The organism is Klebsiella sp. GW_Kp181 (genome assembly GCF_040062315.1).
GTDB lineage: Bacteria > Pseudomonadota > Gammaproteobacteria > Enterobacterales > Enterobacteriaceae > Klebsiella > Klebsiella oxytoca.
Window position 1 is genome coordinate 1 of sequence record NZ_JBEAFR010000070.1, and the last position, 46,035, is coordinate 46,035.

General features: G+C 56.7%; 47 protein-coding genes. 23 read left to right on the forward strand and 24 right to left on the reverse strand.

All coding sequences use genetic code 11. From position 1 onward, the window contains the following. The first annotated feature begins 374 nt into the window (after positions 1–374). Positions 375–1,133: a M48 family metallopeptidase gene (locus ABLV11_RS18165; protein ID WP_017145438.1), complete on the forward strand. Its 759-nt coding sequence runs from the start codon at positions 375–377 to the stop codon at positions 1,131–1,133. 132 nt (positions 1,134–1,265) lie between these two features. Here ABLV11_RS18165 and ABLV11_RS18170 read toward each other — a convergent pair whose 3' ends face one another. The 14 genes from ABLV11_RS18170 to ABLV11_RS18235 all read right to left on the reverse strand — a co-directional run bounded on the left by ABLV11_RS18170 (position 1,266) and on the right by ABLV11_RS18235 (position 13,973). Beyond that, a complete protein-coding gene (locus ABLV11_RS18170) occupies positions 1,266–2,906 on the reverse strand; it encodes a thiamine pyrophosphate-binding protein (protein ID WP_108704549.1) in 1,641 nt (546 codons plus the stop codon). A gap of 14 nt (positions 2,907–2,920) precedes the next feature. After that, positions 2,921–4,390, reverse strand: a complete 1,470-nt coding sequence (locus ABLV11_RS18175) for an aldehyde dehydrogenase (RefSeq protein WP_004115338.1) — start codon at positions 4,388–4,390, stop codon at positions 2,921–2,923. A gap of 15 nt (positions 4,391–4,405) precedes the next feature. After that, entirely contained in the window at positions 4,406–5,170 is a 765-nt protein-coding gene (locus tag ABLV11_RS18180; protein WP_004115341.1) for an aspartate dehydrogenase, read from the reverse strand. A 9-nt stretch (positions 5,171–5,179) separates the two neighbouring features. Beyond that, positions 5,180–5,974, reverse strand: coding sequence for an SDR family oxidoreductase (locus ABLV11_RS18185; protein ID WP_023321627.1), 795 nt, complete (start codon positions 5,972–5,974; stop codon positions 5,180–5,182). Further along, the gene (locus tag ABLV11_RS18190; RefSeq protein ID WP_016807907.1) at positions 5,958–6,728 is read right to left on the reverse strand and encodes an alpha/beta hydrolase; all 771 of its coding nucleotides are present in this window, start codon (positions 6,726–6,728) and stop codon (positions 5,958–5,960) included. The genes ABLV11_RS18185 and ABLV11_RS18190 overlap by 17 nt, the downstream gene beginning before the upstream one ends. Positions 6,729–6,737: 9 nt before the next feature. After that, positions 6,738–7,268 (reverse strand): cupin domain-containing protein, encoded by a 531-nt coding sequence (locus ABLV11_RS18195; protein ID WP_004105665.1) that lies wholly within the window; start codon positions 7,266–7,268, stop codon positions 6,738–6,740. Positions 7,269–7,278: 10 nt separating this feature from the next. Beyond that, positions 7,279–8,535: an MFS transporter gene (locus ABLV11_RS18200; RefSeq protein WP_126489551.1), complete on the reverse strand. Its 1,257-nt coding sequence runs from the start codon at positions 8,533–8,535 to the stop codon at positions 7,279–7,281. 26 nt (positions 8,536–8,561) lie between these two features. Then, positions 8,562–9,749, reverse strand: a complete 1,188-nt coding sequence (locus ABLV11_RS18205; protein ID WP_004105669.1) for an FAD-dependent oxidoreductase — start codon at positions 9,747–9,749, stop codon at positions 8,562–8,564. Further along, positions 9,746–10,672, reverse strand: coding sequence for a VOC family protein (locus ABLV11_RS18210; protein ID WP_032729243.1), 927 nt, complete (start codon positions 10,670–10,672; stop codon positions 9,746–9,748). Before ABLV11_RS18210 ends, ABLV11_RS18205 begins: the two co-directional genes overlap by 4 nt. 88 nt (positions 10,673–10,760) lie before the next feature. After that, on the reverse strand, positions 10,761–11,549 hold the full coding sequence (locus tag ABLV11_RS18215) for an IclR family transcriptional regulator (protein WP_004105673.1): 789 nt from the start codon (positions 11,547–11,549) through the stop codon (positions 10,761–10,763). A gap of 13 nt (positions 11,550–11,562) precedes the next feature. Next, positions 11,563–12,312: an SDR family oxidoreductase gene (locus ABLV11_RS18220; RefSeq protein ID WP_016807911.1), complete on the reverse strand. Its 750-nt coding sequence runs from the start codon at positions 12,310–12,312 to the stop codon at positions 11,563–11,565. Further along, on the reverse strand, positions 12,312–13,334 hold the full coding sequence (locus ABLV11_RS18225) for an aromatic ring-hydroxylating dioxygenase subunit alpha (RefSeq protein ID WP_126489552.1): 1,023 nt from the start codon (positions 13,332–13,334) through the stop codon (positions 12,312–12,314). Before ABLV11_RS18225 ends, ABLV11_RS18220 begins: the two co-directional genes overlap by 1 nt. 10 nt (positions 13,335–13,344) lie before the next feature. Continuing rightward, positions 13,345–13,653 carry a recombinase-like helix-turn-helix domain-containing protein gene (locus tag ABLV11_RS18230; RefSeq protein WP_004105685.1) on the reverse strand — a complete coding sequence of 103 codons (309 nt, stop codon included), beginning with the start codon at positions 13,651–13,653 and terminating at the stop codon, positions 13,345–13,347. Then, entirely contained in the window at positions 13,650–13,973 is a 324-nt protein-coding gene (locus tag ABLV11_RS18235; protein ID WP_004105687.1) for a non-heme iron oxygenase ferredoxin subunit, read from the reverse strand. The genes ABLV11_RS18230 and ABLV11_RS18235 overlap by 4 nt, the downstream gene beginning before the upstream one ends. A 425-nt stretch (positions 13,974–14,398) precedes the next feature. On the opposite strand from ABLV11_RS18235, the gene ABLV11_RS18240 reads away from it, so the two are divergent. After that, on the forward strand, positions 14,399–15,610 hold the full coding sequence (locus tag ABLV11_RS18240; protein WP_126489553.1) for an MFS transporter: 1,212 nt from the start codon (positions 14,399–14,401) through the stop codon (positions 15,608–15,610). A gap of 3 nt (positions 15,611–15,613) precedes the next feature. On the opposite strand, the gene speB is transcribed toward ABLV11_RS18240, so the two are convergent. The 3 genes from speB to yqgB form a co-directional block, all read right to left on the reverse strand. Continuing rightward, on the reverse strand, positions 15,614–16,534 hold the full coding sequence (gene speB / locus ABLV11_RS18245) for an agmatinase (protein ID WP_004105690.1): 921 nt from the start codon (positions 16,532–16,534) through the stop codon (positions 15,614–15,616). Positions 16,535–16,745: 211 nt separating this feature from the next. After that, positions 16,746–18,722: a biosynthetic arginine decarboxylase gene (gene speA / locus ABLV11_RS18250; protein ID WP_004105692.1), complete on the reverse strand. Its 1,977-nt coding sequence runs from the start codon at positions 18,720–18,722 to the stop codon at positions 16,746–16,748. Between the two features lie 8 nt (positions 18,723–18,730). Further along, positions 18,731–18,862 (reverse strand): acid stress response protein YqgB, encoded by a 132-nt coding sequence (yqgB, locus tag ABLV11_RS18255; RefSeq protein ID WP_127472328.1) that lies wholly within the window; start codon positions 18,860–18,862, stop codon positions 18,731–18,733. Positions 18,863–19,564: 702 nt separating this feature from the next. Between yqgB and metK the strand changes: the two genes are divergently transcribed. The 8 genes from metK (at position 19,565) to ruvX (ending at position 26,824) form a co-directional block, all read left to right on the forward strand. Then, positions 19,565–20,719 carry a methionine adenosyltransferase gene (metK, locus tag ABLV11_RS18260; protein WP_004115371.1) on the forward strand — a complete coding sequence of 385 codons (1,155 nt, stop codon included), beginning with the start codon at positions 19,565–19,567 and terminating at the stop codon, positions 20,717–20,719. 383 nt (positions 20,720–21,102) lie between these two features. After that, positions 21,103–22,497, forward strand: coding sequence for a sugar porter family MFS transporter (locus ABLV11_RS18265; RefSeq protein ID WP_004105696.1), 1,395 nt, complete (start codon positions 21,103–21,105; stop codon positions 22,495–22,497). A 77-nt stretch (positions 22,498–22,574) separates the two neighbouring features. Continuing rightward, positions 22,575–23,075, forward strand: coding sequence for a SprT family zinc-dependent metalloprotease (locus ABLV11_RS18270; protein ID WP_024274713.1), 501 nt, complete (start codon positions 22,575–22,577; stop codon positions 23,073–23,075). 94 nt (positions 23,076–23,169) lie between these two features. Next, positions 23,170–23,877, forward strand: a complete 708-nt coding sequence (endA, locus tag ABLV11_RS18275) for a deoxyribonuclease I (RefSeq protein WP_004115375.1) — start codon at positions 23,170–23,172, stop codon at positions 23,875–23,877. A 91-nt stretch (positions 23,878–23,968) separates the two neighbouring features. Continuing rightward, positions 23,969–24,700 (forward strand): 16S rRNA (uracil(1498)-N(3))-methyltransferase, encoded by a 732-nt coding sequence (gene rsmE, locus ABLV11_RS18280; protein ID WP_004115377.1) that lies wholly within the window; start codon positions 23,969–23,971, stop codon positions 24,698–24,700. Between the two features lie 20 nt (positions 24,701–24,720). Continuing rightward, positions 24,721–25,668, forward strand: coding sequence for a glutathione synthase (gshB, locus tag ABLV11_RS18285; protein ID WP_004105704.1), 948 nt, complete (start codon positions 24,721–24,723; stop codon positions 25,666–25,668). Between the two features lie 176 nt (positions 25,669–25,844). After that, on the forward strand, positions 25,845–26,408 hold the full coding sequence (locus ABLV11_RS18290) for a YqgE/AlgH family protein (protein ID WP_004105705.1): 564 nt from the start codon (positions 25,845–25,847) through the stop codon (positions 26,406–26,408). Then, positions 26,408–26,824, forward strand: coding sequence for a Holliday junction resolvase RuvX (gene ruvX / locus ABLV11_RS18295; protein ID WP_004105707.1), 417 nt, complete (start codon positions 26,408–26,410; stop codon positions 26,822–26,824). Before ABLV11_RS18290 ends, ruvX begins: the two co-directional genes overlap by 1 nt. A gap of 55 nt (positions 26,825–26,879) precedes the next feature. Here ruvX and ABLV11_RS18300 read toward each other — a convergent pair whose 3' ends face one another. Beyond that, on the reverse strand, positions 26,880–27,533 hold the full coding sequence (locus tag ABLV11_RS18300) for a LuxR C-terminal-related transcriptional regulator (protein WP_126489554.1): 654 nt from the start codon (positions 27,531–27,533) through the stop codon (positions 26,880–26,882). 348 nt (positions 27,534–27,881) lie between these two features. After that, positions 27,882–28,862: a type IV pilus twitching motility protein PilT gene (locus ABLV11_RS18305; RefSeq protein WP_224250548.1), complete on the reverse strand. Its 981-nt coding sequence runs from the start codon at positions 28,860–28,862 to the stop codon at positions 27,882–27,884. 16 nt (positions 28,863–28,878) lie between these two features. Here ABLV11_RS18305 and ABLV11_RS18310 point away from each other — a divergent pair, with 16 nt between their 5' ends. The 8 genes from ABLV11_RS18310 (at position 28,879) to ABLV11_RS18345 (ending at position 35,330) form a co-directional block, all read left to right on the forward strand. Beyond that, the gene (locus ABLV11_RS18310; protein ID WP_016807917.1) at positions 28,879–29,583 is read left to right on the forward strand and encodes a YggS family pyridoxal phosphate-dependent enzyme; all 705 of its coding nucleotides are present in this window, start codon (positions 28,879–28,881) and stop codon (positions 29,581–29,583) included. A 17-nt stretch (positions 29,584–29,600) separates the two neighbouring features. Continuing rightward, complete coding sequence (locus ABLV11_RS18315) at positions 29,601–30,167, forward strand: YggT family protein (RefSeq protein ID WP_004105714.1); 567 nt, start codon at positions 29,601–29,603, stop codon at positions 30,165–30,167. Then, positions 30,164–30,454 carry a DUF167 family protein YggU gene (yggU, locus tag ABLV11_RS18320; RefSeq protein ID WP_004105716.1) on the forward strand — a complete coding sequence of 97 codons (291 nt, stop codon included), beginning with the start codon at positions 30,164–30,166 and terminating at the stop codon, positions 30,452–30,454. The genes ABLV11_RS18315 and yggU overlap by 4 nt, the downstream gene beginning before the upstream one ends. Before the next feature lie 12 nt (positions 30,455–30,466). Further along, a complete protein-coding gene (locus ABLV11_RS18325) occupies positions 30,467–31,060 on the forward strand; it encodes an XTP/dITP diphosphatase (RefSeq protein ID WP_004105717.1) in 594 nt (197 codons plus the stop codon). Then, positions 31,053–32,189, forward strand: a complete 1,137-nt coding sequence (gene hemW / locus ABLV11_RS18330) for a radical SAM family heme chaperone HemW (protein WP_004105720.1) — start codon at positions 31,053–31,055, stop codon at positions 32,187–32,189. Before ABLV11_RS18325 ends, hemW begins: the two co-directional genes overlap by 8 nt. A 304-nt stretch (positions 32,190–32,493) precedes the next feature. Further along, positions 32,494–33,480, forward strand: coding sequence for a TRAP transporter substrate-binding protein (locus tag ABLV11_RS18335; protein ID WP_004115390.1), 987 nt, complete (start codon positions 32,494–32,496; stop codon positions 33,478–33,480). Between the two features lie 45 nt (positions 33,481–33,525). Next, positions 33,526–34,029, forward strand: coding sequence for a TRAP transporter small permease (locus ABLV11_RS18340; RefSeq protein ID WP_348855609.1), 504 nt, complete (start codon positions 33,526–33,528; stop codon positions 34,027–34,029). Continuing rightward, positions 34,029–35,330 carry a TRAP transporter large permease subunit gene (locus tag ABLV11_RS18345; RefSeq protein ID WP_004105725.1) on the forward strand — a complete coding sequence of 434 codons (1,302 nt, stop codon included), beginning with the start codon at positions 34,029–34,031 and terminating at the stop codon, positions 35,328–35,330. Before ABLV11_RS18340 ends, ABLV11_RS18345 begins: the two co-directional genes overlap by 1 nt. A gap of 188 nt (positions 35,331–35,518) precedes the next feature. On the opposite strand, the gene ABLV11_RS18350 is transcribed toward ABLV11_RS18345, so the two are convergent. From ABLV11_RS18350 to trmB, 4 genes are all read right to left on the reverse strand, one after another. Next, positions 35,519–36,526: a DUF1202 family protein gene (locus ABLV11_RS18350; RefSeq protein ID WP_016807918.1), complete on the reverse strand. Its 1,008-nt coding sequence runs from the start codon at positions 36,524–36,526 to the stop codon at positions 35,519–35,521. A gap of 110 nt (positions 36,527–36,636) precedes the next feature. Further along, complete coding sequence (locus ABLV11_RS18355; RefSeq protein ID WP_017145429.1) at positions 36,637–37,356, reverse strand: DUF2884 domain-containing protein; 720 nt, start codon at positions 37,354–37,356, stop codon at positions 36,637–36,639. 50 nt (positions 37,357–37,406) lie between these two features. Next, entirely contained in the window at positions 37,407–37,733 is a 327-nt protein-coding gene (locus tag ABLV11_RS18360; RefSeq protein ID WP_004105731.1) for a YggL family protein, read from the reverse strand. Then, on the reverse strand, positions 37,733–38,452 hold the full coding sequence (gene trmB, locus ABLV11_RS18365; RefSeq protein WP_004115399.1) for a tRNA (guanosine(46)-N7)-methyltransferase TrmB: 720 nt from the start codon (positions 38,450–38,452) through the stop codon (positions 37,733–37,735). The genes ABLV11_RS18360 and trmB overlap by 1 nt, the downstream gene beginning before the upstream one ends. 136 nt (positions 38,453–38,588) lie before the next feature. Here trmB and mutY point away from each other — a divergent pair, with 136 nt between their 5' ends. From mutY to ABLV11_RS18385, 4 genes are all read left to right on the forward strand, one after another. Further along, positions 38,589–39,647, forward strand: a complete 1,059-nt coding sequence (mutY, locus tag ABLV11_RS18370; RefSeq protein WP_004105734.1) for an A/G-specific adenine glycosylase — start codon at positions 38,589–38,591, stop codon at positions 39,645–39,647. A gap of 27 nt (positions 39,648–39,674) precedes the next feature. After that, positions 39,675–39,950: an oxidative damage protection protein gene (locus ABLV11_RS18375; protein WP_004105744.1), complete on the forward strand. Its 276-nt coding sequence runs from the start codon at positions 39,675–39,677 to the stop codon at positions 39,948–39,950. Between the two features lie 47 nt (positions 39,951–39,997). Next, positions 39,998–41,083: a membrane-bound lytic murein transglycosylase MltC gene (mltC, locus tag ABLV11_RS18380; protein WP_004105745.1), complete on the forward strand. Its 1,086-nt coding sequence runs from the start codon at positions 39,998–40,000 to the stop codon at positions 41,081–41,083. 193 nt (positions 41,084–41,276) lie between these two features. After that, positions 41,277–42,533, forward strand: a complete 1,257-nt coding sequence (locus ABLV11_RS18385; RefSeq protein ID WP_016807921.1) for a nucleoside permease — start codon at positions 41,277–41,279, stop codon at positions 42,531–42,533. 67 nt (positions 42,534–42,600) lie between these two features. Here the strand turns inward: ABLV11_RS18385 and ABLV11_RS18390 are convergent, their stop codons facing one another. After that, on the reverse strand, positions 42,601–44,739 hold the full coding sequence (locus tag ABLV11_RS18390) for an ornithine decarboxylase (protein ID WP_115239194.1): 2,139 nt from the start codon (positions 44,737–44,739) through the stop codon (positions 42,601–42,603). A gap of 437 nt (positions 44,740–45,176) precedes the next feature. Between ABLV11_RS18390 and ABLV11_RS18395 the strand changes: the two genes are divergently transcribed. After that, entirely contained in the window at positions 45,177–45,893 is a 717-nt protein-coding gene (locus tag ABLV11_RS18395) for a DUF554 domain-containing protein (RefSeq protein ID WP_126489555.1), read from the forward strand. Positions 45,894–46,035: the final 142 nt, after the last annotated feature.

Here is a 46,035-nt window from a genome sequence, read left to right on the forward strand (position 1 = left end):
CCATCGGGGCACCCGGGTGGCCGGATTTGGCTTTCTGTACTGCGTCCATGCTCAGCGCACGAATAGCGTTAGCAAGCTCTTTACGTGAGGACATTTTGACTCCAGATCGGATAATGAAGGCCATGCCCGCAGCGACTTGACGACAGCGCGTTTTGGGCTACGCCGGAAAAAAGTGTGAACAATGTAACCTAAGCGGCAAAGCATGTACATGGAGCATCCTTTTGCCGTTTAAGAAATCTCTGGAACACGTTGTGCTACGGCGTAATCCTCTCGCCCGCATTCTCATATAGTATTTATAATTTGCACAGGATACGGCAGGTCAGCCATCGCCGTTTTTTCGGATAAAGAACCATAAGATTGTGGATGATAAAAAAATGAAAATTCGCTCAGCTCTTCTTGCCCTTGGGATCGCAGCAACGCTTACCGGATGTCAGAACATGGACTCCAATGGTCTGCTTAGCTCCGGCGCAGAAGCTTTCCAGGCTTATTCACTCAGCGATGAGCAGGTCAAAGCCCTAAGCGACAAAGCCTGTCAGGAGATGGATGCGAAAGCGACTATCGCGCCTGCCAGCAGTGAATACAGCAAACGTCTGAGTAAAATCGCCGCCGCGCTGGGGGACAACATCAACGGCCAGCCGGTGAACTATAAAGTGTACCAGACCAAGGACGTTAACGCCTTCGCCATGGCTAACGGCTGTATCCGCGTTTACAGCGGACTGATGGATTTGATGAATGATAATGAAGTCGAAGCGGTTATCGGCCACGAAATGGGTCACGTCGCGCTGGGCCATGTGAAGAAAGGCATGCAGGTGGCATTAGGCACCAACGCGGTACGCGCGGCGGCGGCCTCCGCTGGCGGTATCGTCGGCAGCCTGTCGCAGTCGCAGCTGGGCGATCTTGGCGAGAAGCTGGTGAACTCACAGTTCTCCCAGCGTCAGGAGTCCGAGGCGGATGACTACTCGTACGATCTGCTGCGCAAACGCGGAATTAATCCTGCGGGCCTCGCGACCAGCTTCGAAAAACTGGCGAAGCTGGAAGCCGGACGCCAAAGCTCAATGTTTGATGACCACCCGGCATCGGAAGAACGCGCTCAGCATATCCGCGATCGCATGAAGGCCGACGGGATTAAGTAAGCCCCGGCGGACTCTCACTGTTTATAGTGAAGAGGAGCGCCTTGCGGAGTCCCCCCTCTCCCGGTAAGGAGAGGGTTTGGGCCCTCTAGCCGGGCGTTTTCCCCGGAGGCGGCATGCGGGCTCGCCGGCAGATTAGTACAGCGTCTTTTGCGGCGGCCCGGCAAAACGCAGCGCGCCGATCTGTCCCATCTTCACTTCCACCACCGACGGCCCCGGCATCGCCAGCGCTTCGGTCATCACCGCCTGGAAATCATCCGCCCGATCGACGCTCCAGGCCTGCAGACCGATGGCCTGCGCCAGCAGCGTAAAGTCCGGCGTATGCAGCTCGTTATAATACTGGCGGCCGCCAAAGTACTTATCCTGAATACCGCGCATCACGCCGTAGCCGCCGTCATTCATAATCAGCAGCGTCACGTTAGCCTTCTCCTGTGCCAACGTCGCCAGCTCGCCGAGGTTCAGGCTCAGTCCGCCGTCGCCGACCAGCCCCACCACTTTACGCTGCGGATTAGCAATTGCGGTGCCGATCGCCATCGGCAGCCCCATACCGATAGCACCGGCCAGAGAATGAATATTCATCAGCGGACCGTGGGCGCGAAACAGGCGGCTCCCCCACAGGCTGCCGGACACGGTAATATCGCGAACCAGGATACCGTTCTCCGGCAGCGCCTGCGCGATAGCGTCATTTAATCTGGCGTAATCACCGCACTGTTCGCGCAGCCCCTGCTCCGCCATCGCCACCGCTTCTTTTATTTGGCTATCCCAGCGCGCGTCGCCCCATATTCGCCCCTGCGCTCGTTCCGCCAGCGCGTCTAAAAATGCGCTGCAGTCCGCCACCAGCGTATTGTCCATCAGATAGTTACGGCTGGCCGCCGCCGGGTCGATGTCAATCTGCACCCGCGGCGCGGGCAGTTCCAGCGTCCATGAGCGCGTTTCGTTACTGCGCAGGCGTGAACCAGCGACAAGTGTGAAATCACATTGTGAAATCAACGCTTCAACCGATGGGGAATTGTGAAATGCGCGCAGGCTGGCGCGGTGGCTATCCGGCAGAATACCGCGGCCATGGGTGCTGGAAATCACCGTCATCCCGGCATCGGCCAGCGTCTTCACCGCCTCGCCGCTTTCTAAAGCTCCGCCGCCGAGCCACAGCAGCGGCCGCTTCGCCTGCTTAAGCTGCGCCCACAGCGCATCAACCATTGCCTCTTCAGCTTCCGCCACCGGTGGCGTTTTCAGCGGCGTGGTCAGCAGCGAAAGCGGAATTTTCACGCTTTGAATATCGATCGGAATTTCAACCGAGACCGGACCGCACGGCGGCGTCTGCGCATCCTGAATCGCTTTATGCAGGAGCGCTACCGCCTGATTGGCGTTACTGATACGGTATGCGCGCTTTGAGCTGGCTTTCAGGAAGGTCAGCTGATCGCGGGTTTCGTGAATAAACCCGGTGTCGGCATCCAGCCAGGCCTTTTCGACCTGACCGGTCAGGTGCAGCAGCGGCGTGCCGGCGTTCATTGCCTCAACCAACGCGCCGACGGCGTTGCCCGCCCCGGCGCCGGTGCTGGTCAGCGCCACGCCGAGCCCGGAAAAACGCCCGTGGGCGTCGGCCATGGTCACCGATCCCGCCTCCCCGCGCGCCGGGACGAAGCGGATTTTTTCCCGCTGGCCGACGGCATCGGCGATCGGCAGATTGTGAATAGAAATGACGCCATATATGGCTTCAACGTGATACTGCTCCAGCGTTCTGGCGATGGCGTCGCCGACGGTTATCATTTCACTCATTGCTCACCCTTCTCTCAATCACACCAGTGGTTGACGCTATTACCCGTCGCCAGATAAATACTCTTCTGCTGCATCCAGGCCTTCAGGCCCTGGATACCTTTTTCGCGGCCCAGACCGCTCTCTTTAAAACCCCCAAACGGGGACGAAATAGAGAAAACCTTGTAGGTGTTGATCCACACCGTACCGGCCTCCAGCTGTTCGCTCAGGCGCAGGGCGCGGCCGGTATCGCGCGTCCAGATCCCCGCGGCCAGCCCGAACACCGAATCATTGGCCTCGCGGATCAGCGCCGCTTCGTCGCGAAAGCGCATCGCCACCAGTACCGGCCCAAAGATCTCTTCCTGACAGACGCGAGCCCGGTTGTTGAGTCCCTCGACGATCGTCGGCAGGAAGTAGCTGCCCGCCGCCAGCGCCGGATCCGCCGGGATCTCGCCGCCGCACAGCACGCTACCGCCTTCGCGCTTCGCCAGCTCGACATACTCCAGCACGCTCTGACGATGCTTATCGTTAATCAGCGGTCCGACGTGGGTATCCGCGCTAAACGGGTGGCCCACCCGCAGCCCTCGGGTTAATTCCAGCAGGCGGGCCATTAATTGCGGATAGACTTTTTCATCAATGAACAGACGCGATCCGGCGATGCAGGCCTGGCCGCCGGAGCTGAATATGCCGTAGCAGATACCCCGCGCCGCCTGTTCGATGTCGGCATCTTCCAGCACAATAGTTGGCGATTTGCCGCCCAGCTCCAGCGACGCCGGGATCAGCTTTTCCGCCGCCACGTGCGCCAGATGCCGCCCGGTAGCGGTACCGCCGGTAAAGGAAATTTTGCGCACCTTAGGATGGCGAGCCAGCGCATCGCCAATGACCGAGCCTTTTCCGGGCAGAACGCTCAGCAGCCCGGGAGGTAATCCGGCCTGTGCAAAAATCTTCGCCAGCTCCAGCGCCATCAGCGGCGTCGCTTCCGCCGGCTTGAGGATCACCGCGTTACCGGCGGCGATGGCCGGAGCCACCTTCTGCATTTCGCTGGCGATGGGCGAGTTCCACGGCGTAATCGCCGCCACTACGCCCAGCGGTTCATAGCGGCTCAAGGTCAGCAGATCCGCCTGACGCGGCGTCGGCAGCTCGCCTTCCAGCAGTTCGCAGGCGGCGGCAAAATAGCGCGCGGTGCCCGCCGCGCTCATGACCAGGCCCCGCGCTTCCGCCAGCGGTTTACCGTTGTCGCGGCTCTGTTTACGGGTTAACTCGTCAATTTGCGCTTCAATCAGATCGGCGACCTTATGCAGGATCTTTGCCCGCTGATGCGGCAGCATGGTCCGCCACGTCGGTTCCCGCCATGCGCGATCGGCGCAGTCGATCGCCTCCTGCAGGTCGTCCAGGCTGGCCGCATATAATGAAGCGTTAAGCGATCCATCCGCCGGAAAGCGGCTGTGCATCAGGTTGCCGCCGCCGCGCCGCCACTGACCGCCGATAAAAATGTCTAACTCGTCCATCTCAGCCTCTCTGCGTTATGTCAGTTCGCAGCAGGCGCGTACCGCGCTCAGTGCCGCCAGGGTCGACGTTTTGGGATTGCTGGCGAGCGGCAGACCGCTCAGCTCCAGGTGAAACTCGCCGAACAGTCCTTCGGCGTGCAGCGTATGGGTGTTGCGTTGGGTCGTCGGATCCACCATCAGCTGCACCCGGGTGGCATCGAGACCAATACCGCCCAGCGCCACGGTCGCCGCCACGTTGGCATTCGCCGGAAACAGCCGCGCCGCTTCGCGGGCGCTGCCTTCAAAGAAAATGCGCGTTTCATGTACCGCGCTGAGATCGATAAGCTGCTCAGCGTAGCTGCCGCGCCAGCTGGCCGGACTTTTACGCGACTGATAGGTCACGCGCTCAAGGCCGCCCTCTTTCGCCGCCGCCAGGCCATCAATACCGGCTATCGCGCCCGCCAGCAGCGTGAGCTTGCCGCCCGCCTGGCGAAGGCGCTGTTCCAGTTCGCTATCCGCCAGCGCGCCGGTGGAGATCACCGCCAGATGCCAGCCGCGGGCCAGCACCGCCTCGGCGTACTGCGCTACCGCCTGCTGGCTGGCGCATTCAAGCACCAGATCCGGTGTCCGATCGCACTGCTGCGGATCGCTCAGCGGCGTAACCGCCCCGGCAAACTGCTGGCGGATCGCCGCATGATGCGGCTCGCGAGCCACGATCCAGCCCAGAGACACCTGCGGCGGTAACCGCTCAATGACCGCCTGCGCCATCGCGCCATAGCCGATTAACATCACCTTTTTCATCATCTTTCCTTACAGATGACGGCAAAAGCCGCCGGACACATCCAGCGCCGCGCCGGTGGTAAACGAAGCCAGCGGCGAAGCGAGAAACAGCAGCGCCTGCGCCGGTTCCTGTGGTTTGCCAAGCCGCGCCATCGGGATCCCGCGCTTACGGGCGATGTCGGCGGTCCACTCTGACCAGCTCTGGCTCTTATCGCTGCGGTCTGCAAAACGGCGCTGCCACTGCCCGGATTCGACCATGCCCAGCAGAATGGAATTGACGCGAATCCCTTTGCCAATCAGATCCTTCGACAGGGTCAGCGTCATATTAAGCAGCGCGGCGCGGGCGGCTGAGGTGGCGATCATGTGCTCTTCCGGCTGCAGCGCCAGCAGCGAGTTCACGCAGGTAATTGAAGCGATGTCCGACCGTTCAAGCTGCGGCTGGAATGCCCTGACCGGATTAATCACCCCGAACAGCTTCAGTTCGGCTTCGTGCAGCCAGGCCTCGCGCGGCGTATCGGCGAAATGGGCGACATAGCCCTGGCCAGCATTGTTTATCAGCATGTCAGCGCCGCCAAAGTGGGCCCCGACCGCATCTGCAAAGGCCTGAACCTCTTGTTCGTTCAGAACGTCGCAGCGCCAGGAAAACACGTCTCCTGCGGGATATTCGTTTAACAGCGCCGCGTGAGCGCTGGCCAGCCGGTCCGGGTTGCGGCCGCAAAAGGCGACTTTCGCCCCTTCGCCCAATAGCAGGCGCAGCGTTTCGAAGCCAATCCCTGACGAGCCGCCGGTGACCACCGCGACGCGTCCTTCAATTTGTGCATTCATCGCGCACCTCTTCCCCTATGCGTAAAAGCTGTTGGTTAAAAAACGTAGCGTTATCGAGATAGCTGGCGTGCCCGGCCTGCGGGATGGCGAGATACGGCATGCCGTAGCGTAGCGCCACCCCCTGCACCAGCTCGGGCTGGGTGATGGCATCCTGCTCGCCGCACCACACGGCGAAGCGGCCGCGATACCCGGCAAGCCAGCGGTGGATGTCCTCGTGCGCCAGCATCCAGGCGGCGGCGAGATAGCCTTCACTGCGCAGCCTGCGCATGCCTGCCGCGACCGTCGCCACATCGGCTTCGCGCGCGCCGGCGCGCAGCAGCTTCGCCGCCCGCCCCTCGGCCATCGCCTCGCCGCCCAAAGCCATTTGCTGCTGACGCCCCTGCCAGACTTTTTCCCGCTGCGCGGCCTCCGCCTGGCCGTAGCCCTGGGCGACGTCGGCCAGCACCAGATACCGCACGCGCTGGGGATATCTGGCGGCGAAAGCGGCGGCGACCAGCGCGCCCAGCGAATGGCCGAGCAGAACGGTTTTCTGCACCCCGGCGCGGTCAAGCATCCGCGCCAGCGCATCGGCGTAGGCGCCGGCATCCGCCCTCGCCGTCGCAAGCATCGGGCTTTCGCCATAACCGGGCATATCCCAGGCCAGCACGCGGTAGCCGGGAAGCGCCATCTGTTTATGCCAGGAGGCCGCGCCGGAACTGATGCCGTGCAGCAGCGTCAGCGGCGTACCGCTTCCTTGTTCACGAAAACCCGTCATCATCCCCCCTTAGCTACGCTTCACTTTCGACAGCGGATGATCTTCCGGGTAGGTCGGAATATGCGGCTTTGGCGTACCGAGCATCACGCACATCAGCGCTTCTTCCTCGCCGTGGTTGAATAGCCCGCGATAAATCCCGGCAGGAACAGAAATCAGATCGCGTTCGCGCAGAACGGTCTCGGTGTAGTTGTCGCCATCCTGAATCATCAGGGTGATCTGCCCTTTGAGCATGAAGAACACCTCTTCCACATCATCATGCAGGTGCAGGGGGCCTTCGCACCTGGACGGCAGTACCATGGTGGAGAAGGTAAAGTGTTCCGCCTGGACGGTATTGCTATCGCTGGCGACGCCGGTCGCGCCGGTGCCGATGTAGCGCATCTGCGCGCGACGATATTTCGGGTCAAAATCTGCCTGGAACTTCAGCGCATTCCAGTCGTATTTACGGCCTTCAAAGCGCGCGATACGCGACTCGACCCACTCTTCCATCGTCAGATGTTCAGGTTTGAGACTCGGTTTTGCAGTTACGGTTGAATCAGTCATCGTTTTATCCTCAGTAACGTCTTAGCAGCGGCAGTAACAGGACGCAGCCCACCGCCGCCATCACCGCCAGAAAAATCAGCCCGGAATCCATGCTGTGGGTGAAGGCGATCAGCGCGCCCATCACCGCCGGCGATAGCGCCCCGGCAAAGTTTCCCAGCCCGTTGAAAATCCCGCCCGCCGTGGCGCTGACTCGCGGATGGGTTGCCTTGGCCAGCAGCGCAAAGATATTCGGCGCGCCGGTCCCCCACATAAAGGTGCTAAAGCTCATCGCCGCAATCACCGGCAGCGGGGTGGTGAAATGCATCACCGCCGCCAGGCCAATGCCTGCGCCTGCCAGGGAAATAAAGCAGGCGGTGGCGCGCTTATCGACGCGGTCAGACAGCCAGGCGCCGATAATTTCGCCGAGCAGCATGGCGATAAACGGCATCGACGACAGCCAGCCGGCGTGTTCGAGATGAATGCCTTTACCCTTAATCAGGTAGCCGGGCAGCCAGCCGTTGATGCCCCACAGATAGGCGAGAAAGGCGATGTTGAAGATGCAGATCATCCAGAAGTGCGGGCTGACAAACAGCTCGCGGCGCGCGCTGCGGCGTGCCTCCTGCGACGTTTGCCCGCCGCTGGCTTTTGCCCCCAGCGTGATGCCGCGCAGCCCGATGCGCACAAAAATCAGTACCGGTACCGTCAGCATCGCCATCACAAAGAAGGTGCTCTGCCAGCCGAAGGTGTTAAGCAACCAAATCGACAGCGGGAAGCCAATCGCCGCGCCGACCGGCGTCCCGAGCAGCCAGAGCATGGTGGCGCGCGCCTGCAAATGCTGGGGAAAGGTATGGCGGACGATAGCGAACGCCAGCGGGAACAGCGGCCCTTCGGCGATACCCAGCAAAATTCGCAGCGTCACCATCAGCGTATAGTTATGGGTAAAGCCCATCACCAGCATCAAAACGCACCACACCGCCATCATTCCGGTAAGCAGGCGCAGCGGCGCAATACGGTCGCCCAGGCCGCTTAGCAGCACCGAAGAGAATCCATAGCTCAGCAGGAAAGCGCTCATCAGTATGCCCAGACGGGTGGTGTCGAAATCGATCCCCATCGCCTGCTGGAAGTGGCTATCGGAAAACAGCGCGGCGATGCTGATTTTGTCGAAGAACGCCAGCAGTACGCAGGCCAGCAGCGACAGCGGAATGGCCCAGCGAACCGCTTTTTCAGGCGTGCGGACGCCCTCGCCGCTCGCCTCAGCAGGCGCGGCATTAGTCTCTAATGTGGTCATTTCTCCCCCTTAAGGGTGCGGGTTAGCTATCGCAACGACATCAGTGAAAAAGCCGGGTCGGCGAGCGGTACAGCGGATAAATCCCGCCCCGCCGCCATCCAGCGCTTCGCCAGCTTGACGGTACGCGCATCGTTGAACGCCACCAGCTGCGTCAGCCGCCCGTTTTCGTCCAGCGAGAAGTACAGCGAATCTTCACGCGCTATCGTTCTACTGCCCGGCTGCGGAATACCGAGGATCTGGATATTGTGCTGATATTGATCCGACCACAGCCACGGCGCGTCGTCGTAGCCTGGCGCATCGGGGTTGAGCATCGCTTTTGCCGTCGCCACCGCCTGATTCTGGGCGAAGGCCCAGGACTGGATGCACAGGCCGTAGTGATGATGCTGCGCCACATCCCCGGCAGCAAAGATGAACGGATCCGACGTTCGCCCCTGGCTATCCACAACGATCCCGCGCTCGGTTTTCAGCCCCGCGTCGCGCGCCAGTTCGAGATTAAGATCGACCCCGATCCCCACCACCACCGCATCGAAGGTTTCCCGCCGGCCGTCGCAGTGCAGCGTTGGCAGAGCGTTATCCTCTTCCAGCTCCAGCGCGCCGCAGCCGCAGCGAATATCGACACCCTGCTCGCGGTGCATCTGCGCCAGCGCCTGCGAAACTTCCGCGCTCACCGAACGCATGCACAATGCTGGCTGCTGCTCATAGAGGGTTACGGCCACGCCGCATTTGCGCGCCGAAGCGGCAATCTCAAGGCCAATCCAGCCGCCGCCGACTATCGCCAGTTTTTGACTTGCCGCCAGACGACTTTTCAGACGCTGCGCATCCTGCCAGTGACGCAGGGTATAAACCTGGGGATGCGCCGCCCACGACTCGTCCGGTAGACGCGCTCGCCCCCCGGTGGCGATTAAAAGGACGTTGTAACTCAGGCGTTCGCCGTTGCTTAAAATCACCGTTTTAGCTAGTCGGTCAATCCGCTCTGCACGCAGCGGACGGTACCAGGTCAGGTTCAGCGCCTGCTGCGCCTCGTGCGAAAACAAGCGCGGTAGCTGCGCATCGGTATCCAGCAACGCGGCTTTGGACAGCGGCGGCCGTTCATAGAAATCCCATTCCTCTTCCGCCACTACGCAAATCTCGCCCCCGAAGCCCTGGTCGCGCAGCGTTTTCGCCGCCCAGCCGCCCGCCTGGCCGCCGCCGACTATCACGATCCGCGCCGTCATACCGCCTCCGTTTTTTTCTGCTGGCGGCGGGTATCGTGGTCGATTCCGCCCTCCACCGCCCACTCGGTAAAGGAGACCAACGAGTGCTCCAGTTCGCGCGGCTGCCAGTTTTCCGTCAGATAATCATCGTTGGTGTAGTACTCGAAGGCGCCGCCGGTGGGGCTGTTGACGTACCAGAAGTAGGCCGAGGAGACCGGGTGGCGACCGGGACCGATGAAAGTGCTCCAGGCATTTTTGTTCATCGCGATGCCGCCGCCGATCACCTCGTGAATATCGCGGACGGTGAAAGCAACATGATTCAGCCCGCGCTTACGGTTCGGCAGCTGCAGCAGGAAGAGGTTGTGATGGCCACCGCGCGCGCCGCAGCGCAGGAAGACCGCGCGGTTAATGTAGCGGTCTGACACCTGGAAGCCGAGCACCTCGCGATAGAAGCTTTCGACCGCCGCCAGCTCTTCAACGAAGAACACCACGTGGCCGACGTTGATCGGCTGCGCGCGGTCGTAAACCGGACTCGGCGTGTCGATACGACGAATATCGCCCCACTGATTAATTGGCTCGACGTTCAGCTCCACCGCCTTTTGCTGGCTGACCTGCACTCGCAGCGTCATGCCGTTCGGGTCGAGGCACTCCAGCGCGCCGTCGACCCTGCGGAAGCCAGGCTGACGTTCCAGCTTTGGACGCAGCGCTTCCAGCGCCGCCTGGTCCGCTACGCCCCAGGTCATACGGCGCAGCGTATTGCCGGTTTCAAAAGCCGGCGGCAGGTCGGCGGCCTCCAACGGGTTAAGCTCAATGCGCGCGCCGCTGAGGGTGGTGAACACGCGGCCTCTGGCGTCGCCAGCCAGGCCAAAATCGTGCATAAATTTGGCGCTATGGTTCAGGTCATCTACGCCAAATTCCAGCTTTTCAATTCCGGTAATACTCATTTTTCGTCGCCTCTTTACCGTTCAGTCGCCCGAATTTGGGCGTAAAACATGCCCGACGCACTCAAGCGCCTGCCGTTAAGTGTTTGATTTAACTTGCCTGAGACAAATATCCCAGGAAACCGGAAATTTTGTCCGCCGCCAGGCTGACGTCGTTCTGCAGCCGCTCGCGATCGCTTTGCGGGATCTCATCGGAGGGCACCAGGATACTGACGACTCCCGCCACCCGGCCGCTGCGGTCATACACCGGGTAGACAATCGACGAAATGCCGTGGCGAAAGAACGACTCGCCAATCACATAGCCGCGGGCTTTATCCTGCTGCACCATCTGCCACAGCGCTTCGCGATCGTGCAGCTGGCCCGGGGTGTTGCCCGGCAGCCGCTCGTTGGGGAACAGCTGTTCAAACTCGCTGCGTGAAACATCGGTCAGCAGCATGCGGCCCAGCGAGGTGCAGTGCACCGGCAGCCGGGTGCCGACGCTGACCTGGTTTATCCGCGAACCGGCCGCGCTGACGCGAGCGATGTAGATGATGTCCCGGCCATCGCGGATTGCCAGATGGCTGCTGCACTGGCTGACATCACGCAACTGCTCGATAACCGGCTGACCAACCTGGGCGATATCCAGCGAGGCAATATATTCAAAGCCCAGCCGCAGCACGTTCATCCCCAGCGAAAAGGTATTGGTGCGCGCGTTGCGTTCGAGAAAGCCCATATACTCCAGCGTTTGCACCACGCGATAGGCGGTCGCTTTCGGCATATCCACCAGCCGGTGCAGCTCGGCGAAGGTCAGATCGCGATGCTGTTCGCCAAAAGCCAGCAGCAGCTGCAGGCCGCGCTCAAGCCCCGGCACCAGATACTTCACTTCCTGCTCGTTCGCCATACCGCCTCACTTATTAGTTAAAAACAAAACCGCCGTTGACCGGGATCAGCTGGCCGGTGATAAACCGCGACAGATCGCTGAGCAGCCAGACTACGCTGCCGGTGACGTCTTCCGGCTGCTGCGCGCCGCTGAGCGCGCGACCGTTTTCATACAGCTGATGGCGTTCCGCGGGCACGTATTCCGTCGCCTCAACGCGGGTCAGCCCCGGCGCGATGGCGTTTATGCGGATCCGTTTCTCCCCCAGTTCGCGGGCCATCGAGCGGGTCATCGCGATCACCGCACCTTTACTGGCCACGTAGGCCATCAGCCGCGGCGCTCCCCACAGAGCGGTATCCGAAGCGACATTGACGATCCCGGCCCCTTCGCGCAGCAGCGGCACCGCCGCGCGGGTCACCAGCCAGGTGCCTTTGACGTTAACCGTCATCACTCGATCCCACAGATCCGGATCGTAATCGAGCATGTTTTTCCCGCCGACGCCGGTGGCCATCGCCGCATTATTCACTAACCCGTCGATCGCCCCCCGCTCGCCGATAGCGCTGAATACCCGGTCGATCGACTCGCTATCGGCGAGATCGATCTCATGGGATTCAATGCAGTAGCCCTTTTCCTGCAGACGATGAGCGCTTTCCGCCAGTTCGCCCCGCAGAATGTCGCACATCACTACCGCCGCTCCCTGCCCGGCACAGGCTTCGGCAAAGTGGTAGCCCAGGCCGCGCGCCGCGCCGGTGACGACGATACGTTTTCCGTTCAACAGACCGTTCATCAGGCGGCTCCCTGCTGCTCTTCCAGGGCCGCCAGCTGCTCTTTTGCCGCTTTCTGCATCATGCGGCGCAGGCGGGAAAGGCCGACGTCGTGCTGATAAAGATATTCGCGATCGCGGGCATTCGGCGCCAGGCTTTCCAGCACCACGCGATCCTGTTCGAGCACTTCCCAGTGCAGTTTTTCCAGGCGGTTGCGGTACATAAATCGCCATAGATCGCGCTGCCAGCCCTGTACGCCGCGGATGCGCCAGAAGAAGACGCGGCAGTTGTCGTTATCTTCCGGCACCACCATGCCGACAATCCAGAAGTGGCCGCCCGGCCCGAAGCGCTTTTTGTACGGAATAGAGAGGCGCATCCAGTAGGCCCCGCTGCTGCCCAGTTCGACCCAGTCGAAGTTAACGCCAACCTGCCCTTTCTTCTCAAAAATAAACCCGGTTTTCGTCGGCTGCAGCACCATGTCGGCTTTGCGATCGCCTTCCGCCATCGAGTGCGAGGAGGAGTGAAGATAGGTGCCGTGCATCGGGTCCATCACGTTTTCCAGCGCGTACTGGTAGTTGCATTTCCACGCTGCGGTACACAGGAAGTGGCTAAATTTGTCGCTATTGGCCAGCTCTTCCGGAAAGCTCAGCTCATCAGGCTGCTGGTAGGCGGTGACGCCAAACCACAGGAAAATGGCGCCATGCGCTTCCTGAACGCTGTAGCTGCGAACGCACTGCTGACCCACCAGCGGGCAGCGGTCAACCGCCGGGACGTCTTTCACTTCGCCGTTACCGGCCACTTCCACGCCGTGATACCAGCAGGCAATGCGATCGCCCAGGTTCCAGCCCATCGACAGGCGCGCGCCGCGGTGCGGGCAGCGGTCTTCCAGCGCCTGCACCTGGCCATCTTTATTGCGCCAGACCACAATCTGTTCGCCGAGGCGGGTAATTCCCACCGGCGCCGACTGCACTTCCCAGCTCGCCAGCACCGGATACCACAGGCCGCGTAATCCTTTATCAAGATAGTTCTGTACCGTTGTTGTCATCGCTGTGTCCTCAGTATCCGTTTACCTGCAGAAATGCCTGGAAGCTGCTCTCGCTCCACGGTTCCCCCTGCTGGTCGTGCATTCTGACGCCGTTCAGGCCGTTCACCAGCTCACCGAGGCTTTCCGCGCCCTGTTCAAAGAGCGTCTCGAGGGTGGCGATAAGCTGTAGCTCCCAGCTTTCCGGCACCCGGCTGCGGGTTTGCCAGATCAGATTGGTGTAGTCGCCGGGTTTGTGAATGTTGCCGTTTCCGCCTTCCGCCGGCGGCGTAAACTGACGGCTTTCCGGCAGCGCCGGGTTAAAGTCCAGGGTTTCGCTCATGCCACGTTCTCCTCGATAAAAGATATCTGGATCTGCTTGTCGTATACCCGCACCGGGTAGCGATGCAGGTTGCGCCCGCCGGGGCCGTGCAGACACTGGCCGGTTTTGACGTCGAATACCGCTTCATGCAGCGGGCACTCCACCTTGCCATCTTCGACAAAGCCCTGGCTCAGCAGCGCATACGCATGGGGACAAACGTCTTCCAGCGCGTAATATTCGCCATCAATCAGATAGATACCGATTTCTTTACCGTCGATACTGCCGCTATAGGGGAAATCTTCCTGTACTTGCTCCGCGTCACACACGCCAATCCAGCTCATCGCATTCCTCCGGGCTTTGTTTCATATATGAAACTTTGTTTCTTATTTAATACGGTCAATATAAAAGCGATGAATCTTTCGTCAAGCAGCAATGTGACTAATTTGTTAATGAATGGCTTTTTAATTAGCTAACTGTGGAATTGATCACGAAAAAAAGCAGCCAGATGAAATGATGATATTTAAAGCGCCCTTTCATTATAAAAAACGCTATCTCTTCAGAAACAAAATGCGCTATTGACTTCTTTTCATGAAGATCGTTAAAAATGAACAGGAAGGGAGCTTGCGGTGTTTCACATATGAAACAAAAAGAAAATTAAACCTTAATAAACAATGAGTTTCATAGGTGAACCATTTTAGTTAAGTGATTATTTCTGGCGTCAAAAAAATAATAACCAAAATGTATTAAATTTAAAAAGAGGTAAATCATGGCGGCAAGATGGCAAGGTACTATCGCAATACTTCTGTTAATAATTATTTCTTACGTCGATCGGGTAAATATCTCAGTGATGATTCTGAACCCCGAATTTGCCGCTAACTTTCATTTAAATGAAAACAGAATGTTACAAGGCATGCTGATGACATGCTTTCTTCTTGGTTATGGTTTATCGGCTTTAATATTAACTCCCCTTATAGAAAGTAAGCTCAACTATCGCCAGGGGCTGTTAAGCAGCGTAGCGATATGGGCGCTGGTTTGCGCGGTTTCTCCGCTGCTGGGCTCCCTGCTGGGCATGTTAATCGCGCGCATCGTTCTCGGCGTTGCCGAGGGGCCGCTATTCTCGCTGAAAACCCGCTTTATCAGCGATAGCTTCGCCGCCGATGAGGTCGGTAAACCTAACGCCGTGACCGCTCTCGGCGTTTCGCTCGGGCTGGCGGCAGGCTTTCCGCTGGTCACCTGGCTGATGGCGCACGTCGGCTGGATGGGATCGTTTTACGCCCTGGCGCTGCTCAACCTGCTGCTCGGCGGCGGCTTAGTCTGGCGCTTTTTACCTGCTCCAGTCGTCAATGAACGCCGCGCCAGGCTCGGTATGATTACAACCTTGACCCTCGCCTGGCGCACGCCGCTACTGGGCTGGATCCTGCTGGTGGAGATCGCCACCCTCAGCTATCTATGGGGCAGCAGCGCCTGGCTGCCGGCCTGGCTGCGCGACGAGCATCACTTCTCGCTACAGGCTACCGGCCTGCTGGCGGCGGTTCCGTTTCTGCTGAGCCTGGGTTCAAAATTTCTCGGAGGGGTACTTCTCGATAAAATGCGCCCGGAGCAGGCGCCGGTGCTGTTTATTATCGGCGGCCTGCTGACCGCCCTGTCGGTACTGGCGCTGATGCTCAGCCACCAGCAGGCAATGCTGGCGCTGTTTATGCTGGCGGCGAACGTTTTCTGGGGGCTGCAGGGCGCGGCGATCCCGGCGGTCGTGCAGCATCATGCGCCGCACGAAGCGGTAGGCAGCGCCTATGGCATTATTAATGGCATCGGTAATATCTGCGCGGCGTTTATCCCGCTGCTGATGGGAATGGTCATGAAATCGGCGGGATCGGTAAGCTCAGGATTCTCGGTACTGGTGGTATCGCAGCTGATAACGCTTTGCGCCGGAGGCATGCTGCTGCTGCGCATGCGTCGCGCAGCAGCAGTCAGCGTCTGAGGCTTATTCGCCTTTTTTCGCCGCCTGAATGTAGAGCATTTCCAGGGCCAGCGTCGCCGCCGCCAGGGCGGTGATTTCGGACTGGTCATAGGCCGGAGCGACTTCCACCACGTCCATACCGACGATGTTCAGATCCTTGAGGCCGCGCACCAGCTTGATCGCGCGATCGGAGGTCAGTCCGCCGATCACCGGTGTACCGGTGCCCGGCGCAAACGCCGGATCCAGGCAGTCGATATCAAAGGTCAGGTACACCGGCATATCGCCGACGATCTGTTTCACCTGAGCGATCACGTCGTCGACGCTGCGGTCGTTAACCTGACCCGCATCCAGCACGGTAAACCCGTTGTCCTTATCAAACTCGGTGCGAATGCCGATCTGCACTGAATGGTGCGGGTCGATCAGGCCTTCGTTCGGCGCGGTATAGAACATGGTGCCGTGGTCAAATTCGCAGCCGTTGGCGTAGGTATCGGTGTGGGCATCGAAATGCACCAGCGCCATTTTGCCGAAGTGCTTAGCATGAGCGCGCAGCAGCGGTAGCGTCACAAAGTGGTCGCCGCCGAATGAAAGCATGCGCTTACCTGCCGCCAGCAGTTTTTCCGCATGCGCCTGCAGCTTTTCACTCATTTCACGCGCATCGCCGAAAGCGTAAACCAGATCGCCGCAGTCCACGACGTTCAGCCGCTCGCGCATATCAAAGTTCCACGGGAAACGGTTATGCTCCCACGCAAGGTTAGTCGACACCTGACGGATCGCCGCCGGGCCATGACGCCCGCCCGCGCGTCCGGAGGTCGCCATATCAAACGGTACGCCGGTGATGACCCAGTCCGCATCGCTGTCGTACGGCATAAAATTCATCGGTAGACGCAGAAAGCCAAATGCGTTGGATACCAGGGAGTTATCGTATTGATGACCTAAGGTGCTCATGGTTATGACCTCTTTTACAGTCGTTGTATTGAAATACAAATATAAAAAAACCCCTCCGCGTCGTTAGGCCCGACGAGGAAGGGTTTGAATAAGTTTGCTGCTTAATTGGGCGAATTATCGCCGCAAATGTCTACGTGTTCAAGTGAGTCTGGCAAATGGCGTAATGAGCCTTCCCCTCTCTCTTCCCTCTCCGCTACGGAGAGGACGTATATCACTCGTCTTCCAGATAAGTGTAGCCGTATAAACCCGCTTCGAACTCTTCAAGGAACTGCTGCTGCAGGTCAGCGTCGAGATCGGTCTTTTTCACCTGATCGCGGAACTGCGTCAGCAGCGTGTTCGGATCCAGCTGGACGTACTGCAGCATATCCGCGACGGTGTCCCCCTCATCCGACAGCTCCACTTCGACGCTGCCGTCAGGGAAGACAAACACGTCTACGGCTTCCGTATCGCCGAACAGGTTGTGCATATTGCCCAGAATCTCCTGGTAGGCGCCTACCATGAAGAAGCCCAGCATCGGCGGATTTTCCGGATCGTATTCCGGCATCGGCATGGTGGTCGCAATGCCATCGCCATCGACGTAGTGGTCAATTGCGCCGTCGGAGTCGCAGGTGATATCCAGCAGCACCGCGCGGCGTTCCGGTACCTTGTTCAACCCTTCCAGCGGCATCACCGGGAATAGCTGATCGATACCCCATGCATCCGGCATCGACTGGAACAGAGAGAAGTTGACGTAAATCTTATCCGCCATACGCTCCTGCAGCTCATCGATTATCGGGCGATGCGCGCGGTTGCTGGGATCGAGCTGTTTCTGCACTTCATGGCACATATTCAGATACAGTTGCTCGGCCCAGGCGCGTTCCTGAAGATTAAAGGTGCCGGAGGAGTAGCCGATATGAATATCGTGCAGATCCATCTGGCTATCGTGCAGCCATTCGCGCAGCGAGCGGCGGTTGCCGGTTTCCTGCATCTCCAGCCAGGTTTCCCACATGCTTTGCAGCGGACGCGCGGCATCTTCCGCGGGAGGGGTCGCCTCGGTATATTCGTTACGCTCAACGCCGATGATGTTGGATACCAGTACGGTGTGGTGCGCGGTGACCGCACGGCCGGATTCGGTAATCACCGTCGGATGCGGCAGACCGTTCTCTTCACAGGCATCGCCAATTGCCCAGATAATGTTGTTGGCGTATTCGTTCAGGCCATAGTTCACCGAGCAGTCGGACTGCGAACGGGTCCCTTCATAGTCAACGCCGAGACCGCCGCCAACGTCGAAGCACTGAATATTCACGCCCAGCTTATGCAGCTCGACGTAGAAACGCGCCGATTCACGCACGCCGGTGGCGATATCGCGAATATTGGCCATCTGCGAGCCAAGGTGGAAGTGCAGCAGCTGCAGGCTGTCGAGATGCCCTGCGGCGCGCAGAATTTCAACCAGCTGCAGAACCTGGGTCGCCGCGAGGCCGAATTTGGATTTTTCGCCGCCGGAGGACTGCCACTTGCCAGAGCCCTGCGAAGCCAGACGCGCACGCACGCCAAGACGCGGCACCACGTTCAGCCGCTCGGCTTCTTCCAGCACGATGGCGATTTCCGACATTTTCTCAATGACCAGATAGACCTTATGGCCCATCTTTTCACCCACCAGCGCCAGGCGGATATATTCACGGTCTTTATAACCGTTACAAACAATCACGCTGCGGGTCATACCGGCGTGCGCCAGTACCGCCATCAGCTCGGCCTTCGAGCCGGCTTCCAGACCCAGCGGTTCGCCGGAGTGGATCAGCGATTCAATCACGCGGCGATGCTGGTTAACCTTGATGGGATAAACCAGAAAGTAGTCACCGTTATAGCCATAAGACTCACGCGCCCGTTTAAAGGCGGCGTTAATCGAACGCAGGCGGTGCTGCAAAATCTGCGGGAAGCAGAACAGTGCAGGCAGGCGCTGCCCCTGAGCTTCACGCGCTTTCACCAGCTCGGCAAGGTCAACGCGCGCTTCCGGAACGTCAGGATCCGGGCAGACGCTGATATGGCCCAGTTCGTTAACGTCGTAGTAGTTATTACCCCACCAGGCAATATTGTAAGTACGTAGCATCTTGCTGGCTTCCTGGGAGCTCATCGCAACCTCCTGCATGGAACGTAGTACACCGTGATCGCCTGCTGACGAAGGCGAAGATAAAGACATGTCGTCAGACATAGCGAACCTCAAATTTTAGTAACAAGTGTAAAACAGTTGACTACTATCGCAATCCGAAGAAGCGATAACAACCCATAAACAGTCCGAAATCCCAGTAGATAGTGCTGGACTTGCGGCTGAGCGACCGGTTTCTTATTCATATCATCGTAAAACACGTACCCGAACGGAGTATGACAGTCCGGAGAAACCACGAGAAAACCCTTGCTATCGCAAGAGCGCCCTTGTTCAGTTTTCCTGTAACCTGCCGGCCCTGGAATCCTGAGAAGCGCCGAGATGGGTAGAACATCGGCTGGTTTGCATGAGAGAGATGCGGATTGAGGAATAGTGACGCGCGACGGAACGACGCGACGAGTCAGGCGAAAAACGTGGGTTCATTATCTGGTATCACCTCCACACTGCCCCGGTACGGGCCAGCGACAAGCCAAAGCTATAGGTTCCGGACAGCCAGCAAAAACGCCGCTGCGGGACTCTGTCAATACAGACTGCTTAACCCGGCTGGAAGTGGCGTCACGAGGTGAGTGCTCGTGCGCTGTTTTAATGAGCCGCGCGCGGCGTTTTATACCGATAAGCGGGGTAAAAAGCAAAATAAAAATATGCGCGTTGCCGGGCATTGTCAGGAAAAATTGCCACCGCCCTTTTTCTATAAATGCGACGAATATCAAAAAAGGCTGGAAATGGGGTCAAGAACTGCCCTAAAATAGCCGTCCAGAAGTTAATCCATCTATACTGATTAACACTCAGACTGCTCGTGTCACTACCTGCAAGCTTTGGTAGAGTCATCCGTCAAAGCCATTCTACACAACAGTATGAGCTACCCGAATCGTCCACAGGTGAAATAAAACATGGCAAAACACCTCTTTACGTCAGAGTCCGTATCCGAAGGGCATCCCGACAAAATTGCTGACCAAATCTCCGACGCCGTGCTGGATGCGATCCTTGAACAGGATCCAAAAGCGCGCGTAGCATGTGAAACCTACGTCAAAACCGGCATGGTTCTGGTGGGTGGCGAAATCACTACCAGCGCCTGGGTTGATATTGAAGAGATCACCCGCAATACGGTCCGTGAAATTGGCTACGTGCATTCCGATATGGGCTTTGACGCCAACTCCTGCGCGGTGCTGAGCGCTATCGGTAAACAGTCTCCGGACATCAACCAGGGCGTTGACCGCGCCGATCCGCTGGAGCAGGGCGCGGGCGACCAGGGCCTGATGTTTGGCTATGCGACTAACGAAACCGATGTGCTGATGCCTGCGCCGATCACCTACGCTCACCGTCTGGTGCAGCGTCAGGCTGAAGTACGCAAAAACGGCACCCTGCCGTGGCTGCGCCCGGACGCAAAAAGCCAGGTGACGTTCCAGTACGACGACGGCAAAGTTGTCGGTATTGATGCGGTCGTTCTCTCCACACAGCACGCCGAAAGCATCGATCAGAAATCGCTGCAGGAAGCGGTAATGGAAGAGATCATCAAACCGGTGCTGCCGACCGAGTGGCTGAACAGCGCGACCAAATTCTTTATCAACCCAACCGGCCGTTTTGTTATCGGCGGCCCGATGGGTGACTGCGGCCTGACCGGGCGTAAAATCATCGTTGATACCTACGGCGGCATGGCTCGCCACGGCGGCGGCGCGTTCTCCGGTAAAGATCCGTCTAAAGTCGACCGTTCTGCGGCCTACGCGGCGCGCTATGTGGCGAAAAACATCGTTGCCGCCGGTCTGGCCGATCGTTGCGAAATTCAGGTTTCCTACGCCATCGGCGTCGCAGAGCCGACCTCGATTATGGTTGAAACCTTCGGTACCGAAAAAGTACCGTCCGAGCAGCTGACGCTACTTGTTCGTGAGTTCTTCGACCTGCGTCCGTATGGTCTGATCCAGATGCTTGACCTGCTGCACCCGATCTACAAAGAGACGGCGGCTTACGGTCACTTTGGTCGCGAACATTTCCCTTGGGAAAAAACCGACAAAGCAGCTCAGCTGCGCGAAGCGGCCGGCCTGAAATAAGCCCCTGCTCTTCTCGCTCTTAAGGCCAGCCTCGCGCTGGCCTTTTTATTTTCAACCGTATAACCGCAGCCTCTGCATCCAGCCCTTTGCAAAGCTTCCTATGGAAGCGATTACATCCCATGTGCAACATCCTTTTCCCCGACGTGCGCGAAAAATGTAATAACCCTTGGCTTTGTTACACAATATTTCAGCAAACTCTGATTAGCGCTTTAAATTTCTTGAGCTAAACTTTATTAAAATGCTGATTTAAATAAATTAAATGTGATTACCTTTCTTTACGATAGTGTAACCGATTACACCAGCGTGATTATTATCACATTTTTTTACTACGCATTTACCTACCCTATGCCTCGACAGAATCAATAACTCAACCGGAGGGCGTTATGCCTGACAACAAAAAACAAGGGCGTTCAAACAAGACGATGACGTTCTTTGTCTGCTTCCTCGCCGCACTGGCAGGCCTGCTATTTGGCCTGGATATTGGTGTTATTGCGGGTGCCTTACCCTTTATTGCCAACGAGTTCCAGATAAGCGCTCATACGCAGGAATGGGTAGTAAGCTCCATGATGTTCGGCGCCGCGGTCGGCGCGGTCGGCAGCGGCTGGCTCTCCTTCAAACTCGGGCGTAAAAAAAGCCTGATGATTGGCGCCATCCTGTTCGTTGCCGGTTCCCTGTTCTCCGCCGCCGCCCCGAATGTGGAAGTCCTGCTCATTTCCCGCGTGCTGCTCGGCCTCGCCGTTGGCGTCGCTTCCTACACGGCCCCGCTGTATTTGTCGGAAATTGCGCCGGAAAAAATCCGCGGCAGCATGATTTCGATGTACCAGCTGATGATCACCATTGGTATTCTCGGGGCGTATCTTTCGGATACCGCTTTCAGCTACAGCGGCGCCTGGCGCTGGATGCTCGGGGTGATCATTATCCCGGCGGTGCTGCTGCTGATTGGCGTAGTTTTCCTGCCGGACAGCCCGCGCTGGTTTGCCGCTAAGCGCCGCTTTGTCGATGCCGAACGCGTCCTGCTGCGCCTGCGCGACACCAGCGCTGAAGCGAAACGCGAGCTGGATGAGATCCGCGAAAGCCTGAAGGTAAAACAGTCCGGCTGGTCGCTGTTCAAAGAAAACAGCAACTTCCGCCGCGCGGTGTTCCTCGGCGTCCTGCTGCAGGTGATGCAACAGTTCACCGGTATGAACGTCATCATGTACTACGCGCCGAAGATTTTTGAACTGGCGGGCTATGCCAACACCACCGAACAGATGTGGGGGACCGTCATCGTCGGTCTGACCAACGTTCTGGCGACCTTTATCGCCATCGGACTGGTTGACCGCTGGGGCCGTAAACCGACGCTGATCCTCGGCTTTATCGTCATGGCACTCGGCATGGGCGTGCTGGGCAGCATGATGCATATCGGCATCCACTCCGCCACGGCGCAGTACTTTGCCGTCCTGATGCTGCTGATGTTCATCGTGGGTTTTGCGATGAGCGCCGGCCCGCTGATTTGGGTGCTGTGCTCCGAAATCCAGCCGCTGAAAGGGCGTGATTTCGGTATCACCTGCTCAACGGCGACCAACTGGATTGCCAACATGATCGTCGGCGCGACCTTCCTGACGATGCTGAACTCGCTGGGCAGCGCCAACACCTTCTGGGTCTATGGCGGCCTTAACATCCTGTTCATCTTCCTGACTCTGTGGTTGATCCCGGAAACCAAAAACGTTTCGCTGGAACATATTGAACGTAATCTGATGAAAGGCCGTAAACTGCGCGAAATCGGCGCGCGCGACTAGTACGATACACGCTTCCTCCCCTCCGGGAGGAAGCTTCTTCTTGCTCTCCTCATCCCGCCGCACTATCCTCTGGCGCTATGAAAACACCCCGAATTCCCATTGCCCTTCAACAGGCCGTTATGCGCAGCCTGCGGGAAAATCTTGCCAAAGCGAACCTCAAGCTGGGACGACATTACCCTGAACCGGTGCTGGTTTATCAGCAGCGGGGAACCTCCGCCGGTACCGCCTGGCTGGAGAAAAACGAAATTCGCCTTAACCCGGTGCTGCTGCTGGAAAACCAGCAGGCTTTTATCGACGAAGTCGTGCCGCACGAGCTGGCCCATCTGCTGGTATGGAAACACTTTGGCCGCGTGGCGCCGCACGGAAAAGAGTGGAAATGGATGATGGAGAGCGTACTGGGCGTACCGGCGTTGCGTACTCATCGTTTCGAACTCGATTCTGTCCGTAAAAATACCTTCCCCTACCGCTGCCAGTGTCAGCAGCATCAGCTTACCGTTCGCCGCCACAATCGCGTGATGCGCGGTGAGGCCACCTATCGCTGCGTGCGCTGCGGCGACGTGCTGGTGGCGGAAAAGTAATCTCCGGAAATAACTGGAAATTTTCTGATCTGACTGATTGCATCAGGCAATCACATTCGTTACGTTGCGGGCTCGTTTTGACACGGAGTTAACGATGTCCCGTATTTATATTTTTGCTGCCGCGTTTCTTAGCGCGGCGGCGTGTGCCCCGCTTGCTGCGGAGGGAATCAACAGTTTTTCTCAGGCCAAAGCCGCTGGCGTCAAGGTCAACGCCGACGTCCCCGGCGATTTCTACTGCGGCTGTAAAATCAACTGGCAGGGGAAAAAGGGCGTTATCGATCTGGAATCATGCGGCTATAAAGTGCGTAAAAATGAGAACCGCGCCAGCCGGGTAGAGTGGGAACACGTGGTTCCGGCCTGGCAGTTTGGTCACCAGCTTCAATGCTGGCAGGACGGCGGGCGGAAAAACTGCGCCAAAGACCCGGTCTATCGCAAGATGGAAAGCGACATGCATAACCTGCAGCCGGCGGTTGGCGAGGTCAACGGCGATCGCGCCAACTTTATGTACAGCCAGTGGAACGGTGGCGAAGGCCAGTACGGCCAGTGCGCGATGAAGGTTGATTTTAAAGATAAAGTTGCCGAGCCGCCGGCTCGCGCCCGGGGCGCGATTGCCCGCACCTACTTCTATATGCGCGACCGCTACCAGCTCAATCTTTCCCGCCAGCAAACCCAGCTGTTCACCGCCTGGAATAAGCTGTACCCGGTGACACGCTGGGAATGCGAACGCGACGCGCGTATTGCAAAAGTTCAGGGCAACCATAATCCTTACGTCCTGCAGGCTTGCCAGGCGCAAAAGAGCTAACCTACACTAGCGGCAATTGTTAATTTGCAGCTTCACGCTTCCCTCTTTAATGAGGGAAGACAATATCTGCGCGAAGAACGGAATATCAAGCATGCGCATCCCTCGCATCCATCACCCGGAACGCATCACCACGGGTAGCCAGATAGCCCTCTCCGACGACGCGGCCAACCATGTCGGTCGCGTTTTACGGATGGGTAAAGGCCAGGCAATCGAGCTTTTTGACGGCAGCAATCAGGTCTTCGAGGCGGTCATTGTCGAGGCAGGTAAGAAACATGTGCTGGTTGAAGTACAGAGCGGCAAAATCGATAACCGCGAATCCCCTCTCCATATCCATTTAGGCCAGGTGATGTCACGCGGCGAAAAAATGGAATTCACCATCCAGAAATCGATCGAACTTGGCGTAAGCCTCATAACGCCACTGTTTTCCGAACGCTGTGGCGTTAAACTGGACGCCGAACGTTTGCACAAGAAGATTCAGCAGTGGCAGAAAATCGCCATTGCCGCCTGCGAGCAAAGCGGCCGCAACGTGGTGCCGGAGATCCGCCCGGCAATGCAGCTCGAAGCCTGGTGCGCGGAGCAGGACGAGGGCCTGAAGCTCAATTTACACCCTCGCGCCAGCGCCAGCATCAATACGCTGCCGCTGCCGGTCGAACGTATCCGACTGCTGATCGGTCCGGAAGGCGGGCTTTCGGCAGAAGAGATAGCGATGACCGCTCGCTACCAGTTTACTGATATCCTGTTGGGACCGCGCGTTCTGCGTACAGAGACAACTGCGCTCACTGCCATTACCGCCCTGCAGGTGCGTTTTGGCGACTTAGGTTGAAGCGTTAACGGAGAAGAACAATGATTAAGCTCGGCATCGTGATGGACCCCATCGCAACCATCAACATCAAGAAAGACACCAGCTTCGCTATGTTGCTGGAAGGGCAGCGTCGCGGCTATGAACTCCACTATATGGAGATGAACGATCTGTACTTAATCAACGGTGAAGCCCGCGCCCGTACGCGCAAGCTGAGCGTCGAGCAGAACTACGACAAATGGTACGAGTTCAACGGCGAGCAGGATCTGCCTCTGGCGGACCTGGACGTCATTCTGATGCGTAAAGATCCGCCGTTTGATACCGAGTTTATCTATGCGACCTACATCCTCGAACGCGCCGAAGAGAAAGGCACGCTTATCGTCAATAAGCCGCAGAGCCTGCGCGACTGTAACGAAAAGCTGTTTACCGCCTGGTTCTCCGAGCTGACGCCGGAAACGCTGGTCACCCGCAATAAAGCTCAGCTGAAAGCCTTCTGGGAAAAGCACGGCGATGTCATCCTCAAGCCGCTGGACGGCATGGGCGGTACCTCCATTTTCCGCGTGAAAGAGGGTGACCCTAACCTCGGCGTGATTACCGAGACCCTGACCGAGCTGGGCAGCCGCTACTGCATGGCGCAGAACTATCTGCCGGCCATTAAAGACGGCGATAAGCGCGTGCTGGTCGTGGACGGCGAGCCGGTTCCTTACTGCCTGGCCCGTATTCCGCAGGGTGGCGAAACTCGCGGCAACCTCGCCGCCGGCGGCCGTGGCGAAGCGCGCCCCCTGACCGAAAGCGACTGGGCTATCGCCCGCCGCGTAGGCCCGACGCTGAAGGCCAAAGGCTTAATCTTCGTCGGCCTGGATATCATCGGCGATCGCCTGACGGAAATTAACGTCACCAGCCCAACCTGCGTACGTGAAATCGAAGCCGCCTTCCCGATTTCCATCACCGGGATGCTGATGGACGCCATCGAAAAGCGCCTCAATAAATAACGCGCTCATTCAGGCTATGGGCCAACGCCTGTAGCCTGAAGCTCGCTTCAGAGATTCACTTTCAGGCTCAGACAGGCAACGGCCGTGACGCCTGCAAGATAAAGTGAATCGACACTCTCTTGCTTTACCCGCATACTGGGTGCTGCTTTTTTGAACCAGGAACAGAACCTCTGACAATGAATTTACAGCATCACTTTCTGATTGCCATGCCTGCTCTCCAGGACCCGATGTTCCGTCGCTCCGTAGTCTATATCTGCGAGTATAACGATGACGGCGCCATGGGCATCATCATCAATAAGCCGATGGAAAATCTGCAGGTTGAAGGGATCCTGGAGAAGTTAAAAATCACGCCTGAGCCGCGCAATCCCGAGATCCGCCTGGATAAACCGGTGATGGTTGGCGGCCCGCTGGCCGAGGACCGGGGTTTTATACTGCACTCGCCGCCCTCTGACTTTTCTTCCAGCATTCGTATTTCCGATAATACGGTGATCACCACCTCCCGCGACGTGCTCGAAACGCTGGGCACGGATAAACAGCCGGACAACGTGCTGGTTGCGCTGGGCTATGCCTCCTGGGAGAAAGGTCAGCTGGAGCAAGAGATACTGGATAACGCTTGGCTCACCGCGCCGGCGGATCGGAACATTTTGTTCAATACGCCAATAGCCGACCGCTGGCGCGAGGCTGCGAAGCTGATCGGCATCGATATCGTCACCATGCCGGCCGCAGCGGGGCATGCCTGATGAGCGGAACGTTTTTAGGCTTTGATTTTGGCACCAAAAGCATCGGCGTCGCCGTAGGGCAGCGCATCACCGGCACTGCCCGCCCCCTGCCCGCATTGAAGGCGCAGGACGGCAAACCTGACTGGAATATTATCGAGAAGCTGCTCAAAGAGTGGCAGCCCGAAAAGGTGGTTGTCGGCCTGCCGCTGAATATGGACGGTACGGAGCAACCTCTGACCGCGCGCGCGCGCAACTTCGCGAATAAAATCCATGGCCGTTTCGGCGTGCAGATAATCCTGCACGATGAGCGTCTGAGCACGGTGGAAGCCAGAGCCGGGTTATTTGAACACGGTGGATTCCGTGCGCTCAATAAAGGCAGCATTGATTCAGCGTCCGCTGTCATTATTCTGGAAAGCTACTTCGAGCAGGGCTTCTGATCCTGAATGCTGGCGCCACATCGCAGCGACAGGCGCCATCATCCTGATTCAGTTTTTAGTGACGCAGATGCTCATTCGCCCAGCTGACCGCCTGGGTTCGGTTCTTCACGCTTAGCTTACGGAACACGTTGTACAGATGGGTACGCACCGTGTTTTCGCTGATAAACAGCGCGCGAGCAATATCCATATTGGTCGCCCCGCAGCGAAGTTCATTAAGGATTTCACATTCGCGCTCGGTCAGCGGCGAACTTTCCACAGGCACCGATTGATGATCCGCTGCGTACATAGCCGGGTGCATTACGCTCAATTCAGCCGTCTGTTCGCCGTTAAGCACAGCTTTAACGCCCTCAATTAAGCGCAATTCATCATCGTCGTGACGGAAAACGCCATAAAGCGCTGGCCACTGTGCCATTTCGTAGAGCTCATACTTTTGTGCGCTGTTGATAATCAATAAACGGGGGTTATCTACCTGCAGGCGAATAATATCACGCCACACGCTATTCAACTTTTTATTTGAAACCGCAATATCAAATAATATTACAGAATCTTTCACAAGTCGTTGCGCGAGGGGTTTGTTAATATTTTGCAGGATCACTGTAGCAGATAACCTGTCAGCCAGCCAGGTTGCAAATGCCTTGCTTTGAATTGAGGGGTGAGTAATAAAGGTAACCTGATGAGAAAGAACTAAATCCTCAGAAAAATTAATCACTTAAAACTCTCCTTAGTTGATACCCGCCTTCATAGCGGTTAAATGAATTAACAAGAATACCATCGCCGGTGTATTTATAAATAAAAACCAAATTTACACTTTGAAACAATATTCCATGGGAATTTTCCTATCCCTGTAAACAGCATAAATCGAATACCTTGAGAGAGTCAAAAGATTATCAAACTTTTTTCCTGGTTATGGGAGGTTTATGTCAATTCGTTTTTCATAGCCTACATTATTCGGCTTAATTCCATATGGTTCTTTGTAATATAAAATAATAATACCGAACATTAATAAAACATTATCATAACAAGCCATTGGTAAGATGTCTGAATATAAAAAATGCAGCTATAAAAGACCCGCTGCCGTACGTTGCTGAAAGCTTTGCGTAAATGTTTGCATGCCAGATTGCTGCCCGGTTTGCATCACGCCGGGCAGCTGATGCGTTTTTCCCTCCCGGATCAAATTCGCCACTGCTGGGGTATTAACTAAAAGCTCGTATAGCGCAACTCTGCCGCCTGCAGCATCCGGAAACAATTTTTGTGCCAGTACCGCGCACAAACTTCCCGCCAGCTGGCTGCGAACCTGCTCTTTCTCCTGGGCGGGAAAAACATCCACCAGCCTTTCAACCGCCTGCGCGGCGCCGCGCGTATGCAGCGTCGCCATAACCAGATGTCCGGTCTCCGCCGCCGTAAGTGCCAGGCGGATAGTTTCGCTATCGCGCAGTTCCCCTAACAGAATGACGTCCGGATCCTGACGCAGCGCAGCGCGTAACGCCGCGGCAAAGGAGGGGCAGTGGCGGCCGATTTCCCGCTGCTGGATCAGGCAACGCTCGCTGTGGTGAATAAATTCGACCGGATCTTCCAGCGTCAGGATATGACCATTGAGGCGCTGATTAAGATAGCCCACCATCGCCGCCAGGGTAGTTGATTTCCCGCTGCCGGTGGCGCCCGTGACGAGGATAAGCCCGCTCTCCTCATTGAGCAGATCGCTTAAGGCGGCTGGTACACCGAGCGCCTCCAGCTGCGGACAGGTTTCCGCCAGCAGACGCAGCGCCAGCGACAGACCGCGGCTGTGGGCAAATGCGCTGGCGCGAAGGCGTGGCCCGCCAGCCGGCGCTAAAGCGAAATCGACCTGCCCGCTGGCCTGCCACTGCGCGAGCTGCTCGGCGTTGAGCCAGTCATGGAGTATTTTGCTGATATCAGGGGAGATAAAAGGCGCAGGCTCCAGCTTTCCCTGGCGACGCCAGCGCGGTGCTGAAGCATTGCACAGGTGTAGATCGGAGACGTTATGCTTTACACTAAGGGCCACTATTTCTTCCAGTTCCATAACTCATCCTCGGTATATGAACGATATTGCGCATAACCTGGCACAGGTCCGGGACAAAATCTCAGCCGCTGCCGCACGCTGCGGCCGTGCTCCAGAAGAAGTTACGCTGCTTGCAGTCAGTAAAACGAAACCTGCGAGCGCTATCGAAGAAGCGATGGCCGCAGGCCAGGTCGCGTTTGGCGAAAACTATGTTCAGGAAGGGGTGGAGAAAATCCGCTACTTTCAGGAGACCGGGGCAAGCGGGCTGCAGTGGCACTTTATTGGTCCGCTGCAGTCCAACAAAAGCCGCCTCGTGGCCGAACATTTTGACTGGTGTCATACCGTCGATCGACTCAAAATCGCCGCTCGCCTCAGTGAACAGCGCCCTGCCGACATGCCGCCGCTCAACGTGCTGATTCAAATCAACATTAGCGATGAGCAGAGCAAGTCGGGTATTCCGCCTGCAGAGCTGGACGCGCTGGCGGCAGAGATCGCTAAATTGCCGAATCTGCAGCTGCGCGGTTTAATGGCCATCCCCGCGCCTGAGTCAGAATATGTAAGGCAGTTTGCCGTCGCCCAACAAATGGCGGTAGCATTTGCGCGGCTAAAAACGCACTACCCTACCGTCGATACGTTGTCGCTGGGAATGTCGGATGATATGGAAGCCGCCATCGCGGCGGGAAGCACTATGGTGCGCATCGGAACCGCAATTTTCGGCGCGCGCGACTACAGCAAAAAATAAGGAATCTGAGGAACGCCATGAAGACGTTGACTTTCCTGCTCTCAACGGTCATTGAGCTTTATACAATGGTCGTGTTGTTACGCGTCTGGATGCAGTGGGCGCGCTGCGACTTTTATAACCCGTTTTCGCAGTTCGTGGTCAAGGCTACGCAGCCTGTCGTTGGGCCGCTGCGCCGCATTATCCCGGCGATGGGGCCGCTCGACAGCGCCTCCCTCCTGGTCGCCTTTATTCTCTGCGTCGTGAAAGCTATCGTCCTGTTTATGGTCGTCACCTTCCAGCCGATTATCTGGATCTCCGCGCTGCTGATCCTTATCAAAACCGTCGGCTCGCTGATCTTCTGGGTTCTTCTGTTAATGGCGATCATGAGCTGGGTAAGCCAGGGCCGTAGCCCGGTGGAATATGTTCTGATGCAGCTGGCAGACCCGCTGCTGCGCCCTATCCGCAGGCTGCTGCCCTCAATGGGCGGAATTGATTTCTCGCCGATGGTGCTGGTTCTGCTGCTGTACGTGATCAATATGGGTATCGCCGAACTGTTGCAGGCTACCGGTAACGTTCTGCTTCCGGGGCTGTGGATGGCGCTATGAGTGCTGTCCAGGCCTGCGCTGACGGTCTGGTCTTAAGGCTGTATATTCAGCCTAAGGCCAGCCGCGACAGCATCGTTGGTTTACATGGCGACGAACTCAAAGTCGCCATTACCGCGCCACCCGTTGACGGCCAGGCCAACGCCCATCTGGTAAAATTTCTTGCCAAACAGTTTCGCGTAGCAAAAAGCCAGGTGCTTATTGAGAAGGGCGAACTGGGTCGCCACAAACAGATAAAAATCATTCATCCGCAGCAGATCCCCGACGGGGTCGCTGCGCTGACAGAATAGACAGGATCTCTTATGCAAAAAGTTGTTCTCGCCACCGGCAATCCCGGTAAAGTGCGCGAGCTGGCCTCGCTGCTGGCAGATTTTGGCCTCGATATCGTGGCGCAAACCGAACTGGGCGTGGATTCCGCAGAGGAAACCGGCCTCACGTTTATCGAAAACGCCATTCTTAAAGCGCGCCACGCCGCGCAGATTACCGGCCTTCCGGCTATCGCCGATGACTCAGGTCTGGCCGTCGATGCGTTAGGCGGCGCGCCTGGCATCTATTCTGCCCGCTATTCCGGTGAAGATGCGACCGACCAGCGCAATCTGGAAAAACTGCTCGACGCGCTACGCGACGTGCCGGACGATAAGCGCCAGGCGCAGTTCCACTGCGTGCTGGTCTATCTGCGCCATGCGGAAGATCCCACGCCGCTGGTGTGCCACGGCAGTTGGCCAGGCATCATCGCTCGCCAGGCCGCCGGCAGCGGCGGCTTTGGTTACGATCCGATTTTCTTTGTTCCGACGGAAGGTAAAACCGCAGCGGAGCTGAGCCGTGAAGAGAAGAGCGCCATTTCCCACCGCGGACGAGCGCTGAAACTGTTACTGGAAGCCTTACGTAATGGCTAATTTGCCGCCCCTGAGCCTCTACATTCACATCCCGTGGTGCGTGCAGAAATGCCCGTATTGCGATTTCAACTCGCATGCGTTGAAGGGCGAAGTGCCGCATGATGACTATGTCCAGCATCTGCTGAACGATCTGCGCGCCGACGCCCACTATGCGCAGGGACGTGAAATCGGGACGATTTTTATTGGCGGCGGTACGCCGAGCCTGCTCTCCGGCCCGGCGATGCAAACCCTACTCGATGGCGTACGCGCGGCTCTTCCGCTGGCGGCCGGAGCCGAAATCACGATGGAAGCCAACCCCGGCACCGTGGAAGCGGATCGCTTCGTGGAGTATCAGCGCGCCGGCATTAATCGCATCTCCATCGGCGTACAGAGCTTTAGCGAGCAAAAGCTGCAGCGTCTGGGGCGCATTCATGGGCCACAGGAAGCCAAACGCGCGGCAAACCTGGCAAGCGGTCTGGGACTGCGCAGCTTTAACCTCGATTTAATGCATGGTCTGCCGGACCAGTCTCTGGAAGAGGCGCTGGACGACCTGCGCCAGGCGATTGCGCTCAATCCGCCGCATCTCTCCTGGTATCAGTTGACCATTGAACCAAATACCCTGTTTGGTTCGCGACCACCGGTCCTGCCTGACGACGATGCGCTGTGGGATATTTATGAGCAGGGGCATAGCCTGCTTAGCGCCGCGGGCTACCGGCAATATGAAACTTCCGCCTATGCAAAACCGGGATATCAGTGCCAGCATAATCTGAACTACTGGCGCTTTGGCGACTACCTGGGCATTGGCTGCGGCGCGCACGGTAAAGTGACGTTTGCGGACGGACGCATTCTGCGGACGGCGAAAACCCGCCACCCGCGCGGCTATATGGAAGGCCGTTACCTGGAGCGCCAGCATGATGTTGAGAACGCAGATAAACCGTTTGAGTTCTTTATGAACCGTTTCCGCCTGCTCGAAGCGGCGCCACGGGATGAATTCAGCCGCTTTACCGGCCTCGACGAGCGGACGATCCGCCCGCAAATCGATGCCGCTATTGCCCAGGGCTACCTGACGGAAGATGAAGGCTGCTGGCAGATTACCGAGCACGGCAAGCTATTTTTGAACTCCCTTCTCGAATTATTCCTCAGCGAATAAACCTCTCCCTGATTATCCCGTTATATAAATAGCGGGATAATTAATTATTCGTTTTTCCCGAAATATTAATATCGTAATTCCCGAAGAATCTCAGTTCAGCATTCTTAATAAAAATTAATTCACATTCATTTATAGAAAATAAATATAACCTAACGCACAAAAATACGCATTTCATCGTCTCATTGGAAAAAAGTGTGAGTCAGACAGCTTAAAGGTGTACGACAACCAGGATAATATGTCATACAGAAACAAAGAATGACTCTTTAGATATTGACCAATTAACCTAAGTGCATGGAGCCGACTCATGAAAAAACTCTCGTTTTCTCGTTCTCTGGTATGTGTTTCTTTGCTTGCCCTGCTCTCAGCGGGCGCCAGCGCAGCTGAAAAAGTTACGTTAAAACTGGCACATAACCTTGAACGCAGCCACGTTGTTCATCAGGCGTTTGAGCAGATGGCGAAAGAGGTTAACCAACTTTCCAACGGCAATATGAAAATCCGTATTTACCCCAGTAGCCAGATGGGCAGCGCGCGTGAAACGATGGAGTTATTACAAAACGGCGCACTGGATATGACGAAAGGTTCCGCCAGCGACCTGGAGTCATTTGATAACGTCTACGCGATATATAATTTACCGTTCCTGTTCAAGGATCAGAATCACTTCAATAAAGTCGTCTTCGGTGAAGTGGGTAAAGAAATAATGGAGTCCACGAAAGATAAAGGATTCTTTGCCCTTTCCGCTTATGTTGCCGGGACCCGAAGTTTTTATGCTAAAAAACCCATTACTAAACCGGAAGATTTAAAAGGGCTGAAAATCCGCGTCCAGGCCAGTCCGACAACGTTGAAAATGATCGAATTAATGGGCGGTTCGCCAACGCCAATTTCGTTTGGTGAAGTCTATACCGCGATGCAGCAGGGCGTAGTGGACGGCGCGGAAAATAACGTACCTTCCTGGGTGCAAACGCGCCATATCGAAATCGCTAAGGTTTTCTCAGAAGATGAACATGCCTCCATCCCGGATTTCCTCGTTATCTCCAGCAAAACCTGGGACAAGCTGACGCCGGAGCAGCAGCAAATCCTGAACGAGGCGGCGAAAGCCTCAGAGGCCTATCAGCAAAAACTGTGGGACAAAATTGACGCCGACACCCGCGCGCAGGCCAAAGCCATGGGCGGCGAAATTATCAAAGTTGATAAAGCACCATTCCGCGCCGCCGTTCAACCGCTCTTTGATGACTTCAAAAAAGATCCGAAACAGGCGGCTCTGCTGGCCAAATTTGAAGCTGCTGCTGAATAACACTTAGCGGGCCAGCCGCTGGCCCCTTTCACCGGGAACTCAAAGATGATACTTAACCGCATAAAGCTGGCGGTGGACCGCACGATCGCCGCATTCTCCGTCGCCGTTATGATTGCGCTGGTGGTCTGCGTCGTCTGGCAGGTATTTAGCCGCTACGTGCTAAACCAGCCAAGCACCCTGACCGACGAACTGGCGCGCTTTTTAATGATTTGGGTCGGGCTGCTGGGTGCGGCATATACCGTCGGCGCCCAGCGTCATCTGGCTATCGATTTACTGGCGATGACGCTCCCTCCTCGCAGGCAGGCGCTTCTCTGCGTCATTATTAATCTGCTGATCTTTATTTTTGCTGGTTCAGTAATTGTGACCGGCGGCGTGAAGCTGATTGAGAAAACGCTATCGACGTCCCAAGTCTCAGCGGCGATGCAAATCCCCATGGGCTACGTGTATCTGATCCTGCCGCTAACCGGGATCATTATGATGTTCTACGCGTTGTGTTTTATCAGCACCGGACTGAAAAACATGAAGCACTCTGCAGCGGGGGCAAATTGATGGACAGCTATATCGCACTGATGCTATTTGGCTCTTTCTTTATTCTGGTTTTTATTGGCGTACCTATCTCCTTCTCCATTGGCATCGCTACCGTCGGTTCGATGCTGCTGATGTTCCCCTGGGATATCGCAGTGATTACCGTTTCTCAGCGCCTGGCAAACGGCCTCGATAACTTCGCGCTGCTGGCGATTCCATTCTTTATCTTTGCCGGAACCCTGATGAACAGCGGCGGGATTGCCATACGTTTAATCAATCTGGCCCAGGTGATGGTCGGACGCGTGCCGGGCTCTCTGGGCCACGTCAACGTGCTGGCCAATATGATGTTCGGCTCGATTTCAGGCTCAGCGGTCGCCGCCGCCGCCGCGGTCGGCGGCACGCTCAACCCCATACAGACGCAGAAAGGCTACGATCCGGCCTTCTCTACGGCGGTGAACGTCTCATCCTGCATCACGGGTCTGCTTATTCCGCCGTCAAACGTACTGATCGTCTTTTCCCTGACCGCAGGCGGCGTCTCGGTGGCCTCGCTGTTTATGGCCGGCTATTTGCCGGGCATCCTGATGGGCCTGGCTATTATGGTGGTCTGTGCCGTCATTGCTAAACGTCGCGGCTATCCGGTTTCCGAGCGTCCGACCTGCGCCCAGGCGGCAAAAGCGTTTTTCGATGCTCTGCCCAGCCTGCTGCTGGTCATCATTGTGATGGGCGGGATCCTTGGCGGCATTTTTACCGCGACGGAAGCCTCTGCCATCGCCGTGGTCTACACCTTTATCCTGTCGGTACTGATATATCGGGAAGTGAAGTGGCGCGATCTGCCGAAGCTGATTCTGGAATCGGTAGTCATGACCTCTATTGTGCTGCTGCTGATTGGCTTTTCCGTGGGCATGTCGTGGGCGATGACCAACGCCGACATTCCCTACATGATAAGCGACGCGCTAATGGGCGTTTCTGAAAACCCGGTGGTGATTCTGCTGCTGATAAATATCGTGCTGTTAATCGTCGGGATCTTTATGGATATGACCCCAGCGGTGCTGATTTTCACGCCGATATTCCTGCCAATCGCGCAGGACCTGGGGATGGATCCGGTGCACTTCGGTATTATGATGGTCGCCAATCTGTGTATCGGGCTGCTCACCCCACCGGTTGGCAGCGCGCTGTTCGTTGGCTGTTCTATTTCTGGCGTCAAAATTCAGCAGTTGATCAAACCGCTGCTGCCGTTCTACGCCGCCCTGCTGATCGCGCTGATGATGATTGTCTATATCCCGCAGATTTCGCTGTTTATTCCGCAGCTGCTAGGGCTGATGTAGCGTTATTGCCCTGGAAAGGAGGGGACGCATTCCTGAGGAAGAATGGGCGTTAGACCTTGAGCTAACGCTTCTGCCGGGCGGCGGCTAGCGCCGTGCCCGGCCGACAAAAGCTTCAATAGCAAAATATTCTGTCATCCGACAAGCTCATACGCGCCAGGCGCAGCCGGGCCATTTCGAACCTGACCCGGCTACTTTAGAACCCCGTTGCGGCGCATCTTCTCCAGCCCCTCCTGCCAGTATTTTTCGTCGCGAGCCAACTCCCGGTAGCGGATCTCCAGCGCCATCAGCTGCGCGTTCAGTTCGCCTTTTTGCTTCTGCAGCGGCGCTATCTTTTTATCGCGCGCGGCCATCTCCGCTTTGATATTTTCACTCATCTCTTTATGCTGGCGATAATAGTTACGCTTCTGCTCATTCAGCACGGCATCGCGCTCGGCGCGCAGCGGCGCAGCATCGCAAACCGCTTTTTTCTGACAGGCGGCCAGTGCGGGTTCATAGAGAGTTTTGTAGTAATGATTCTCGAACTTCAGCGGATCGTTTTGCCGGTCTACTTCATACATTTTTTCCAGCATCGCCTGCTGCACGTCGCTGCGATCGAGCGGCTTGCCGTTCGCATCCGTACCCCATGAACGGTTAATCCGCTCCTCTAACGCGGCGATCTCGGTTTTCAGCGCATCCTGTTGCCCTTGCAGCGTCTTCATCGTGGCTTTGCTGGCGGCAAAGCTGGCGTCAATTTTGGCAAATTGCGCCATAAATTTGTGGTCATTGACAATCAGGGTTTTACTTTCATCCCCTCCGATTTCCTTAAAGGTTCTCCCGCCCCTCTTCGCCGCCATCTGCAGCGAAAAGAATTCGGTCTGCCAGCCGGAGTCTTTGGTCCCTACCGCGGTCATCATGGCGGAGAACTTTACCGGCCGCCCCCTGGTCCAGACTCGCTCATAAAAAAAGTAATCTCCCGCGACGCCGACGCGAATATAGAGATCTTCCGCGGCGGCCATATCGCCTTCCAGCATATAGGTCGCCTGATTTCCCCTGGCGTCGAGCTGCTTCAGCGTCACGTTTTGCAAGCGCATAATCCCGCCAGTCTGTTCAGCAAACTGCTGTTTTACCACGTCGTCTGTTGGCGTGTTGGCATCCGCCAGCACGTGACAAGGGGAAGCGATCATCAGGACGGTGAGTGTTTTCCATGCATATTTCATCAGCAAATTCCTTTTATGAATACAGCAGGCATCATAAGGAGTTCGCCACCGCAGGCAGGATAAATGAAATCTGATTTTGCTACCTGCGGACGCAGGTAGCGGAATAAAGCTTACTTTAACGACCCCACCAGCGCTTTGCGGCTATCCTCAAGGGAAACCACGCGGCTGCAGACATCCTTACCAAACTGCTGGAAATCGGCTTCCTGATTTTTCCATTCATCCTGAATGGCGGTTTGCAGGCCGCCAAGGCTGCCGAGGATCCCCTGCAGCGGGTTACCGCCGCCTTTGAGAACCGCCTTCGCGCCCATCTCGTTGATGCTGTCCTGCAGGATGCCGCCCATCGCCTGGTTTACCAGCTGCTGGCCGTCGGCGCGCACCTGATCGATAGCTTTATAGTGGAACGTCAGGCCATCGTTACGATGTTCAATTATGCGGCTCATTTGCGCTTTCAGCTGCGCATCAAGCTTGGTCAGGCGGCTATGCATGCTGCTGCTGGCCCCTACCTGTTCGGTAATAATTTTATCCAGCGCGGCGCGGCCTTTTTCTACCCGCGAGCGTGCGCCTTCATCAATCCACGGCAGGCTGCTGCGCAGGCTGGCCTGATAGTCCTGAGCCTGTTCGCGCTGAGCGGCGTTCAGAGAATACGCTTTCCCGTTAAAGCTCAGGCTGCCGTCCGGCTTAATCACCAGATCGCCATTTTCGCCTTTCACCTGCACCTGCTGCGGGCTGAGGATGACATCGTCACGCGGCGTGACGCTACACTGGTAGTCCGCATGCGCGGACAAAGCGGTGACGGAAAGCGCCACAGCTAACAGCGTTTTGCGCATCATTTAACTCCCTTCAGACAAAACGGGCCGGCAGTTGCCGACCCTTGTCAAACTTAGTCCCACCAGATATCAAAAAGTTCGCTGGTGCGTACATCGGCCAGCCCGCGGTCTTCCAGCCATTTACGCACAATGGCCTGGTGCTCCTCGGTGCATTTACCGATTTCCTGCAGGCAGATCAGGCCTTCCCAGGAGAGATAGCCGCTGCCGTCAAAGGCCAGCTTATTAGGCTCAATCACCTCATCAATCAGATCGTTAACGGTCTGGTCGATCTGCTCTTCGCTGGTTCCTTCCGCGAAACGCCACGCGACGGAAAAACCCACTTCCTGAAATTCGTCGATATGCATTTTTTTACGCAGACGACGGCTACGATTCGTTGCCATTATTTCACCCTCTCGAACATTAAGTCCCATACGCCGTGGCCAAGACGATGGCCACGCTGTTCAAATTTGGTTACCGGGCGCGATTCCGGGCGCGGCACATAGTCGTTGCTTTCTGACCGGTTGCGATATCCTTCAAGCGAGGACATCACTTCCAGCATATGCTCGGCATAGGGCTCCCAGTCGGTCGCCATATGGAAAACGCCGCCCAGCTTCAGTTTACTTTTCACCAGTTCGGCAAAAGGCGGCTGAACGATCCGGCGCTTATTATGACGCGCTTTGTGCCACGGGTCAGGGAAAAAAAGCTGCACCATGCTCAGGGAGTTATCGGGGATCATCGCGTGCAGCACTTCTACCGCATCGTGGCACATAACGCGCAGATTTTGCACGCCCTCTTCTTCAGCAGACGCCAGACAGGCGCCGACGCCAGGAGAGTGCACTTCAATGCCGAGGAAATTCTGCTGCGGCTTCTCTTTCGCCATCGCCACCAGCGAAGCGCCCATACCAAAACCAATCTCCAGCGTGATGGGCGCTTCACGGCCAAACAGCGCGGCAAAATCGAGCGGCGCATCGTTAAATTCAACGCCCATCACCGGCCAAATGGTATCCAGCGCGTGCTGCTGACCTTTAGTCAGGCGGCCCTGACGACGGACGAAGCTGCGAATACGGCGCAGCGGACGGCCGTTTTCATCGAATTCCGGAGATATGACGTCGTTTTTCATAAAAGTTAAGTCTGCTTGTGAGAGTGTTCGGAAAACGGGCATTATCCAAAGTTACCCGGCGGATGCAAGGGTTTACAGCCTCTCGCCCTTGTGCTGCAATCTGCCACCTTATAATCGCTATCCCGGAGCCGTAGCTTTGACTTTTCTCGCCGCGCAATTTTCAGCCCAGGTACTGGACTGGTACGACAAATACGGACGTAAAACCCTGCCCTGGCAAATCGGCAAGACGCCCTACAAAGTATGGCTCTCCGAGGTGATGTTGCAACAAACGCAGGTGGCGACGGTCATCCCCTATTTTGAGCGCTTTATGGCGCGTTTCCCAACAATTACCGATCTGGCCAATGCGCCACTCGATGAAGTCCTCCATCTGTGGACCGGGCTGGGCTATTACGCCCGCGCGCGCAATCTGCATAAAGCGGCGCAGCAGGTGGCCACCCTGCACGGCGGAAACTTCCCGCAAACTTTTGATGAAGTCGCCGCGCTGCCGGGCGTGGGTCGTTCCACCGCCGGGGCGATTTTATCCCTTTCTCTCGGTCAGCATTATCCGATTCTCGACGGCAACGTGAAGCGCGTGCTCGCGCGCTGCTATGCTGTCAGCGGTTGGCCGGGGAAAAAAGAGGTTGAGAAACGCCTGTGGGATATTAGTGAGGACGTGACGCCAGCAAAAGGGGTTGAGCGTTTTAACCAGGCCATGATGGACCTCGGGGCGATGGTGTGTACCCGCTCTAAGCCCAAATGCGAGCTCTGTCCGCTGAATAACGGCTGCGTGGCCTACGCCAGTCATTCATGGGCTCAATATCCAGGCAAAAAACCGAAACAGACGATCCCGGAACGTACCGGCTATTTCCTGCTGATGCAGCACGGCGATGAGGTATTTCTCTGCCAGCGCCCGCCGGTGGGTTTATGGGGCGGATTGTTCTGCTTCCCGCAGTTTGAAGATGAAGATGCGCTGCGGCAGTGGCTGGCGCAGCGCCAGATTAAGGCCGATAATCTGACGCAATTAACCGCGTTTCGCCACACTTTCAGCCATTTCCATCTGGATATTGTGCCGATGTGGCTTACAGTGCACTCATCCGGCGCATGCATGGATGAAGGGGGCGCACTCTGGTATAACTTAGCGCAGCCGCCGTCCGTCGGTCTGGCGGCCCCCGTGGAGCGCTTGTTGCAACAGTTAAAAGCCGGAGCACCGGTTTAGCTTTCTGGCGATTAAAGAGGATTAAGAATGAGCAGAACGATTTTTTGTACTTTCCTGCAGCGTGAAGCCGATGGCCAGGATTTTCAGCTGTATCCGGGCGAACTGGGCAAACGTATCTATAACGAAATCTCTAAAGAAGCCTGGGCCCAGTGGCAGCACAAACAGACGATGCTGATCAACGAGAAAAAACTCAGCATGATGAACCCCGAGCATCGCAAACTGCTGGAGCAGGAGATGGTTCAGTTCCTGTTTGAAGGTAAAGACGTACACATCGAAGGCTATACGCCGCCAGAAAAACAGTAAGGGCCTGATGGCCCTTTACCACAACAAACACAACACGCACTCCCGGAATGATGAAAAAATACTTAGCGCTAGCGCTGATTGCGCCTTTGCTCGTTTCGTGTTCCAGCTCAACCAAAAAAGGCGCCGAGTATAACGAGGCGTGGGTGAAGGACACCAACGGCTTTGATATTCTGATGGGCCAGTTCGCCCATAACATCGAGAACATTTGGGGTTATAACGAAGTTCTGCTCGCCGGGCCGAAAGACTACGTCAAATACACCGACCAGTATCAAACCCGCAGCCACATCAACTTTGACGCCGGGACGATTACCGTCGAAACCATCGCCGGCACCGACCCGGCCGGGCGTCTGCGCCAGGCGATTATTAAAACCCTGCTGATGGGCGACGACCCTAACTCCATCGACCTCTATTCCGACGTCGATGACATTCAGATCTCAAAAGAACCGTTCCTGTATGGTCAGGTCGTGGATAACACCGGTGAGTCGATTCGCTGGGAGTGGCGCGCCTCACGCTTTGCGGACTACCTGCTGCAAACGCGTCTGAAAAGCCGCAGCAACGGTCCGCGCATGATCTACAGCATCACCATCAACCTGGTGCCGAACCATCTCGACAAACGTGCGCATAAATACATTGGCATGGTCCGTCAGGCGTCGCGCAAATATGGCGTTGATGAGTCGCTGATCCTGGCGATTATGCAAACCGAATCGTCCTTTAACCCCTATGCAGTCAGCCATGCCGACGCGCTGGGGCTGATGCAGGTGGTGCAGCACAGTGCCGGGAAGGATGTGTTCCGCTCGCAGGGGAAATCCGGCCTGCCGAGCCGCAGCTATCTGTTCGATCCGGCCAATAATATCGATACCGGGACCGCCTATCTGGCCATGCTGAACAACGTCTATCTGGCCGGTATTGCTAACCCCACCTCGCGTCGCTATGCGGTGATTACCGCCTATAACGGCGGCGCGGGCAGCGTGCTGCGGGTCTTCTCCAGCGATAAGATTCAGGCCGCGAATATCATCAATAATATGACGCCGGGCGACGTTTATCAGACCATCACCAGCCGTCACCCATCCGCCGAATCGCGCCGTTATCTCTACAAGGTAAACACCGCGCAAAAAGGCTACCGCCGCAAGTAATCCTCTGCCAACGCCCTTGTTTCCTCAAGGGCGCCTTCCTTCTGCTATACACAATAGAGTTGCGCAACTGTTTTGCGATTTTCTGCGGCAGTTAACAAAAGTATCCACCCCATGAATGATAGAATCCAACCAAAATAACGCCACAAATGTTATTTAAAACACAAAACAATTCTATATCCGTGAGGATCAAAACATGAATCTTAAGCTGCAGCTCAAAATACTGTCGTTCCTGCAGTTCTGCCTCTGGGGAAGCTGGCTGACCACGCTCGGCTCATATATGTTCGTTACCCTGAAGTTTGACGGTGCGGCCATCGGAGCGGTTTATAGCTCGCTCGGTATCGCTGCGGTATTTATGCCGACGCTGCTTGGTATCGTTGCCGATAAATGGATCAGCGCCAAATGGGTTTACGCCATTTGCCATCTGGTCGGCGCGCTGACGCTGTGGCTCGCCGCCCAGGTCACTACGCCGGGCGAGATGTTCCTCGTCATCCTGCTTAACTCGCTGGCCTATATGCCGACGCTGGGGCTGATTAACACCATTTCCTACTACCGTCTGCAGTCTGCGAACATGGATATCGTGACCGATTTCCCGCCGATTCGCATCTGGGGTACCATCGGTTTTATCCTCGCCATGTGGGGCGTCAGCTTCTCCGGCTTTGAGCTGAGCCATATGCAGCTCTATATCGGCGCGGCGCTCTCCTTGCTGCTGGTGCTCTTCACTCTGACGCTGCCGCATATTCCGGTAGCCAATCAGCAGAAAAACCAGAGCTGGACCGCCATGCTGGGCCTTGATGCCTTCGCGCTGTTTAAAAACAAACGTATGGCGATCTTCTTTATTTTCTCGATGATGCTGGGCGCCGAACTGCAAATCACCAATATGTTCGGCAACACCTTCCTGCACAGCTTTGATAAAGATCCGCTGTTCGCCAGCAGCTTTATCGTGCAGCACGCCTCGGTGATGATGTCGATTTCGCAGATCTCGGAAACCCTGTTCATTCTGACCATCCCGTTCTTCCTCAGCCGCTACGGCATCAAGAACGTGATGCTGATTAGTATCGTGGCGTGGATGCTGCGCTTCGGCCTGTTCGCTTACGGCGACCCGACTCCGTTCGGCACCGTGCTGCTGGTGCTGTCGATGATCGTTTATGGCTGCGCCTTCGACTTCTTCAATATCTCGGGGTCGGTGTTTGTGGAAAAAGAGGTTCGCCCGGAAATCCGCGCCAGCGCCCAGGGAATGTTCCTGATGATGACCAACGGTTTCGGCTGCATACTTGGCGGGATGGTGAGCGGCAAAGTGGTGGAGCACTTTACCGTCGAAGGGATTACCGACTGGCAAACCGTATGGCTGATTTTCGCCGGCTATTCGCTGGTTCTGGCGTTTGCTTTCGTCGCGCTGTTTAAATACAAGCACGTTCGCGTACCAGCCGGTGCGCAGACCGTCGTACATTAAATAAACGGCTTCACCCGAGATGTACGAATAAAAAAAAGCGCCCCGGTGATGTCAACGGGGCGCTTTTTTATGCTTTCAGCACATAGCCATACAGACGCTTAATGCCGTCAGAGTCCGTTTCGCTATAGACCCCCTGGAGCTCCGGCGAGAAGCCCGGCAGCATATTGACGCCCTCCTCCAGCGCCAGAAAATAGCGCAGCACCGCCCCGCCCCAGATTTCGCCAGGCACGACGCACAGCACGCCCGGTGGATACGGTAGCGCGCCCTCCGCCGCAATGCGCCCTTCCGCTTCGCTTAAGCGCACCAGTTCGACGTTACCGCGAATAAACTCGCGGTTGGCGTCCTGCGGGTTCATGACCGCCCGCGGGAAGCTCTGCTTGCGGAACATCTCTTTTTGCAGATCCTTCACCTCAAAGCTAACGTACAGGTTGTGCATCTCCTGACACAGCTCGCGGATGGTGTAGTCCCGATAGCGCACCGGGTATTTGTTAACGATGCTCGGCAGAACCTCGGCCAGCGGCGTATCCGATTCGATATGCTGCTCAAACTGGGCAAGCATCGCCACCAGCTGCGCCAGCTTCTCCGCGCTTTCGGCGGGGGTCAGCAGAAACAGAATAGAGTTCAGATCGCACTTCTCCGGCACAATGCCGTTTTCGCGCAGATAGTGGGCCAGAATGGTCGCCGGGATGCCAAAATCAGTATATTCCCCGCTCTGCGCATCGATTCCTGGCGTCGTCAGCAGCAGCTTACAGGGGTCAACGAAGTACTGTTCGCTGGCATAGCCCTCAAAGCCGTGCCAGCGCGCGCCCGGTTCAAAGCTAAAGAAGCGCCGCTCGCGGGCGATGGTTTCGGTGGGGTGATCCTGCCACGGGCGTCCCGCGACCATTGGCGGAATAAACGGCTGGATCATTTTGCAGTTAGCGATAATCGCTTTGCGCGCGTCAATACCCAGCGCCACGCATTCGGCCCACAGGCGGCGCCCGCTCTCCCCTTCATGGATTTTGGCATTCACGTCAAGAGCCGCGAACAGCGGATAAAACGGGCTGGTCGAGGCATGCAGCATAAAGGCGTTATTCAACCGCTTATGCGGGCAAAAACGCGCCTGCCCTCGCAGATGGTTATCCTTTTTATGGATCTGCGAAGTTTGCGAAAAACCGGCCTGCTGTTTATGCACCGACTGAGTAACAAAAATGCCCGGGTCATTCGGCGTCAGGTCCAGCAGCAGCGGCGAACAGTCGGCCATCATCGGAATAAACTGCTCGTAGCCGACCCAGGCCGAGTCAAACAGGATGTAATCGCACAGGCTGCCGATTTTATCGACCACCTGGCGGGCGTTATATACCGTCCCGTCATAGGTTCCGAGCTGGATCACCGCAAGGCGGAACGGGCGCGGCGTATCGGCTTTTTCCGGCGCCGTCTCGCGAATCAGATCGCGCAGGTATTTTTCATCGAAGCAGCGATCGTCAATCCCGCCGATAAAACCGAACGGGTTGCGCGATGCTTCAAGATAGACCGGCGTCGCGCCTGCCTGAATCAGCGCCCCATGATGATTGGATTTATGGTTATTGCGATCAAACAGCACCAGATCGCCGCGGGTCAGCAGCGCGTTAGTCACCACTTTGTTCGCCGCCGAGGTACCGTTAAGGACAAAATAGGTTTTATCGGCGTTGAAGACCTTCGCCGCGAACTTCTGCGCGTGTTTCGCAGACCCTTCATGAATCAACAGATCGCCAAGCTTAACGTCGGCGTTGCACATGTCGGCGCGAAAGACGTTCTCACCAAAGAAGTCGAAGAACTGCCTCCCCGCTGGATGCTTCTTAAAGAAGGCGCCGTGCTGATGGCCGGGGCACGCGAAGGTGCTGTTATCCATCTCTACGTACTGAGTCAGCGTATCGAAGAACGGCGGCAGCAGGTTCTCTTCATAGTCGCAGGCGGCGGCTTCCAGTTCGAGCCACTCCTGCTCTTTGCCGCTAACGATGGCCGTCACGCCTTCTGGTTTTTCGTGCTCAGCTTCGCTGAACAGATAGACCGGCAGGTTAAAGCCCGTGCGTTTCAGCAACGCAAGGATGCCGCTGCGGCTGTCCGCCACGGTAATGACGACTGCCGCCACATCGGTAAAATCAGTACTGTCCAGGGCCACCACGCGACGGTGGGTGGACAGGTGGGATACCAGCTCGCGGCTGGCGGCAATGTGCATTGATTTCATGAGCGCGAATACCCGTTTCCGGAGAGTAAAAGGCTTAGGCCAGGGCATCTCTGCTCTGGCCAACGAACTGTCAGGGTCTGGCTGGATCCCAGCTCCGACCGCCAGACATCAGTAAAAGCAGACCGCGTCCGATCTTACTGTTGTCCTGCAGTGAGCCTGCGTTACGCTCACCGCATGACGGGCAGAAGTTGCAGAGTAAGGTTAGCAAGACGAGGCAGCCTGCGCATCTGTACGCAGCGGCACTGGTGATGTAGTGGCGATGTCGTCATCCCGGCGGCCTCATTCAGGGGAGGAGAAAATTCGCGCAATCATGTCACCTTTAAATGTACCGTGCAAGATGAATTACGTATGCAGCGACCCCACGGATGCGCAAGCCTTTTGGCCAGCTTCGCGCCATAATAATGCAGTCGTTAGGGATAATTAACAGGAGTCATACTTTGGTTACAGGGCCATTTATTAACGCCGGTGCGGTCCTTTTGGGCGGCGTACTTGGCGCACTCTTAAGTCAAAGATTGCCGGAACGGATTCGTACATCAATGACCTCTATTTTTGGGCTGGCGTCGCTGGGCATCGGTATTCTACTGGTGATCAAATGCGCCAACCTGCCGGTGATGGTGCTTTCAACGCTGGTGGGCGCGCTGTTCGGCGAAGTATGTAATATGGAGAAAGGCATTAATACGCTGGTGAGTAAGCTTCAGCAGCTGCTTTCGCCAAAAAAGGGCCAGATAAAGAGTTCGGCGCATGAGTCGTATATTCAAAGCTACGTCGCGATTATCGTCCTGTTCTGCGCCAGCGGAACCGGGATTTTCGGCGCGATGCGCGAAGGAATGACCGGTGACACCAGCATTCTCATTGCCAAAGCGTTTCTCGACTTCTTTACCGCCACCATTTTCGCCTGCACCCTGGGGCTGGCGGTCTCGGCCATTTGCGTGCCGATGCTGGCTATCCAGCTGGCGCTGGCGGCCTGCGCATCGTTGATTATGCCGTTAACCACGCCGATGATGATGGCGGATTTCAGCGCTGTCGGCGGGATGCTGCTGGTTGCCACCGGTTTGCGCATCTGCGGAATTAAAATGTTCGCCGTGGTGAATATGCTGCCGGCCCTGGTGCTGGCGATGCCGATTTCGGTAGCCTGGACGGCGTTTTTCGCCTGAAGATGCGTGCTTTTGACGCAATGTGGTGATAGATTGTTCAGTCTGCTGCGAAACAGATAAATTTCGTTGACGAGGTGCAGCGAATCAGGTTTAATGCGCCCCGTTGCCCGGATAGCTCAGTCGGTAGAGCAGGGGATTGAAA

Coding starts and splice junctions, on each gene's coding strand:
- trmB (WP_004115399.1), bottom strand. CDS start 38,452: ATGAAAAACGACGTCATATCTCCGGAATTCGATGAAAACGGCCGTCCG.
- yqgB (WP_127472328.1), bottom strand. CDS start 18,862: ATGAATAAGAAACCGGTCGCTCAGCCGCAAGTCCAGCACTATCTACTG.
- ABLV11_RS18220 (WP_016807911.1), bottom strand. CDS start 12,312: ATGAACGGTCTGTTGAACGGAAAACGTATCGTCGTCACCGGCGCGGCG.
- ABLV11_RS18390 (WP_115239194.1), bottom strand. CDS start 44,739: ATGAAATCAATGCACATTGCCGCCAGCCGCGAGCTGGTATCCCACCTG.
- ABLV11_RS18325 (WP_004105717.1), top strand. CDS start 30,467: ATGCAAAAAGTTGTTCTCGCCACCGGCAATCCCGGTAAAGTGCGCGAG.
- rsmE (WP_004115377.1), top strand. CDS start 23,969: ATGCGCATCCCTCGCATCCATCACCCGGAACGCATCACCACGGGTAGC.
- endA (WP_004115375.1), top strand. CDS start 23,170: ATGTCCCGTATTTATATTTTTGCTGCCGCGTTTCTTAGCGCGGCGGCG.
- hemW (WP_004105720.1), top strand. CDS start 31,053: ATGGCTAATTTGCCGCCCCTGAGCCTCTACATTCACATCCCGTGGTGC.
- ABLV11_RS18225 (WP_126489552.1), bottom strand. CDS start 13,334: ATGACAACAACGGTACAGAACTATCTTGATAAAGGATTACGCGGCCTG.
- speB (WP_004105690.1), bottom strand. CDS start 16,534: ATGAGCACCTTAGGTCATCAATACGATAACTCCCTGGTATCCAACGCA.
- yggU (WP_004105716.1), top strand. CDS start 30,164: ATGAGTGCTGTCCAGGCCTGCGCTGACGGTCTGGTCTTAAGGCTGTAT.
- ABLV11_RS18190 (WP_016807907.1), bottom strand. CDS start 6,728: ATGACGGGTTTTCGTGAACAAGGAAGCGGTACGCCGCTGACGCTGCTG.
- metK (WP_004115371.1), top strand. CDS start 19,565: ATGGCAAAACACCTCTTTACGTCAGAGTCCGTATCCGAAGGGCATCCC.
- ABLV11_RS18230 (WP_004105685.1), bottom strand. CDS start 13,653: ATGAGCGAAACCCTGGACTTTAACCCGGCGCTGCCGGAAAGCCGTCAG.
- ABLV11_RS18355 (WP_017145429.1), bottom strand. CDS start 37,356: ATGATGCGCAAAACGCTGTTAGCTGTGGCGCTTTCCGTCACCGCTTTG.
- ABLV11_RS18340 (WP_348855609.1), top strand. CDS start 33,526: ATGATACTTAACCGCATAAAGCTGGCGGTGGACCGCACGATCGCCGCA.
- ABLV11_RS18205 (WP_004105669.1), bottom strand. CDS start 9,749: ATGACGGCGCGGATCGTGATAGTCGGCGGCGGCCAGGCGGGCGGCTGG.
- ABLV11_RS18350 (WP_016807918.1), bottom strand. CDS start 36,526: ATGAAATATGCATGGAAAACACTCACCGTCCTGATGATCGCTTCCCCT.
- ABLV11_RS18175 (WP_004115338.1), bottom strand. CDS start 4,390: ATGGACGAGTTAGACATTTTTATCGGCGGTCAGTGGCGGCGCGGCGGC.
- ABLV11_RS18385 (WP_016807921.1), top strand. CDS start 41,277: ATGAATCTTAAGCTGCAGCTCAAAATACTGTCGTTCCTGCAGTTCTGC.
- ABLV11_RS18335 (WP_004115390.1), top strand. CDS start 32,494: ATGAAAAAACTCTCGTTTTCTCGTTCTCTGGTATGTGTTTCTTTGCTT.
- mltC (WP_004105745.1), top strand. CDS start 39,998: ATGATGAAAAAATACTTAGCGCTAGCGCTGATTGCGCCTTTGCTCGTT.
- ABLV11_RS18375 (WP_004105744.1), top strand. CDS start 39,675: ATGAGCAGAACGATTTTTTGTACTTTCCTGCAGCGTGAAGCCGATGGC.
- ABLV11_RS18235 (WP_004105687.1), bottom strand. CDS start 13,973: ATGAGCTGGATTGGCGTGTGTGACGCGGAGCAAGTACAGGAAGATTTC.
- ABLV11_RS18315 (WP_004105714.1), top strand. CDS start 29,601: ATGAAGACGTTGACTTTCCTGCTCTCAACGGTCATTGAGCTTTATACA.
- ABLV11_RS18210 (WP_032729243.1), bottom strand. CDS start 10,672: ATGAGTATTACCGGAATTGAAAAGCTGGAATTTGGCGTAGATGACCTG.
- speA (WP_004105692.1), bottom strand. CDS start 18,722: ATGTCTGACGACATGTCTTTATCTTCGCCTTCGTCAGCAGGCGATCAC.
- ABLV11_RS18270 (WP_024274713.1), top strand. CDS start 22,575: ATGAAAACACCCCGAATTCCCATTGCCCTTCAACAGGCCGTTATGCGC.
- ABLV11_RS18180 (WP_004115341.1), bottom strand. CDS start 5,170: ATGAAAAAGGTGATGTTAATCGGCTATGGCGCGATGGCGCAGGCGGTC.
- ABLV11_RS18200 (WP_126489551.1), bottom strand. CDS start 8,535: ATGACCACATTAGAGACTAATGCCGCGCCTGCTGAGGCGAGCGGCGAG.
- ABLV11_RS18185 (WP_023321627.1), bottom strand. CDS start 5,974: ATGAATGCACAAATTGAAGGACGCGTCGCGGTGGTCACCGGCGGCTCG.
- ABLV11_RS18360 (WP_004105731.1), bottom strand. CDS start 37,733: ATGGCAACGAATCGTAGCCGTCGTCTGCGTAAAAAAATGCATATCGAC.
- ABLV11_RS18170 (WP_108704549.1), bottom strand. CDS start 2,906: ATGAGTGAAATGATAACCGTCGGCGACGCCATCGCCAGAACGCTGGAG.
- ABLV11_RS18165 (WP_017145438.1), top strand. CDS start 375: ATGAAAATTCGCTCAGCTCTTCTTGCCCTTGGGATCGCAGCAACGCTT.
- ABLV11_RS18305 (WP_224250548.1), bottom strand. CDS start 28,862: ATGGAACTGGAAGAAATAGTGGCCCTTAGTGTAAAGCATAACGTCTCC.
- ruvX (WP_004105707.1), top strand. CDS start 26,408: ATGAGCGGAACGTTTTTAGGCTTTGATTTTGGCACCAAAAGCATCGGC.
- ABLV11_RS18240 (WP_126489553.1), top strand. CDS start 14,399: ATGGCGGCAAGATGGCAAGGTACTATCGCAATACTTCTGTTAATAATT.
- gshB (WP_004105704.1), top strand. CDS start 24,721: ATGATTAAGCTCGGCATCGTGATGGACCCCATCGCAACCATCAACATC.
- ABLV11_RS18290 (WP_004105705.1), top strand. CDS start 25,845: ATGAATTTACAGCATCACTTTCTGATTGCCATGCCTGCTCTCCAGGAC.
- ABLV11_RS18345 (WP_004105725.1), top strand. CDS start 34,029: ATGGACAGCTATATCGCACTGATGCTATTTGGCTCTTTCTTTATTCTG.
- ABLV11_RS18310 (WP_016807917.1), top strand. CDS start 28,879: ATGAACGATATTGCGCATAACCTGGCACAGGTCCGGGACAAAATCTCA.
- ABLV11_RS18195 (WP_004105665.1), bottom strand. CDS start 7,268: ATGACTGATTCAACCGTAACTGCAAAACCGAGTCTCAAACCTGAACAT.
- ABLV11_RS18215 (WP_004105673.1), bottom strand. CDS start 11,549: ATGGCGAACGAGCAGGAAGTGAAGTATCTGGTGCCGGGGCTTGAGCGC.
- ABLV11_RS18265 (WP_004105696.1), top strand. CDS start 21,103: ATGCCTGACAACAAAAAACAAGGGCGTTCAAACAAGACGATGACGTTC.